General features: G+C 59.3%; 56 protein-coding genes, 1 tRNA gene and 5 pseudogenes (1 of these 62 only partly in view). 29 read left to right on the top strand and 33 right to left on the bottom strand.

The features are described from left to right. Positions 1 to 763: pseudogene (locus tag H8F21_RS08730) on the bottom strand (DEAD/DEAH box helicase); it reaches 933 nt to the left of the window's first position. Positions 764 to 1081: 318 nt separating this feature from the next. Then, positions 1082 to 1837: a spermidine synthase gene (locus H8F21_RS08725; RefSeq protein ID WP_203584234.1), complete on the bottom strand. Its 756-nt coding sequence runs from the start codon at positions 1835 to 1837 to the stop codon at positions 1082 to 1084. A gap of 128 nt (positions 1838 to 1965) precedes the next feature. On the opposite strand from H8F21_RS08725, the gene H8F21_RS08720 reads away from it, so the two are divergent. Further along, positions 1966 to 3312 (top strand): class II 3-deoxy-7-phosphoheptulonate synthase, encoded by a 1347-nt coding sequence (locus H8F21_RS08720; RefSeq protein ID WP_203479185.1) that lies wholly within the window; start codon positions 1966 to 1968, stop codon positions 3310 to 3312. Here the strand turns inward: H8F21_RS08720 and H8F21_RS08715 are convergent. Both H8F21_RS08715 and H8F21_RS08710 read right to left on the bottom strand, forming a co-directional pair. Next, entirely contained in the window at positions 3293 to 4534 is a 1242-nt protein-coding gene (locus H8F21_RS08715) for a winged helix-turn-helix domain-containing protein (RefSeq protein ID WP_203584233.1), read from the bottom strand. The genes H8F21_RS08720 and H8F21_RS08715 overlap by 20 nt on opposite strands. 58 nt (positions 4535 to 4592) lie before the next feature. After that, positions 4593 to 4823: a DUF1127 domain-containing protein gene (locus tag H8F21_RS08710; protein ID WP_236042951.1), complete on the bottom strand. Its 231-nt coding sequence runs from the start codon at positions 4821 to 4823 to the stop codon at positions 4593 to 4595. Between the two features lie 97 nt (positions 4824 to 4920). Between H8F21_RS08710 and H8F21_RS08705 the strand changes: the two genes are divergently transcribed. After that, positions 4921 to 5775: a LysR family transcriptional regulator gene (locus tag H8F21_RS08705; RefSeq protein ID WP_203542945.1), complete on the top strand. Its 855-nt coding sequence runs from the start codon at positions 4921 to 4923 to the stop codon at positions 5773 to 5775. Here the strand turns inward: H8F21_RS08705 and H8F21_RS08700 are convergent. After that, positions 5765 to 6514, bottom strand: coding sequence for a sulfite exporter TauE/SafE family protein (locus H8F21_RS08700; RefSeq protein WP_203479189.1), 750 nt, complete (start codon positions 6512 to 6514; stop codon positions 5765 to 5767). The genes H8F21_RS08705 and H8F21_RS08700 overlap by 11 nt on opposite strands. Positions 6515 to 6639: 125 nt before the next feature. Between H8F21_RS08700 and H8F21_RS08695 the strand changes: the two genes are divergently transcribed. The 3 genes from H8F21_RS08695 (at position 6640) to H8F21_RS08685 (ending at position 8671) form a co-directional block, all read left to right on the top strand. Then, positions 6640 to 7593 (top strand): LysR family transcriptional regulator, encoded by a 954-nt coding sequence (locus H8F21_RS08695; RefSeq protein ID WP_203479190.1) that lies wholly within the window; start codon positions 6640 to 6642, stop codon positions 7591 to 7593. Positions 7594 to 7652: 59 nt separating this feature from the next. Next, a complete protein-coding gene (locus H8F21_RS08690; protein ID WP_203479191.1) occupies positions 7653 to 8114 on the top strand; it encodes a MarR family winged helix-turn-helix transcriptional regulator in 462 nt (153 codons plus the stop codon). 128 nt (positions 8115 to 8242) lie between these two features. Then, positions 8243 to 8671 (top strand): organic hydroperoxide resistance protein, encoded by a 429-nt coding sequence (locus H8F21_RS08685; RefSeq protein WP_203479192.1) that lies wholly within the window; start codon positions 8243 to 8245, stop codon positions 8669 to 8671. Positions 8672 to 8736: 65 nt separating this feature from the next. Here the strand turns inward: H8F21_RS08685 and H8F21_RS08680 are convergent, their stop codons facing one another. Then, on the bottom strand, positions 8737 to 9309 hold the full coding sequence (locus H8F21_RS08680; protein WP_136475136.1) for an elongation factor P: 573 nt from the start codon (positions 9307 to 9309) through the stop codon (positions 8737 to 8739). Positions 9310 to 9358: 49 nt separating this feature from the next. Beyond that, complete coding sequence (gene earP, locus H8F21_RS08675; RefSeq protein ID WP_203584232.1) at positions 9359 to 10492, bottom strand: elongation factor P maturation arginine rhamnosyltransferase EarP; 1134 nt, start codon at positions 10490 to 10492, stop codon at positions 9359 to 9361. A 123-nt stretch (positions 10493 to 10615) separates the two neighbouring features. On the opposite strand from earP, the gene H8F21_RS08670 reads away from it, so the two are divergent. Together H8F21_RS08670 and H8F21_RS08665 are read left to right on the top strand one after the other, a co-directional pair. Further along, positions 10616 to 11002 (top strand): hypothetical protein, encoded by a 387-nt coding sequence (locus H8F21_RS08670; RefSeq protein ID WP_203584231.1) that lies wholly within the window; start codon positions 10616 to 10618, stop codon positions 11000 to 11002. Between the two features lie 4 nt (positions 11003 to 11006). Further along, positions 11007 to 11489 carry a GreA/GreB family elongation factor gene (locus tag H8F21_RS08665; RefSeq protein ID WP_203479195.1) on the top strand — a complete coding sequence of 161 codons (483 nt, stop codon included), beginning with the start codon at positions 11007 to 11009 and terminating at the stop codon, positions 11487 to 11489. Positions 11490 to 11512: 23 nt separating this feature from the next. On the opposite strand, the gene H8F21_RS08660 is transcribed toward H8F21_RS08665, so the two are convergent. Beyond that, a complete protein-coding gene (locus H8F21_RS08660; RefSeq protein ID WP_203584230.1) occupies positions 11513 to 12439 on the bottom strand; it encodes a LysR family transcriptional regulator in 927 nt (308 codons plus the stop codon). A 123-nt stretch (positions 12440 to 12562) separates the two neighbouring features. Between H8F21_RS08660 and H8F21_RS08655 the strand changes: the two genes are divergently transcribed. Continuing rightward, on the top strand, positions 12563 to 13312 hold the full coding sequence (locus H8F21_RS08655; protein WP_203584229.1) for a 3-oxoacyl-ACP reductase family protein: 750 nt from the start codon (positions 12563 to 12565) through the stop codon (positions 13310 to 13312). Positions 13313 to 13317: 5 nt separating this feature from the next. Here the strand turns inward: H8F21_RS08655 and H8F21_RS08650 are convergent, their stop codons facing one another. Beyond that, positions 13318 to 14205: a LysR family transcriptional regulator gene (locus H8F21_RS08650; protein WP_203479198.1), complete on the bottom strand. Its 888-nt coding sequence runs from the start codon at positions 14203 to 14205 to the stop codon at positions 13318 to 13320. Positions 14206 to 14311: 106 nt separating this feature from the next. On the opposite strand from H8F21_RS08650, the gene H8F21_RS08645 reads away from it, so the two are divergent. Together H8F21_RS08645 and H8F21_RS08640 are read left to right on the top strand one after the other, a co-directional pair. After that, complete coding sequence (locus H8F21_RS08645) at positions 14312 to 15505, top strand: MFS transporter (RefSeq protein WP_203584228.1); 1194 nt, start codon at positions 14312 to 14314, stop codon at positions 15503 to 15505. 156 nt (positions 15506 to 15661) lie between these two features. Then, the gene (locus H8F21_RS08640) at positions 15662 to 17791 is read left to right on the top strand and encodes a TonB-dependent siderophore receptor (protein WP_203584227.1); all 2130 of its coding nucleotides are present in this window, start codon (positions 15662 to 15664) and stop codon (positions 17789 to 17791) included. A gap of 143 nt (positions 17792 to 17934) precedes the next feature. On the opposite strand, the gene H8F21_RS08635 is transcribed toward H8F21_RS08640, so the two are convergent. After that, a tRNA-Ser gene (locus H8F21_RS08635) sits at positions 17935 to 18024 on the bottom strand. Between the two features lie 301 nt (positions 18025 to 18325). On the opposite strand from H8F21_RS08635, the gene H8F21_RS08630 reads away from it, so the two are divergent. The 3 genes from H8F21_RS08630 (at position 18326) to H8F21_RS08620 (ending at position 20895) form a co-directional block, all read left to right on the top strand. Beyond that, positions 18326 to 19015 (top strand): crotonase/enoyl-CoA hydratase family protein, encoded by a 690-nt coding sequence (locus H8F21_RS08630; protein ID WP_203584226.1) that lies wholly within the window; start codon positions 18326 to 18328, stop codon positions 19013 to 19015. A gap of 120 nt (positions 19016 to 19135) precedes the next feature. Further along, positions 19136 to 19858 (top strand): lysophospholipid acyltransferase family protein, encoded by a 723-nt coding sequence (locus H8F21_RS08625; protein ID WP_203479202.1) that lies wholly within the window; start codon positions 19136 to 19138, stop codon positions 19856 to 19858. A gap of 65 nt (positions 19859 to 19923) precedes the next feature. Beyond that, positions 19924 to 20895, top strand: a complete 972-nt coding sequence (locus H8F21_RS08620) for a magnesium and cobalt transport protein CorA (RefSeq protein WP_136475125.1) — start codon at positions 19924 to 19926, stop codon at positions 20893 to 20895. Here H8F21_RS08620 and H8F21_RS08615 read toward each other — a convergent pair. After that, complete coding sequence (locus H8F21_RS08615) at positions 20873 to 21610, bottom strand: amidotransferase (RefSeq protein ID WP_203479203.1); 738 nt, start codon at positions 21608 to 21610, stop codon at positions 20873 to 20875. The genes H8F21_RS08620 and H8F21_RS08615 overlap by 23 nt on opposite strands. A gap of 528 nt (positions 21611 to 22138) precedes the next feature. On the opposite strand from H8F21_RS08615, the gene H8F21_RS08610 reads away from it, so the two are divergent. Continuing rightward, positions 22139 to 22942 (top strand): c-type cytochrome, encoded by an 804-nt coding sequence (locus H8F21_RS08610; RefSeq protein WP_203479204.1) that lies wholly within the window; start codon positions 22139 to 22141, stop codon positions 22940 to 22942. Positions 22943 to 22945: 3 nt separating this feature from the next. Here the strand turns inward: H8F21_RS08610 and H8F21_RS08605 are convergent, their stop codons facing one another. The 6 genes from H8F21_RS08605 to H8F21_RS08580 all read right to left on the bottom strand — a co-directional run bounded on the left by H8F21_RS08605 (position 22946) and on the right by H8F21_RS08580 (position 29252). After that, positions 22946 to 23743: a transglutaminase family protein gene (locus tag H8F21_RS08605; protein ID WP_203479205.1), complete on the bottom strand. Its 798-nt coding sequence runs from the start codon at positions 23741 to 23743 to the stop codon at positions 22946 to 22948. Next, positions 23740 to 24690, bottom strand: coding sequence for an alpha-E domain-containing protein (locus H8F21_RS08600; protein ID WP_136475121.1), 951 nt, complete (start codon positions 24688 to 24690; stop codon positions 23740 to 23742). The genes H8F21_RS08605 and H8F21_RS08600 overlap by 4 nt, the downstream gene beginning before the upstream one ends. Before the next feature lie 3 nt (positions 24691 to 24693). Then, entirely contained in the window at positions 24694 to 26103 is a 1410-nt protein-coding gene (locus H8F21_RS08595; protein ID WP_203479206.1) for a circularly permuted type 2 ATP-grasp protein, read from the bottom strand. A 163-nt stretch (positions 26104 to 26266) separates the two neighbouring features. Then, positions 26267 to 26599 (bottom strand): ribonuclease E inhibitor RraB, encoded by a 333-nt coding sequence (locus H8F21_RS08590; RefSeq protein ID WP_136475119.1) that lies wholly within the window; start codon positions 26597 to 26599, stop codon positions 26267 to 26269. 185 nt (positions 26600 to 26784) lie between these two features. Then, positions 26785 to 27021, bottom strand: coding sequence for a hypothetical protein (locus H8F21_RS08585; protein WP_203479207.1), 237 nt, complete (start codon positions 27019 to 27021; stop codon positions 26785 to 26787). A gap of 146 nt (positions 27022 to 27167) precedes the next feature. Beyond that, positions 27168 to 29252, bottom strand: a complete 2085-nt coding sequence (locus H8F21_RS08580; protein WP_203479208.1) for an LTA synthase family protein — start codon at positions 29250 to 29252, stop codon at positions 27168 to 27170. 213 nt (positions 29253 to 29465) lie between these two features. Between H8F21_RS08580 and H8F21_RS08575 the strand changes: the two genes are divergently transcribed. Further along, positions 29466 to 29939 carry a methylated-DNA--[protein]-cysteine S-methyltransferase gene (locus H8F21_RS08575; RefSeq protein WP_203479209.1) on the top strand — a complete coding sequence of 158 codons (474 nt, stop codon included), beginning with the start codon at positions 29466 to 29468 and terminating at the stop codon, positions 29937 to 29939. A gap of 45 nt (positions 29940 to 29984) precedes the next feature. Here the strand turns inward: H8F21_RS08575 and H8F21_RS08570 are convergent, their stop codons facing one another. Then, on the bottom strand, positions 29985 to 30188 hold the full coding sequence (locus H8F21_RS08570) for a PLDc N-terminal domain-containing protein (protein WP_136475115.1): 204 nt from the start codon (positions 30186 to 30188) through the stop codon (positions 29985 to 29987). Between the two features lie 128 nt (positions 30189 to 30316). Here H8F21_RS08570 and H8F21_RS08565 point away from each other — a divergent pair, with 128 nt between their 5' ends. Further along, a complete protein-coding gene (locus tag H8F21_RS08565) occupies positions 30317 to 31258 on the top strand; it encodes a ZIP family metal transporter (RefSeq protein ID WP_203479210.1) in 942 nt (313 codons plus the stop codon). Here the strand turns inward: H8F21_RS08565 and H8F21_RS08560 are convergent. Together H8F21_RS08560 and H8F21_RS08555 are read right to left on the bottom strand one after the other, a co-directional pair. Continuing rightward, complete coding sequence (locus tag H8F21_RS08560; protein WP_203479211.1) at positions 31255 to 31785, bottom strand: hypothetical protein; 531 nt, start codon at positions 31783 to 31785, stop codon at positions 31255 to 31257. The two genes, H8F21_RS08565 and H8F21_RS08560, sit on opposite strands and share 4 nt — an antisense overlap. Before the next feature lie 60 nt (positions 31786 to 31845). Beyond that, the gene (locus tag H8F21_RS08555; protein WP_203479212.1) at positions 31846 to 32370 is read right to left on the bottom strand and encodes an ankyrin repeat domain-containing protein; all 525 of its coding nucleotides are present in this window, start codon (positions 32368 to 32370) and stop codon (positions 31846 to 31848) included. 272 nt (positions 32371 to 32642) lie between these two features. Between H8F21_RS08555 and H8F21_RS08550 the strand changes: the two genes are divergently transcribed. Then, positions 32643 to 32915: a DUF3509 domain-containing protein gene (locus H8F21_RS08550; RefSeq protein WP_203479213.1), complete on the top strand. Its 273-nt coding sequence runs from the start codon at positions 32643 to 32645 to the stop codon at positions 32913 to 32915. Positions 32916 to 33012: 97 nt separating this feature from the next. On the opposite strand, the gene H8F21_RS08545 is transcribed toward H8F21_RS08550, so the two are convergent. Genes H8F21_RS08545 through aroC form a run of 3 tightly spaced genes read right to left on the bottom strand, consistent with a single transcriptional unit; the run spans position 33013 to position 35819 of the window. Next, a complete protein-coding gene (locus tag H8F21_RS08545; RefSeq protein ID WP_203479214.1) occupies positions 33013 to 33531 on the bottom strand; it encodes a 1,2-dihydroxy-3-keto-5-methylthiopentene dioxygenase in 519 nt (172 codons plus the stop codon). A 12-nt stretch (positions 33532 to 33543) separates the two neighbouring features. Beyond that, positions 33544 to 34689, bottom strand: a complete 1146-nt coding sequence (locus H8F21_RS08540; protein ID WP_203479215.1) for an MFS transporter — start codon at positions 34687 to 34689, stop codon at positions 33544 to 33546. Positions 34690 to 34727: 38 nt separating this feature from the next. Beyond that, positions 34728 to 35819 carry a chorismate synthase gene (gene aroC / locus H8F21_RS08535; RefSeq protein ID WP_136475108.1) on the bottom strand — a complete coding sequence of 364 codons (1092 nt, stop codon included), beginning with the start codon at positions 35817 to 35819 and terminating at the stop codon, positions 34728 to 34730. Between the two features lie 133 nt (positions 35820 to 35952). Here aroC and H8F21_RS08530 point away from each other — a divergent pair, with 133 nt between their 5' ends. Continuing rightward, positions 35953 to 36915: an alpha/beta hydrolase gene (locus tag H8F21_RS08530; protein ID WP_203479216.1), complete on the top strand. Its 963-nt coding sequence runs from the start codon at positions 35953 to 35955 to the stop codon at positions 36913 to 36915. A gap of 106 nt (positions 36916 to 37021) precedes the next feature. After that, positions 37022 to 37810, top strand: coding sequence for a hypothetical protein (locus H8F21_RS08525; RefSeq protein ID WP_236042950.1), 789 nt, complete (start codon positions 37022 to 37024; stop codon positions 37808 to 37810). A 37-nt stretch (positions 37811 to 37847) separates the two neighbouring features. On the opposite strand, the gene prmB is transcribed toward H8F21_RS08525, so the two are convergent. Next, a complete protein-coding gene (gene prmB, locus H8F21_RS08520; protein WP_203479217.1) occupies positions 37848 to 38756 on the bottom strand; it encodes a 50S ribosomal protein L3 N(5)-glutamine methyltransferase in 909 nt (302 codons plus the stop codon). A 190-nt stretch (positions 38757 to 38946) separates the two neighbouring features. On the opposite strand from prmB, the gene H8F21_RS08515 reads away from it, so the two are divergent. The 5 genes from H8F21_RS08515 to H8F21_RS08495 all read left to right on the top strand — a co-directional run bounded on the left by H8F21_RS08515 (position 38947) and on the right by H8F21_RS08495 (position 41590). Further along, positions 38947 to 39537 (top strand): cysteine hydrolase family protein, encoded by a 591-nt coding sequence (locus tag H8F21_RS08515; RefSeq protein ID WP_203479218.1) that lies wholly within the window; start codon positions 38947 to 38949, stop codon positions 39535 to 39537. A 76-nt stretch (positions 39538 to 39613) separates the two neighbouring features. Next, on the top strand, positions 39614 to 39934 hold the full coding sequence (locus H8F21_RS08510) for a hypothetical protein (RefSeq protein ID WP_203479219.1): 321 nt from the start codon (positions 39614 to 39616) through the stop codon (positions 39932 to 39934). 52 nt (positions 39935 to 39986) lie between these two features. Next, positions 39987 to 40544: a Smr/MutS family protein gene (locus H8F21_RS08505; protein WP_203584225.1), complete on the top strand. Its 558-nt coding sequence runs from the start codon at positions 39987 to 39989 to the stop codon at positions 40542 to 40544. Positions 40545 to 40614: 70 nt separating this feature from the next. Continuing rightward, a complete protein-coding gene (gene folE / locus H8F21_RS08500; protein WP_128325933.1) occupies positions 40615 to 41160 on the top strand; it encodes a GTP cyclohydrolase I FolE in 546 nt (181 codons plus the stop codon). A gap of 58 nt (positions 41161 to 41218) precedes the next feature. Continuing rightward, on the top strand, positions 41219 to 41590 hold the full coding sequence (locus tag H8F21_RS08495; RefSeq protein WP_203584224.1) for a glutathione S-transferase N-terminal domain-containing protein: 372 nt from the start codon (positions 41219 to 41221) through the stop codon (positions 41588 to 41590). Between the two features lie 32 nt (positions 41591 to 41622). Here H8F21_RS08495 and H8F21_RS08490 read toward each other — a convergent pair whose 3' ends face one another. Beyond that, positions 41623 to 42225, bottom strand: a complete 603-nt coding sequence (locus tag H8F21_RS08490) for a glutathione S-transferase family protein (protein ID WP_136478892.1) — start codon at positions 42223 to 42225, stop codon at positions 41623 to 41625. 145 nt (positions 42226 to 42370) lie between these two features. On the opposite strand from H8F21_RS08490, the gene H8F21_RS08485 reads away from it, so the two are divergent. Then, positions 42371 to 43564, top strand: a complete 1194-nt coding sequence (locus tag H8F21_RS08485; protein ID WP_203584223.1) for a benzoate/H(+) symporter BenE family transporter — start codon at positions 42371 to 42373, stop codon at positions 43562 to 43564. Positions 43565 to 43581: 17 nt separating this feature from the next. Here the strand turns inward: H8F21_RS08485 and H8F21_RS08480 are convergent, their stop codons facing one another. Beyond that, complete coding sequence (locus H8F21_RS08480; protein WP_203584222.1) at positions 43582 to 44964, bottom strand: aminotransferase-like domain-containing protein; 1383 nt, start codon at positions 44962 to 44964, stop codon at positions 43582 to 43584. A gap of 113 nt (positions 44965 to 45077) precedes the next feature. Here H8F21_RS08480 and H8F21_RS08475 point away from each other — a divergent pair, with 113 nt between their 5' ends. Continuing rightward, the gene (locus tag H8F21_RS08475; RefSeq protein ID WP_203584221.1) at positions 45078 to 46241 is read left to right on the top strand and encodes an MFS transporter; all 1164 of its coding nucleotides are present in this window, start codon (positions 45078 to 45080) and stop codon (positions 46239 to 46241) included. 47 nt (positions 46242 to 46288) lie between these two features. Here the strand turns inward: H8F21_RS08475 and H8F21_RS08470 are convergent, their stop codons facing one another. Next, positions 46289 to 47050, bottom strand: a complete 762-nt coding sequence (locus H8F21_RS08470; RefSeq protein WP_203584220.1) for an SDR family oxidoreductase — start codon at positions 47048 to 47050, stop codon at positions 46289 to 46291. A gap of 228 nt (positions 47051 to 47278) precedes the next feature. On the opposite strand from H8F21_RS08470, the gene H8F21_RS08465 reads away from it, so the two are divergent. Then, on the top strand, positions 47279 to 48283 hold the full coding sequence (locus H8F21_RS08465; RefSeq protein ID WP_203584219.1) for an NADP-dependent oxidoreductase: 1005 nt from the start codon (positions 47279 to 47281) through the stop codon (positions 48281 to 48283). Here H8F21_RS08465 and pyrF read toward each other — a convergent pair. After that, a complete protein-coding gene (pyrF, locus tag H8F21_RS08460) occupies positions 48273 to 48974 on the bottom strand; it encodes an orotidine-5'-phosphate decarboxylase (protein ID WP_203584218.1) in 702 nt (233 codons plus the stop codon). The genes H8F21_RS08465 and pyrF overlap by 11 nt on opposite strands. Positions 48975 to 49153: 179 nt before the next feature. Between pyrF and H8F21_RS08455 the strand changes: the two genes are divergently transcribed. Then, positions 49154 to 49321: a DUF2897 family protein gene (locus H8F21_RS08455; protein WP_136475091.1), complete on the top strand. Its 168-nt coding sequence runs from the start codon at positions 49154 to 49156 to the stop codon at positions 49319 to 49321. A gap of 235 nt (positions 49322 to 49556) precedes the next feature. On the opposite strand, the gene H8F21_RS08450 is transcribed toward H8F21_RS08455, so the two are convergent. The 5 genes and pseudogenes from H8F21_RS08450 to H8F21_RS29535 all read right to left on the bottom strand — a co-directional run. Further along, complete coding sequence (locus H8F21_RS08450) at positions 49557 to 49886, bottom strand: ComEA family DNA-binding protein (RefSeq protein ID WP_203584217.1); 330 nt, start codon at positions 49884 to 49886, stop codon at positions 49557 to 49559. 181 nt (positions 49887 to 50067) lie between these two features. Continuing rightward, a pseudogene (locus H8F21_RS08445) lies at positions 50068 to 51106 on the bottom strand (IS256 family transposase); the annotation flags it as partial. A 49-nt stretch (positions 51107 to 51155) separates the two neighbouring features. After that, positions 51156 to 52667, bottom strand: a pseudogene (gene tnpC / locus H8F21_RS08440) (IS66 family transposase). 18 nt (positions 52668 to 52685) lie between these two features. After that, positions 52686 to 53045 (bottom strand): IS66 family insertion sequence element accessory protein TnpB, encoded by a 360-nt coding sequence (gene tnpB, locus H8F21_RS08435; RefSeq protein ID WP_236042949.1) that lies wholly within the window; start codon positions 53043 to 53045, stop codon positions 52686 to 52688. Between the two features lie 111 nt (positions 53046 to 53156). After that, positions 53157 to 53252, bottom strand: a pseudogene (locus tag H8F21_RS29535) (ComEA family DNA-binding protein); the annotation flags it as partial. A gap of 290 nt (positions 53253 to 53542) precedes the next feature. Between H8F21_RS29535 and H8F21_RS08430 the strand changes: the two are divergent. Continuing rightward, positions 53543 to 53782 (top strand): annotated as a pseudogene (locus H8F21_RS08430) (transposase); the annotation flags it as partial. Between the last annotated feature and the right edge of the window lie 122 nt (positions 53783 to 53904).

Genomic DNA, 53904 nt, shown 5'->3' with positions numbered 1-53904 from the left:
TTCCACTTCCAGCAGGCGCAGGACAGCGGAAACCTTCTGGTCAGCGTGAACCATCAGGTGAGCCTGCTCGATGGCAGTCACAGTCTGGGTTTTGGTCTGGATCTTGACGTGCTTCGGATCACGCAGGTGACGTTCGGCAATTGCACGGATGGAGGCCGGCAGGGTTGCGGAGAACAGTACGGTCTGACGGGTTTCCGGCATGGCCTTGAAGATGACTTCGAGGTCATCCATGAAGCCCAGCTTGAGCATTTCGTCGGCTTCGTCGAGCACCAGGTGATTGACGGTTGCCAGAACCTTCTCGTCGCGACGCAGGTGGTCGCACAGACGGCCAGGGGTAGCAACGACGATTTGCGCGCCATTGCGGATTGCTTTGAGTTGTGGGCCCATTGGGGCACCACCGTATACGGCCACCACGGTAACGCCAGGCATTTGCTTGGCGTAAGTTTCAAAAGCGGTGGCTACTTGCAGCGCCAACTCACGGGTTGGCGCCAGGATCAGGGCTTGCGGCTCGCGCTTGCTTGGGTCGATGCGGTGCAGGATTGGCAGAGCGAAGGCGGCAGTTTTGCCGGTACCTGTCTGCGCCTGACCGATCATGTCATGACCGGCAAGAATAATCGGGATCGATTGCTGCTGAATGGCCGATGGCTCTTCGTAGCCAGTAGCCAGAACGGCGGCAACAATACTTGGATGAAGATCGAGAGCGGCGAAGCCGCCGGTTTCCTGGGTCATGGGTCTGCCTCTAAGTGCATCCGCAAAGACCCATGCTCCAAAGCTGCGCATGCCTTGTAAGACTCGAAAGTCACCCTGGCAGCTTTGTCGGCGGGGATTTGCGAAAACGATTGAAGAAAAAAAGGAACGTCAGGGAGAGTCCGCAGGGCGGACGCGCAGCCGAAGCTGGCTTCGGAAATGCACTACCTAAACGAGGTCTGGTAAAAGACCGGCGCGTACTATACCTGAATTCCAAAATCGCGGGAGATTTTTTTATTCCAACACGCCTACCCCAAGCCACGGTACGACGGGCCTGGGGCGATGGGTTTGAAGACAGCTGAAACGTTTTTCTAGCGCCTGCTGCAAACACGTCTCAAGTAGCCGGGCGGATCGCTGCGATCAAGGCGTCCAGCGAGTAGCCAAGACGCGGTGCTAGCGCCGCGGCACGGGCCTGGAGCCCGGCCATGTCCAGTTCCTGATCGAGGTCGGCCGGAACGATAATAATCACATTGCCCTCCTTGACCGGCAGCTCCCAGTAGTGACGGTGATACAGCCCACGCAGCAAGGCGGCGCCCAACGGCTTGCCATCATCGCCGGCCCACTGATTGATCACCAGCCAGCCATCGGGATGCAACCGCTTCTGGCAGTCTTCGAGGAACCGCCACGCCAGATGGGCCACACCCGGCCCATGATCGGTATACAAGTCGACAAAGATCAGGTCGGCAGGCTCGGCTGAACGCAGCAACTCCATGGCATCGCCAATACGGATATACAGGCGCGGATCATCATCCAGGCCCAGATACTCGATGGCCAGGCGCGGTACATCGGGACGCAGTTCAATTGCCTCGACATCTTCCAGCGGCAGGAACTTGAGGCAGGCCTGGGTCAAGGTTCCGGCGCCCAGACCAAGAAACAGCGCGCTCTCGGGCGCGGCGTGGCACAGCGCGGCGATGAACATGGCGCGGGTATAGTCATATTCCAGCCAGCTCGGATCGGCGGTAAACACACAGCTCTGCTCGATGGCTTCACCGAATTCGAGAAACCGATAGTCCTCGACCTCCAGGACGCTGATGGTGCCGTATTGGTCCTGCACCTGGGCCAGCACCCGCTCCACCCGTTCCACTGTCATGCTGTCTCCCGGCTTGCGCCGCTGCTTCGAGCAAAACAGCCATTGTCCGTCAATGGCGCCAGTGCAACAAGGCGTGCCGCAACTGTTAACATGGCAGGCAGCCCCTTTCCGACCTGACCGAGCCCGTGATGAACCAACCCTGGAGCCCTGACAGCTGGCGCGCCCTGCCGATCCAGCAGCAACCTTCCTACCCCGACGCCGAGCACCTGCTCAAGGTCGAACAGACCTTGGCCAGTTACCCGCCGCTGGTATTCGCCGGTGAAGCCAGGGAGCTACGCCGACAGTTTGCCGAAGTCACCCAGGGCCGCGCATTTCTTCTGCAGGGCGGCGATTGCGCAGAAAGCTTCGCCGAGTTCTCGGCGGCAAAAATCCGCGACACCTTCAAGGTGCTGTTGCAAATGGCGATTGTCATGACGTTTGCCGCCGGCTGCCCGGTGGTCAAGGTCGGTCGCATGGCTGGGCAGTTTGCCAAACCGCGCTCGGCAAATGATGAAACCATCGCCGGGGTAACCCTGCCGGCCTACCGGGGCGATATCGTCAATGGCATCGGCTTCGACGAAAAAAGCCGGGTACCCGATCCGGAACGCCTGCTCCAGGCCTATCACCAGTCCACCGCCAGCTTGAACCTGCTGCGCGCCTTTGCCCAAGGTGGCTTTGCCGATCTGCACCAGGTGCACAAGTGGAACCTGGACTTCATTGCCAACTCGGCACTGGCAGAAAAGTACAGCCAATTGGCTGACCGTATCGACGAAACCCTGGCGTTCATGCGTGCCTGTGGCATGGACAGTTCGCCGCAGTTGCGTGAAACCAGCTTTTTCACCGCCCATGAAGCGCTGCTGTTGAATTACGAAGAAGCCTTCGTACGCCGTGACAGCCTGACCAACGACTACTATGACTGCTCGGCGCATATGCTTTGGATCGGCGACCGCACGCGCCAACTCGACGGTGCGCATGTGGAGTTTCTGCGCGGGGTGAATAATCCTATCGGGGTCAAGGTCGGCCCGAGCATGAACACCGAGGAATTGATTCGCCTGATCGATGTGCTCAACCCGGACAATGACCCCGGCCGCCTCAACCTGATCGTGCGCATGGGTGCCAGCAAGGTCGGCGAGCACTTGCCAGCACTGATTCGCAGCGTCGAGCGCGAAGGACGCAAGGTGCTGTGGAGCTCCGACCCGATGCACGGCAATACCATCAAGGCCAGCAGCGGCTATAAAACCCGCGATTTCGCGCAGATCCTCAGCGAGGTCAAGCAGTTCTTCCAGGTGCACCAGGCCGAGGGTAGCCATGCCGGTGGCATCCACATCGAAATGACCGGGCAGAATGTCACCGAGTGCATCGGTGGCGCCCGCCCCATTACCGAAGACGCCCTGTCAGATCGCTACCATACCCATTGCGATCCGCGCATGAACGCCGACCAGTCCCTGGAGCTGGCCTTCCTGATCGCCGAGACCCTCAAGCAAGTCCGACGCTGAAGGTGCTGTGGGCCAGTGCCGGGCGCAACCGCGCGGCGCTGGCCCGAGGGCAACCAAGCTGCAAGCGGCTCAAGCCCAGCCACCTCGCCATGTTCCACAGGCTGTCAGCCAGCGCTTGCACCCCAGCGTCATCCAGGCCCTGGACTTCCTCGTGCACCGCATGGATCGCCAGGCAGTCGCCGGCCCTATCTGCGCGCAAATCCACACGCGCGGTGATCCGTTCATGATGTAGAAACGGCAGAACGTAATAGCCATAGACCCGTTTGTGCGCCGGCGTATAAATCTCCAAGCGATAACGGAAATCGAACAGGCGCTCGGTACGTCCTCGCTCCCAGACCAACGAATCGAAGGGTGACAGCAATGCGCTGCAGGCGACTTTACGCGGCAGCCGCACAGCGCCCAGGCAATAGGCTGCCTGGGGCCAACCTTGCACGGAACAGACTTGCAGTTGCCCCTCCTCCACCAATTCGGCCACGCGAACACGGCTATCTGCCGGGCTGAGTCGATAGTAGTCGCGCAGGTCTTTTTCGGTCGCCACGCCCAAAGCAGTGGCCGCTTGCAGGAGCAACCCACGCTGTGCCTGCGCTTCGTCGAGTAACGGTTGCTGCAGCAGCGCCGCTGGCAACACCCGCTCAGGCAGATCATACAAACGCTCAAAACCACGTCGCCCGGCAACGGTGACCAGGCCCGCGGCAAACAACCATTCCAGCGCATGCTTTTCCGCGCTCCAGTCCCACCAGGGTCCGGCACGCACTTCGCGGGTGGACAGGCTACCGGCAGCTAAAGCGCCCCGAGCGGTAACGGCAGCCAGAACACGGGCAATGGTTGGCTGCTGCTCACGCCCGAACCGTGCCAGTTGCGGGTAGATACCCTGTCCTTGGCGAGCACGGTCCATGCGCCAACGGAGCATGGGATACAACGCCAGCGGCAGCAACGAAGCTTCATGGCCCCAGTATTCAAACAGTTTGCGCTGGCGCCGCTGACCCCAGGCAATCTGGTCAAGCAGCGCCTGTGGATAACTGCCCAGCCGCGAAAATATCGGTAGGTAATGCGAACGCACCAAGGCGTTCACCGAGTCGATCTGCACCACACCCAGGCGCTCCAACACCCGTTGCAGATGCGCGGCACTCACTTGTGAGCGCGGGGTGGGCCCGGCAAAGCCCTGGGCCGACAACGCCAGGCGACGCGCCTGCGCCAGCGAAAAGGATTGTGTGGTGGGCATGCCCGACTCCTTCAGAACAAGCCCACTTAAGGTAGTAGTGACGCCTGCCGGGCGCGACTCATTTTTTTAACGGGTCATCCCAGAATGGCCGCTCCACCTCTTGCAGCACGTCAACCCGGCTCATGCCGATATCGTGCAGTGCGGCATCACTCAGGCGCGCCAGTTCCATCCGTTGCCGGTGCAACTGGCGCCAGCGGGCCAACTGTTGAACGACTGCCTCAAGGGCATGGCTGAAGCCGCCAAGAGCAAAGCGCGGATGCATCAGGACAAGTGCTTTCTGACCTTTCATCGTCTTACCCTCCGTGTGGGATGACGTCAGTGTCAGCGCAGGCCTAAGATCAATCCAACGAATGTTTCTTATGCAATACATCTAGGAGATTGATGCCTTGTCCCAGTATCAGAGTATCGACTCCGACGTGCTGCGCACCTTCGTTGCCATCGCCGAACACGGTGGTTTCACCCGCGCTGGCGAAGTGGTGAACCGCACCCAGTCGGCCGTCAGCATGCAAATGAAACGGCTGGAAGAAGACATCATTCAGCGCCAGCTGTTCGAACGTGACGGCCGTCAGGTGCGCCTGACCGCCGAGGGCCAGGTACTGCTTGGCTACGCCCGGCGCATTCTCAAACTCCACGGTGAAGTGTTCAATACCCTGCGCATGCCGCACATGGTCGGCATGGTGCGCATTGGCACACCGGATGACTACGCCATGCGTTTTTTGCCCGGCATTCTTTCCAGTTTTGCCCAGGCCTATCCGCTGATCCAGGTCGAGGTTCATTGCGAAAGCTCGCGCCAACTGATGCAACGCCAAGACCTGGACATGACCATCATCACTTGCGAGCCCGGCCATGAAGTGGGTCAGTTACTGCGTCGCGAGCCTGCCGTGTGGGTTCAGGCCCAGGGTTTCTGCCCGCATGAGCACAATCCGCTGCCGCTGGCGGTTTTCAATACCGACTGCTGCTGCCGAACCTGGGCCTGCAACGCGCTGGATACGATCGAGAAGGAATACCGGATCGCCTATACCAGCGCCAGCACCCCGGCAATCATGGCGGTGGTCAGCGCCGGCCTTGCGGTCACGGCACAATTGCAGAGCCTGATTACCAGCGATCTGCGCGTGATAGGCGAGGCAGAAGGCCTGCCAGTATTGCCGACTGCCAGCATCATGCTGCTGCGCAACAACAGCAGCCAGTCACAGATGACCGACTGCATGGCCGACTACATCGTTGAAGGCTTCAGATCTTGAACGCCAACATCACCGCGCAAACCACCAGAAAGCCACAGAACAGTGAGCGCAGGACTTTTTCGGGCAGCGCGTGAGCCAGCTTGACCCCCCAACTGATGCTCAACAGCCCACCGACTGCCAGCGGGATCCCCATGCTCCACTGCACATGCTGGTGAATACCGTAGGTCAGCAGGGTTACGGCAGTACTGGGCGCCGCCAGCGCCAGTGAGAGCCCTTGGGCAACCACCTGTGTGGTACCAAATACACTGGTCAACACCGGGGTGGCCACTACCGCCCCACCGACACCAAACAATCCGCCAAGCACTCCAGCGCCTGCGCCCAGCACACCGAGCCAGGGCCATGGATAGCGCAGCTCAGTGGAAGGCTGGGTCTGGCGCATGAACATGCGAGCAAGGTTCCAGACAGCCAAGGCCACCAGGAACATGACAAAGGCAAATCGCATGGACTGGGCGTCAACGTCCACGGCCCAAATCGAACCGAGCCAGGCAAACACAAAGCTGGCAATTGCCAGCGGCAACGCGTGGCGCATCTCGATCCGGTTGCGCTGGTGATAGCGCCACAGCGCCAGCAGCACGTTGGGCACCACCATCACCAAGGCCGTACCTTGCGCCAGTTGCTGGTCGAGCCCGAACAACACACCCAGCGCCGGAATCGCAATAAGCCCGCCACCAATGCCAAACAGTCCTCCGACCGTGCCCAGTGCAGCGCCCAGCGCTATGTACATCACCCACTCAATCATTACGCCTCACCACAATTACAGTTTCACCAACCCAGTGGCCGCATGCTACCGACCTGATGCTAGCGGGGAAACGCATAGCAACGCACAATGGCTGTGCACATTACGCAAAAGCAGATCACAACGATATGAATCCAGATGCACTCACCGAGCAACTAGGCCTGTTCCTCGATGTACTGGAAAGCGGAAGTTTTTCGGCCACTGCCCGTCGCCATCCGCTGACCCCCTCCGCCGTGGCGCGACGCATCGACAATCTGGAAAGCGCAGTGGGCAGCCGCCTGTTCATACGCAGCACCCACGCTGTCCGCCCTACTCCAGCAGGTAATGCGTTTGCCGAGCGAGCCCGACGCATCGTCGAAGAGCTGCGCCTGGCGCGTGCCGAAGCGGTGTCGCTGAGCAACGCCCCGGAAGGCTTGATTCGGGTCGATGCCCCCGCGGCATTCGGGCGCCGCCATTTGGCGCCCGCTATCGCTGATTTTCTCGTGGCCTACCCAGGCCTCGATGTTCAGCTGCGCCTGATCGACAGTTTTGTCGACCTGCATGGCTCGCATCTGGGTGAGGTCGACTTGGTGTTGCGTGCCGGTCCCTTGGCAGATACCCGCCTGGTTGCGACACCGCTGGCGTACATGGTGCGCATCGCCTGCGCGAGCCCGGCCTATCTGGCTGCCCGCGGGGTTCCTGCCAGCCCCGCAGAACTGCCCGGGCACGACGGCCTGGACTGGGACGGCCTGGCCCCACCCTTCGCCTGGCGCTTTGTCGTCGATGGACAACTGCGCCTGTCCCGACCTACGCGCATGCGCATGAGCGCCAATAACGCTGAGACGCTGCTATTCGGGGCATTGGCAGGCCTTGGCATTGCCCATTTACCCACCTGGCTGATCAGCGAATACCTGCTGCGTGGCGAATTGCTGCCGCTGTTTTGCGAAAGCGGCCTGCCTGCCGCCGAGTCCAGCGGCATTTATGCCCTGCGCCTGGAACACGAAACGAACTCTCGTAGCCGTTTGTTGCTCGAATTTCTCAAGAGCCGCTTCAGCCCCGTCCCTCCTTGGGACCTGGCGCTGCAAAGCGAGCTGCACGGGTAGTCAGCGTACTCACTACCCGCGTGATAAATTCCAAGGATCTAATGAGTTAAAGGATACGCATGAACACCGACCCGAAAGCACCTGAACCCTGCCAGGAACTGCTGCTCGATAACCAGGTGTGCTTTGCCCTGCATTCGACTTCACTACTGATGACCAAGGTCTACAAGCCACTGCTGCAGAAGCTCGGGCTGACTTACCCACAGTACTTGGTGATGCTGGTGCTGTGGGAAGAAGAGGGTCTGACCGTCGGGGAAATCAGCCAGCGTCTGCTTACCGATCCTGGATCACTAACGCCGCTGCTCAAACGCCTGGAAGCTGAAGGCCTGCTCAAGCGGACCCGCAGCCGCGAAGATGAACGCGTGGTGCTGGTGCACTTGCTTGACCAGGGGCGCGCCCTGCAAACCGAGGCCAAAGCGGTTCCTCACTGCATTCTGGCCGCCAGCGGTGAAAGCATCGAGCGCTTGCAACAACTGCAGGCCGACTTGCTGGAATTGCGTGCAAACCTGCAAAAGAGCCTCTAAGCGCTAAGCTGGGAAGTGACCGCTGGTAAGTCGGTCAAAAAATTATCTTGCGCACTAAATAACTGTGCGCTAATTTAATTTTCGTCCCCACTCAGCGCTCCGGCGCAACTTTGAAAACGAGGCTCAAGATGCAAAAGGTCACTCCGCTGTACATTGCGCAAGCCAAGTCCACTGGCGGTCGCGACGGCAGCTCGCGCTCCAGCGACGGCAAACTCGAAGTCAAGCTGAGCACTCCCAAGGAGTTGGGCGGTGCGGGTGGTGAAGGCACCAATCCAGAGCAACTGTTCGCTGCCGGCTACTCGGCCTGCTTTATCGGTGCCCTTAAGTTCGTCGCCAGCCAGCAAAAAAAGGCGCTGCCAAACGATAGCTCGATTACCGCCAAAGTCGGCATTGGCCAGATCCCAGGTGGTTTTGGCCTGGACATCGACCTGCATATCGCCCTGCCAGGCTTGCAACAAGCAGATGCGCAAGCGCTGGTAGATGCCGCCCACCAGGTGTGCCCGTACTCTAACGCCACCCGCGGCAACGTTGATGTACGCCTGCACGTCACGGTCTGAAGATAAAACCCAGACGTAAAAAAACCCGGCCGAGGCCGGGTTCTTTATTCGCGCAGACGCCAGGTTTAAACCTTGGCGCGGCCCTTGTAGGAGCCACCTTCGCGGGTATCGATCTCGATCATGTCGCCGATTTCGATGAAGTCGGCAACGCTCAGTTCGGTACCGTTCTTCAGTTTGGCAGGCTTCATGACCTTGCCCGAAGTGTCGCCGCGAGCGGAACCTTCGGTGTAGTCAACCTGACGGACGATGGTGGTCGGCAGGTCAACCGAAACCAGACGCTCTTCGAAGAACACCGCTTCGCAGACGTCGGTCATGCCTTCTTCGATGAACGGCAGAACACCTTCGATGTCTTCAGCGTTCAGCTCGTACATGGTGTAGTCGGTGGTGTCCATGAACGTGTAGGTGTCGCCGTTGATGAAGGACAGGGTCGCTTCTTTACGGTCGAGGATCACGTCGTCCAGCTTGTCGTCGGCGCTGTAGACAGTTTCAGTCTTGTAGCCGGTCAGCAGGTTCTTCAGCTTGGTTTTCATGATCGCGCTGTTACGGCCCGATTTGGTGAATTCAGCTTTCTGAACCAGCCAAGGGTCGTTGTCGATACGGATCACGGTACCGGGTTTCAGCTCTTTACCAGTTTTCATTTGCTAGTTATCCGAATTTGGATGGATTTACAAAAATCGAGGCCGCATATCATAGCGAATTTCGGTAAAACTGTACCAGCGTCGTGGCGAGGTCCGGCTGAGCGGCCTGAGTGGCGCTCCAGCGCCGGGCATGCTGGTCGAGCTCACTCCAGTGTTCAAGCACCTGTTTCCACGGCTGGGCCATATCGCTGTCCATGTTCCAGGCTCGCCATAAATCCACAATTGCGCTTTTCGCTGGCGAGGAAAGCCCCTCGACGTAGTGATCCAGAAACGCCTCGAGCTTTTCCCAGTGGGCGTATTCTTCCTGAACATAGATGTGCCATAGCAGCGGACGCCCCGCCCATTGCGCTCGTACAAACGAGTCTTCACCACGCACGGCATTGAAATCGCAGCACCACAGCAGTTGATCGTATTCGTCCTGACTGACAAACGGCAGGATCTGCACGGTCAAGGCATCACGGGTGGCCACGCTGCCTACCTCCAGCTCATCCACCCCCAGCCAGGCCTTCACGTCGCCCAGCACCCGCCCTTCAGGTACCAGCAGGTGGTTGGGCCGGCTATCGGCAGCCAATGCCTCAAGCCAACTGGCCAGGCTCGAATTTTCGTAGGCAAATAGTGAAATCAGGCGGGCGCCGTCGACTGCAGTTACATTCAGACGCTGGAGAAACGCCTGGCGCGCGGAGGGATCCTGTTCGAATGCCTGGCGCCGCGCCAACAATGTGGCCTCACGCAACAGACCGCCAGTTTTTGCGCTAAAGCCGGGAAAGAAAAACACCTTGCGCAAGCCATTGGGCTGAGGGGAAGGCAAACCATGGCAGCCTTCCACCCAGCTTTCGGCACTCAGGTATTCCAGGTTCAGCCACAACGGTGGACGAGGACAGGCGAGCATTGCCTGCACATAGGCAGCCGGCAACTGACAAGCAAAGGCGCCAATAACTACATCAGCTACTGCCGTGCCCTGCCACTCAGGCAGCCAATGACAAACCTCGACCCCGCTATGCCATTGACGGGAGGCCTGGGCATCTGCCCCTGGACAGATTCGCGCGAAGGCATTCAAGTCGTCGACCCACAAGCGCACCGACAGCCCCTGTTCGGCCACCAATTGCCGGGCCAGACGCCAGGTCACGCCGATGTCGCCGAAGTTATCGACGACACAACAGAAAATGTCCCAGTCAGCTTTCATCGCTGGCCCCTTTGAAAAAAGCGCCGATTGTCCGGGTAAATCATCGCAGACAAAAGCGCACCACGGAAAAAACCCGTCGCGGCATGCCACAATGAGCACTTAAGCCATGGCCAGGAGGCCAGCATGCCCCGCCCGCGCGAATTTAAAATCACCTTGAAGCCTGTGCAACTGATCGTGTGCATTGCCTTGGGCCTATGGCTCGGAGCGGTCGCCATCACGTTGAGTATTTACCTGGCCTGGCGCCTGATCCCGGATACCGTCCAGCCCTTGATCCAGCATGCAGTTCCCCCAGCAAGTAGGCTCAACCCTGATACTGCGCCGCAACAGCAGAACCAGATGTTTGAACAGTACCAGCAGATTCTGCGCAACCAGCAGGTGCAACAGGCCCAAGACCAGGCTGAAGGCAGCCTGCGTAACCTGTCCAATCCCAAGTGTCAGTTCTGGCTCCAACAAAACCGCACGGCACCGACCGAAAAGAGCCGCGCGCTCGTCCTGGAATTCTGCAACTGACACCATGAACAAAGCCGAACTACTGCAACGCATCATCGACACCTTGACCTTCGACCTGGACGTCGCCCAGCGCGCGGCCCAGACCGCCTATGAAACGGCCACTGCCGAAGAGAACATTGCCGAAAACAAGTACGACACCCTGGGCTTGGAAGCCTCCTACCTGGCAACCGGGCAGGCCCGACGCATGGAAGAGATTCGCCAGGCACGAGCGGCGTACCAGCAATTGATGTTGCGCGATTACGACCCGGCACGTGGCATTCAAATCAGCAACCTGGTGACCCTGGAGGCCGAAAATGGCAGTTGCCAGCACTTGTTCATAGGGCCCGAAGGCGCCGGCTTGAAAATTGGCCAGGGCGAGCAGTTGGTGACCGTGATAACGCCCCGCTCGCCCTTGGGACAAAACCTGATGGGTAAGCATGAAGACGACGAAGTCAGCCTCACCCTGGCGGGTAAACAGCAGTGTTTTGTGGTGGTGAATGTCAGCTGATTACAGCCAGCAGGCTGAAGGCATTAAAGCAGTGCGCTGAACCGCTGCGCCAACCCCTGCGCAGCAAATTGCTCGATGATGAAATCGACAAACGCCCGCGTCTTGCCCGGCAGCAATTTGTGCTCGGCGTAATACAAACAAATGCTGCCGTCGTCCACATACCATTCCGGCAACACCCGAACCAGGCTACCGGCCTGAAGGTACGGCAGCGCGAACGGCATGCTCACCAGGGCCACGCCCAAGCCCTGCTGCGCCACCGCGCAGGCTGCTTCTGAGTCGCTCATAGTCATGCGCTGGCGAATGCCCAGTGGCACCTGTTCCTGCTGGCGATTGGTCAACGGCCAGGAACGCACCCGTCCGGTTTGCGGCGAGCGTATGAGGATACCGTCCAGAGCTTGCAGATCGGTCGGCTGGCGTATCGTTGGATGTTGCGCAAGGAAAGCCGGGGCCGCGACCAGAATCCGGTGAGCGGGTGTCAGTTTGCGCGCTACAACCCCCTGCGGCAGATCAAAACCGCCGCCAATTGCAGCATCGAAGCCCTGGCCGATAAGGTCAATCTGGCGGTTGTCAAAATGCCAGTCGGGACTGATTGCCGGATAACGCTGAATAAACTCGGCCAGCAACGGCACGATATACAAGCGCCCAAACACAGTGCCCATGCTGACTTTCAAGGTGCCGGCCGGTTGCCCTTCACCACTGGCAAGGTTGGCCACGGCATACTGGATTGTCTGGAAACTGCTGGCCACCTCCCGTAAAAAGCGCTGCCCGGCCTCGGTAAGAGTCAAGCGCCGGGTACTGCGCTGGAACAGCCTCACGCCCAGGCGCGCCTCCAGCCGGGCAACGTTCTTGCCCACCGCAGCGGGCGTCAGGCTCAGCCGCCGGGCCGCCTCGGCAAAGCTGCCAACCTCAGCGCTACGCACAAAGCACTCGATACTGCTGAAAGACTCCACGGCTTCTATTCCATACTTTTGGTTTACATAGACTATAGCGATTACCGGCTACTCAGAGGGTAATCTGTCGTCGATACTGAGGCCCATCCAAGGCATCCAGCCTTGTTCTTTCGGGAGCACCTCATGTCGACTCAAACTCGCCTCAACGGCAAAGTAGCCCTGATCCAGGGTGGCTCACGTGGTATTGGCGCGGCCATTGTCAAACGCCTGGCCGCCGAAGGTGCCAGTGTCGCCTTCACCTACGCCAATGCCACGGCACAGGCACAAGCGCTGCAACACAGCATCATTGCCGACGGCGGCAAGGCCTTGGCGATTCAAGCCGACAGCGCCGATGCCAACGCCGTGCAGCTCGCAGTGGCCAAAACCGTCGAGACGTTTGGCCGGCTGGACATTCTGGTCAACAACGCAGGCGTGCTGGCGGTCGCACCGCTGCTTGAGTTTGACTTGGAAGATTTCGACCGCACCTTGGCCGTCAACGTGCGCAGCGTTTTTGTCGCCAGTCAGGCGGCCGCCCGGCATATGGGCCAGGGTGGGCGCATCATCAATATCGGCAGTACCAATGCCGAGCGCATGCCATTTGCCGGTGGCGGCCCCTACGCCATGAGCAAGTCTGCCCTGGTTGGCCTAACCCGCGGCCTGGCGCGAGACCTTGGCCCCTTGGGTATTACCATCAACAACGTGCAGCCCGGGCCCGTCGATACCGAAATGAACCCGGCCAATGGCGAATTCGCCGAGAGCCTGATGGGCTACATGGCCGTGGGTCGGTACGGCACAGTGGAGGAAATCGCCAGCTTCGTTGCCTATCTTGCCAGCCCGGAAGCCGCCTACATTACCGGTGCCAGCCTGACCGTCGATGGCGGCTTCGCGGCCTGATCCCTTCAGTCGCCCTCCCGGTTCGCCAGGCTTTGCTCGATCATATCAACGAACGCCCGGGCAGCCGGCGTGGGGTTGGACGACCAGATTGCATAAAGATGGCGCTTTGGCGCATCACGTACCGCTACCGTCGCTACATCGCTGAAGCCACTGGCAATGCGCTCCGGCACCAAGCCTATGGCCAATTCGCGCTGGACGAACTTTTCCACCAGGCGAATGTTAGTCACTTCAAACTGCACGCGATGAGTCAGGCGCGCCGCGGCGAAGGCTTCATCGGTTTGTCTGCGAGCGCTGCTGCCGGCGGGAAAATCCACCAGCGGCAGATCGTGCAGATCAGACAGCGACAAGCGCGCCTGCGCAGCCAATGGATGGGCAAGCGGCAGCACCGCGACCAGTTCCTCTTCTGCGAGCAGGCGGTACTCGACACCTTGCGGAGGCTCCCCCGGCCAGATGCCGATAAAACCCACATCCAATCGCCGTTCGCGGACATCGGTAAGTAGCTGCTCGCTCTTGGCCATCAGCCAACGAATATCCACTTTCGGGTATTGCCGATGAAAGCCTGCGAGCAGATCAACCAGATCCAGTTCTGTCAGCGAAGTGATCTCGCCGATCGACAATTGTCCGCGTACCTCGCCGCAGGCTGCCGCCACATCCTCGGCTATTCGCCGGGTCGCTTCCAGTGCAGGGCGGGCGCTGCGCACAAAGGCTTCACCGGCAGGCGTCAGGCGCACCCGTCGCGAGCTACGCTCAAACAGGCTTACACCGAGGCTTTCCTCAAGCCGGGCAATCTGATGACTCAAGGCCGACTGCACCACATGGCACTGCTGCGCGGCGCGGGTGAAACTACCGGTATCGACCACCGCCAGCGCATACTCGATCTGCTTCAAGTTCATAGAACGATCTATTTTCAAGATGGATAGAATGAAAACGATACATTGGCGTCATGCTAGCGCATTTCCGATAATCTCATTTCCTAACTGCCACTGATCGAGACGGTCCATGACCACCTCCACTTCCACCTTGAGCCGCGGGCTCATCCTGCTGATGGCCACCGCCACCGGTCTGGCCGTAGCCAGCAACTACTATGCGCAGCCGTTGCTGCACAGCATCGCCGAGAATTTCGGCCTGACCACCGTTGGCGCCGGCGCCATCGTTATCGCTGCGCAACTGAGCTATGGCGCAGGCCTCCTGCTGCTCGCCCCCCTGGGCGACCTGTTCGAGCAGCGACGGTTGATCGTCAGCATGATCGCCATCAGCACCCTGGGCCTGTTGATAAGTGCTTTTTCACCGAATCTGGTCTGGCTGTTGCTGGGCACGACATTGACCGGCCTGTTTTCAGTGGTGGCCCAGATTCTGGTGCCCATGGCCGCAGGCTTGAGTGAACCGAACCAGCGCGGCCGGGCGGTTGGCACGCTGATGAGCGGCTTGCTGCTGGGCATTTTGCTTGCGCGCACAGCGGCTGGATTCATGGCTGAGCTGGGCGGCTGGCGCAGCATTTACTTGCTGGCGGCCGCCTTGATGGCTGTCTGTGCCATTGCCCTGGCGCGCGCCCTGCCTGAACGTCACCAGCATGCCGGGTTGCGTTATCCGGCGCTGATCGGTTCGGTGTTTCGCCTGTTCGTCGATGAGCCGGTTTTACGCCTGCGCTCGTTGCTCGGGCTGCTCAGCTTCAGCCTGTTTGCGTTGTTCTGGACGCCACTGGCGTTCCTGCTGGCAGCCGAACCCTACCAGTACAGCGACGCCGTGATTGGTTTGTTCGGCCTGGCCGGTGCGGCGGGTGCGCTGGCCGCCAACTGGGCAGGACGTCTGGCTGACCGCGGTAAAGGCGCGCTGGGCACCACGGTCGGATTACTCGCCCTGCTGCTGTCGTGGGTGCCCCTGGGGTTTGCCCATTCATCTCTGCTGGCGCTGTTGATCGGCGTCCTTTTGCTGGATCTGGCGGTACAACTGGTACACGTCAGCAATCAAAATGCTGTGATTGCCCTGCGTCCGGAAGCGCGTAATCGCCTGAATGCCGGCTACATCACCTGCTATTTCATGGGTGGTGCGCTGGGCTCGTTGCTCGGCACCCAGCTGTTCCAGACCTATGGCTGGAACGGTATCGTCCTCTGCGGGCTGGCGATCGGCAGCCTGGCCTTGCTGGTCTGGGCCCTGGCAGAACGTCAACGTAGCCTGCGGGCACGGACGGCTTGAGCCGCTACCCAGCGCATCAAGCCTGCTAAGATGCGCCCCCGCCTGCCGGCGCAATGCCGGCAGGCCTGACACCCAGCAGTCAACCGAAGTTACGCCGCGCAACAGCGAACAAAAGCTGGCGGCGCGCTTGCTGCCTGCTTTCAAGGAGCTTCTTGCATGACCCTGCTGCGCCCTCGCCTACCCCTGAGCCTGCTCGGTTTGAGTTTGGCCCTGCCCGCGTGTCCAAGCCTGGCCCAGGAGAGCATCACCCTGGCACCGCTGCAGGTGTCCGAGGCCTACAGCGAGGGCTATCAGGTACAGGAGGCCTCGGTTAGCGGTTTTGCCCCGGCGCCCCTGCTCGACACCCCAGCGTCAGTGGCGGTATTCAGCGAGCAATTGTTGGCGGACCGGCAGGTACGAAAGCTCAGCGAAGTGCTGCAGAGTGATGCATCCGTGGGCGAGAGTTACGCGCCGATCGGCTACTACGAAAACTTCAACGTGCGTGGCTTCGAGCTCAATGCTGCCAGCAGCTACAAGATCAATGGCCAGACCATTGCCGGTGAGCAGAACGTAGCCCTGGAGAACAAACAGCAGGTGGAGTTACTCAAGGGGCTGTCCGGCCTGCAAAGCGGCGTTGCCGAGCCCGGCGGGCTGATCAACTACGTGACCAAGCGCCCCGAAAACGTCCGTTCGCTAACCGTATCGAGCAACGATGATGGCGAGCGCTATATCGCCACCGACCTGGGCGGCTGGTTCGGCAGTGAGCGTCAGTTCGGCCTGCGCGCCAACCTGGCACACGAAGACATCCGCTCCTATGTCGACCATGCCGACGGCAAACGCGACTTTGCCGCGCTGGCCTTCGACTGGCAGATCAACCCCGACGCAGTGCTGCAACTCGATGCTGAATACCAGCAGCGCGAACAACGCTCGGTGCCGGGCTATCAACTGCTGGGCGGCACCAGCCTGCCGCACGATATTGACCCTCACGACCGCCTGGCCTACCAGCGCTGGGCCAAGCCGGTGACCATCGACTCCCTGAACCTGGGTGGGCGATTCGAGTATCGCTTCAACGATACCTGGAATGGCACGCTCAGCGCCTCACGCAGCAAAGTGGTGATCGATGATTACAGCGCCTTCGCCTGGGGATCGAGCGAGGGCGCCTACTTCAGCGGCGCCGGCGACTACGACATTTATGACTATCGCAGCCCCGACGACACCCGCCGTACCGACGAAGCGCAGGCAGCGCTCAATGGTCGTTTCGACTCCATGGGGTTAGCCCACGAGTTGACTGTCGGCGCCAGTGCGCAACGCCGCACCCTCGACCAACGCCCCTATTTCAACGAATGGCTCGGCAGCGGCAATATTTATCAGCCAACACCCGTGCTGCCACCGTCCAACAAAACCGTTGGCTCCAGCACGCGCCGCCTGGACAGTCGCCAATACGGCCTGTTTGCCAGCGACCGAATCAGCTTCAACGAACACTGGCAGACCGTGCTCGGCGCACGCCTGGTGCGGCTGGACGAAAAAACCTTCGATGAGAACGGTACCCCTGGCCGCCATACCCGCGACTACCAACTTCTGCCCAATGCTGCCGTGATCTACAAGCCACGCCCGGATATCAGCCTGTACACCAGCTACAGCAAAGGCATTTCATCCGGAGGCACAGCGCCTTGGTTCGCCACCAATATCGCCGAAATTCTTGCCCCCACTCTGTCGCACCAACTGGAAGTCGGCATCAAGCGTGACTGGCAGCGCGTGAGCCTGAGTGCAGCCTTGTTCCAACTGCGCCAGGCCTACCAGTATTCCCGCCCGGACGGCGCGGGCCACTTCACCTACGTGCAACAAGGCCAGCAAAAGAACATCGGCCTGGAACTGGGCGCCAGCGGCTGGGTCACCGAGCGCCTGCAGATCAATGCCAGCGCTGCCGCCATCCGCGCCCGGGTGAAGAACAGTGGCACCGCTGACTATGAAGATCACCAGGTGATCAACGTACCCAACTTCCGCGCAGCATTGCAGGCCGACTACAGCCTGCCGATTTCCGGCCTGGCCTTGTTGGGCGGGGCGCGCTACAGCGCCAGCAAGTACGCCAATCAGGCGGGAACAGTGGAAGTGGGCAGCTATGCCGTGTTCGACCTCGGCAGCCGCTATACGACAAAGTTAGGTGGCTACGACACAACGCTGCGGCTGATGGTCGATAACGTTTTCGACAAGCGCTACTGGCGTGATGCCGGTGAATACCTGGGCGATGCCTACCTGTTTCAAGGCGCACCAAGAACAGCGCGGCTCTCCGCATCGGTGAACTTCTAAACGTCCTACTATTCCCCGCGTATACAAACTGCCGGTAGGCGCGGGTTAGCCAGGTAACCGGCAGCACAGCGGTTGCAGCCTTATGGCTGCCCGCACAATGCAAAAAGCCCCCGACCTTTTCAGGTCGGGGGCTCTTCTAAATGTGGCGGTGAAGAAGGGATTCGAACCCTTGATACAGTTTCCTGTATACACACTTTCCAGGCGTGCTCCTTCAGCCACTCGGACACTTCACCGTTTCTCTTCAAGCTGTTCAGCCTGTCGAGGCGCGCTAATGTAGTCGAAAGAGGATTTGATGGCAAAGGTTTTTTTCAGAATTTTCATATATTTAAGCTGATCCAGCGAAAAAGTGCGGCGCACAGGGCAAAGTCGCCAATCTTTGGTGTGCTTCGGCAGCCCTCAGGTACCTGCACAGCGAATTATCCCCAGCCTGCACGGCAAAGCAGCCAATCGCTGACCGGTCAGTCAGTCACAGCGCTTTACCTCACCGTCCAGCCTGAGTAACGTCTGCCCCACTCTCCCTTTAGGAACTGTGTCATGAGTGAGCTGATTACCTACCACCTCGAAGACGGCATTGCGACCCTGACCCTGAACAACGGCAAGGTCAACGCCATTTCTCCAGACGTGATTGCCGCTTTCAATGCGGCGCTGGACCAAGCGGTGCAGGATCGTGCAGTGGTAATCATCACTGGCCAGCCGGGCATTCTTTCCGGTGGCTACGACCTCAAGGTCATGACCAGCGGCCCGAAAGAAGCCGTCAGCCTGGTCACCGCAGGCTCTACCCTGGCGCGTCGCATGCTCGCGCATCCGTTTCCGATCATTGTTGCCTGCCCAGGCCATGCGGTGGCCAAGGGTGCATTCCTGCTGCTTTCAGCCGATTACCGGATTGGCGTCGAAGGTCCGTTCAGCATTGGCCTTAACGAAGTGCAGATCGGCATGACCATGCACCACGCCGGTATCGAACTGGCCCGTGATCGCCTGCGCCACTCGGCCTTCCATCGTTCGGTGATCAACGCCGAAATGTTCGACCCGGCAAGCGCCGTGGATGCCGGCTTCCTCGACAAAGTGGTGACAATAGAGCAACTGCAGGACGCCGCACTGGCTGCGGCGCGTCAGTTGAAGAAGATCAACATGAACGCGCATAAGCACACCAAGCTCAAAGTGCGCAAAGCGCTGCTCGATGCGCTGGATGACGCGATCATCCGTGACCAGGAACATTTGGCCTGACCCCTACCAAGGCCTGATTGCTTTTGTTTACAAATCAGGCCCCTACGACCGCATTGAGCGTTTGCCCACGCAAGTGCACACCCGTACACTGCGCCGCGTTTGCCAATTGCGAGTCGTAAAATGCTTTTTCTTACACGCATGCTCTTGTTGGGGCTGCATTTTGTTGTGATCGGCGTGGTCGGTGTATTGATAGGCCTGTGCCGGCCATTCAATCCGGACAACAGCCGAATTTTCGCCCGTCTCTACGGCCTGCCAGCCACCTGGCTGATGCGCCTAGATGTAAAGGCGGAGGTCGGCCCGTTGTTCGACCAGCCTCCCGGCTGTGTGATCGTTGCCAATCACCAATCCAACCATGACTTGTTCGTGCTGGGGCATGTGGTGCCGCCACGTACCGTGTGCATCGGCAAAAAGAGCCTGAAGTGGGTTCCGCTGTTCGGCCAACTGTTCTGGCTGGGCGGCAATGTGCTGATCGACCGCGGCAACTCCTACCATGCGCGACGCGCCATGCAGACCACCACGCGCACCTTGCGTGAAGATGACACCTCGATCTGGGTGTTTCCCGAAGGCACCCGCAATGCCGGCGAGCAGTTGATCCCGTTCAAAAAGGGCGCCTTCCATATGGCTGTAGAGGCCGGCGTGCCGATCGTACCGGTGTGCGTCAGCCGCTACGCCTATCGCCTGAACCTGAACAGCTGGCGCCGCAGCAAAGTCATCATCCGCTCCCTGCCCCCGATTCCCACCAGCGGCCTGACCCAACAGGATGTTCCTGCCCTGGCTGAACAATGCCGCATGCAGATGCAACGCTGCATCGACTTGATGGAAGTGGAGCTGCAACAGGCCTGAACGGTTGCTCAATTCTGCGGGTCAGACCAAGCTACTGGCACGGTCATCAGAATAAGCGAGCTACCATGGGACGCGTCGTAGCGGCGGCGGTATACAGCGCCGGCAGAAAAGTCACCAATATCAGTATCGATGAAGGCAGCCTGTGGGCCAGCAAGCCTGGCCACTTCGTCTGGATAGGGCTGGAAGAACCCAACGCCCAGGAACTCGCCAACCTGCAATGCCAGTTCAACCTGCATGAACTGGCCATTGAAGATGCCTTGGAAAAACACAGCCGGCCGAAGCTGGAAACCTTTGGCGACGCACTGTTTATCGTCACTTATTCGCCGGTACGTCACGAAGGCAAACTGGAATTCATCGAAACCCACATCTTTGCTGGTAATGGCTACATCATTACCTGCCGCAACGGTCACTCCAAATCCTATGCCCTGGTCCGCCAGCGCTGCGAGGCACGACCATTGCTGCTAGAGCATGGCGAAGACTTCGTGTTGTATGCCCTGCTCGACTTTGTCACCGAAAACTATCAACCGGTCAGCGAAGCCATTCACGGCGAAATCGAAGAGCTGGAACAGAGCGTGCTCAGCAATTCGCTTCAGGAAGATGACATTCGCCGCCTGCACAGCCTGCGTCGTGACCTGTTGCGCCTGCGCCGCTACGTGGCACCGATGGTGGAGATCAGCGAAGAACTGCAACGCCTGGCCTTCCCGTTCATCGACAAGAACATGCGCCCGTATTTTCGCGATGTGCAGATACACGTCACCCGGCAGATGGAAGACCTGACCGGGATTCGCGATATTGCCAGCCAGACCATCGAGATCGGCATGCTGCTGGAGTCATCACGCCAAAGTATCGTGCAACGCAAGTTCGCCGCCTGGGCGGCGATCCTGGCATTTCCCACCGCAGTGGCGGGAATTTACGGGATGAACTTCCAGAACATGCCGGAGCTGAGCTGGCATTACGGTTACTTTGCCGTACTGGGCGGAATCGTCGTGGGGTGCACGGCGCTATTTGCCAGCTTCAAGCGCTCAGGCTGGCTTTAGCCAGCTGTTGGTGCGCAACGAAGCGCAGCATCCATTCGCCGACCAAGCCACCCTGGTGCTCTTGCGTCAGGCTGGCCACCGCTTTCTGGTAGACCTCCTGGCCCAGGCTCTGCTGGCGCAGGTCCAACAGCGCCCGCGAATAGTCGTGGACGAACTCCGGATGGCCCTGGAAGCACAGCACCTGATCAGCGATATGGTAGGCCGCATACGGACAGAAATCGCTGGAAGCGATAACCGTGGCGTTGGCCGGCAATTCAGTGACCTGGTCCTGATGGCTGATCAGCAAGGTCAGCTCGGAGACGGTCGGGTCCATCCAGGGGGCCTTGCCCGCCAACTGGTAGCGATGCACACCCAGGCCCCAGCCCTGGGATGAGCGTGCAGTCTTACCGCCCAGCACCAATGCCAGCACCTGATGCCCGAAACACACACCCAGCAACTTGTCGCCCCGGTTATAGCGCGCGAGCAAATAAGCCTTCAGGGTTTCAATCCACGGATCGGTACCGAAAGAGTCGGCTTTGCTACCCGTTACAAGGTACGCGTCAAACACTTGGTCATCGGCGGGATAGTCGCCATTCATCACGTTGAACACGTCAAACTCGGCCGCAATCGGCTGACTTGCGAACAACTGCTCGAACATCCGTCCGTAGCCCTGATATTGATCGACCAACTCGGGTCGCAGGACGTCGGTTTCCAGGATGCAGATGCGTAGCGACATAAAAATAGTCCTGAACGACAAAGGCGGGATTGCCCCCTAAAGCCTGCCCCGAATAAGGCTTGTAAGCAAGTATGATGCGCTGACGAACGGTCATTTTTAATGCACTCGGGTGCAGAACCTTTGCAAGCGTCTAGCAAGGGGGATAGTTACTAGATGGCATAAGGCCTCATAGCAAAATACGCAGGGCTGGCTATATATAAATACTAAAGCGTTCTAAAACATGGGTGACGTTGACCCTAAGGTTAGAGGTATACCCAATAGCAGAGGTTCGCGTCTGGACGTCAAACCGCATTAACCATGTTTGCCGGATCGACGACAAGGAAGCCACTGGGCACTCAGGAATAACAACAAGAAGGCGGTCAGCCATGTTCAAACAACATAAAGTACGTCAAGCCGGGCTCATTTTATTCGCCACCACCTTACTGCTGATTGTGCCGAACCTGTCACGCCTGTTCGGTTGAACGGCACTATGGCTCTCTACAGCCCTGCGCGGGTACTCTGCCAGCCCTGACCTGCTGGAGCGTACCCATGCGCCACTACCTGATCCTTTGCCTATTGCTGCTCGGCTTGCCCGTGCAGGCGGCCGAACTCGTGCTGGAGCTGGCGAAAGGCAGCCAGCACTGGCAAACCGCACAGTTGCTGGCCCATCCCAACGCAGAGGATATTCAGGTCGATAACGATGTCTCGTACAAAAAAACCATGCATTATCGCGCCGTACCTCTAGCGGCCTTGCTTGAAGGCATAGCGCCGGAGGATCACCTTCAGGCCGTGGCCGATGACGGCTTTGCCGCGGAGATGCCAGCAGCCCCCTTACTCAAGAACGGCCCAGCCCGGGCCTGGCTTGCGGTTGAAGACCCGGCCAAACCCTGGCCTGCACTGGGCGCCGGAAAACACAGCGCCGGCCCGTTCTACCTGGTATGGACCAACCCGCAAGCAGGCGGCATCAGCCCTGAGCAATGGCCCTTCCAGGTTGCCAGCATTCGGCGCCTGGCACCCGTTGCGCAACGTTTCCCGGCCTTGCTGCCGGATCCTCGACTGGCCAGCGACGACGCTAGCAACCGAGGCTTTGCCCTGTTCCAGAAAAACTGCCTCACCTGCCACCGCCTCAATGGCGCTGGCGACGCACAGTTCGGTCCGGACCTGAACCTGCCGCACAACCCTACCGAATACTTCCAGCCAGCCTTCCTGCGCAGTTACATTCGCGATCCGCAAAGCCTGCGACGCTGGCCACAGGCAAAAATGCCCGGTTTCAGTGCTGACGTGCTCAGCGATCCGCAGCTCGATGACCTGCTTGCCTACCTTACGCACATGGCCTCGCGCAAACAGCCCTGAGGTTTATTGCTGTTGAGCGCTTAGGCCGGGCAGCACCAGAACCTTGGCGTGCATCTGCTCGAAACCGCCACCACGACGCATGCCTCGAACCGGACAGGCATCGAGGTAGTCCAGGCCAACCGCAAGCTTGAGATGGCGCTCGGGCCTGGCCAGTTGATTGGTGACATCGAAGCTATACCAGGCACCGTCCAGCCAGGCTTCAGCCCAGGCATGGCTGGCCATTTCCTGGTTTTGACTGTCAAACAGGTAACCCGACACATATCGCGCCGGCACGCCCAGGCTGCGCACGCAAGCAAGAAAGGCGTGAGTGTGGTCTTGGCAGACACCAGCGCCTGCGGCAAACGCCTGGGCGGCGCTGGTATCGACTGCGGTGCTGCCGGGGCGGTAGGCCATGTGCTGGTTAAGGGCGCCCATCAGTTCGATCAACGCCGAACGATTACGCTGCTTGCGGCAGAGTTGGCTGGCGAAAGCGCGCAAGGCTTCGTCAGGCTCGGTCAGGCGAGTGAAGCGCAGAAAGGGCAACGGTGATTGCGCATCATGTTCGGTTTCACAGGTTTGATCGATTTCCACCAGACCACGCGCACTGATAAACAGATCCGAATGGGGCTCTTCCAGGCTCAACACATGGAGGATATTGCCGAACGGATCTCGCTGCGCCCGCACCGGCCGTGGCAAGTCCAATTGCCAGCTCAATACGTGCTGACGGTCACTGTCACTGGGCGTCAAGCGTAGGTACTGGATGCTGGTGCGCACCTGATCTTCATAGTGGTACGCGGTTTCGTGACTAATGGTCAGTCTCATACGGCCTCCAGGTAAGCGCTTTGGATGGCATTGCCCAACTGACGTACCAGCGGAATGTACTGAGTCAGCCAGGGGTGCAAGCCTTCGGCGAGAATTTCATCGATGCCGGTGTAGCGCAGCCGCGCATCCACCTCGGCGGCCAGGCGCTGAGCCGCACGACCATTACTGCCCGGCAAACTGGCCAGGATCAGATCGATTTCCTCAGTACAGGCCCGCAGCGAGCGCGGCACATCGGCGCGCAACAGCAACAGCTCAGCCACATGGCGGGCTGCCGGTGCGTCGCGATAAATCTCGGTGTAGGCCTCGAATGAAGACAGCGCCCGCAACAAGGCACTCCACTGGTAATAGCCACGGGCCGAGCTGTCACTGACTGCCTCGGCTTCATCGCCGAGCATTTCGTAGCGGGCATCGAGCAGGCGCAAAGTGTTGTCGGCACGCTCGATAAAGGTGCCCAGGCGAATGAATCGGAAGGCATCGTTGCGCATGATGGTGCCGTAGGTTGCACCACGAAACAGGTGCGAGCGTTCCTTTATCCACTCACAAAAGCGGCTCAAGCCGTAGCGGCCCAGGCCTTGCTCAGCAATGCCGCGAATCTCCAGCCAGGTGGCGTTGATGTTTTCCCACATGTCAGCGGTTATCCGCCCGCGTACCGCATGGGCGCTGGCGCGGGCCGCCCCCAGACAGCTGTAGATACTTGCCGGGTTATCTGGGTCCAGGGCAAAAAAGTGCAACAGGCGCTCGGCATGCAACTGCCCGTGACGCTCAAGATAATCATCCAGGGTGCCAGTGATCAGCAGTGGCATGGCCACTTCTTCCAGGCCGTCGCCGCGACCGTCCTGCGGCATCAGCGACAGGGAGTAACTGACATCGAGCATCCGCGCCAGGTTTTCCGCTCGTTCCAGGTAGCGCGACATCCAGTACAAATCTGAGGCAGTTCTACTCAACATGGCTTAATCCTCGACCACCCAGGTGTCCTTGGTACCGCCGCCCTGAGACGAGTTGACCACCAGCGAGCCTTCGCGCAGCGCCACCCGAGTCAGGCCGCCGGGCACCACGCGGGTTTCGCGGCCAGACAATACAAACGGGCGCAAATCGATGTGTCGAGGAGCAATGCCGTTTTCGACAAAGGTCGGACAGGTGGATAGCGACAGGGTTGGCTGGGCGATATAGGCCGCAGGTCGCGCCTTGATCCTGGCGGCAAACGCTTCGATTTCGGCCCGCGTCGCCGCCGGCCCCACCAGCATGCCGTAGCCACCCGAGCCCTGGGTTTCCTTGACCACCAGCTCAGGCAGGTGCGCCAGCACATGGGACAGCTCTGCGGGTTTGCGGCACTGCCAGGTCGGGACGTTCTTGAGGATCGGCTCCTCATCCAGATAGAAACGAATCATGTCGGTGACATAGGGATAAACCGACTTATCGTCGGCCACCCCAGTGCCGATGGCGTTGGCCAACACCACGTTGCCGCAGCGATAGGCCGAAAGCAGCCCTGGCACGCCGAGCAGCGAATCAGGATTGAACGCCAGGGGATCGAGGAAAGCATCATCCAGGCGCCGATAGATCACATCCACCGCCTTGGGGCCATCGGTGGTGCGCATGAACACGCGCTCATCGCGCACGAACAAGTCGGCACCTTCCACCAGTTCGACGCCCATCTCCCGCGCCAGGAAGGCGTGCTCGAAAAAAGCACTATTGAAGCGCCCAGGGGTAAGCACGACCACGCTGGGATCATCCAGGGGGCTGGCGCTGTTCAGGGTATCGAGCAACAAATTGGGGTAGTGATCGATAGGTGCGATGCGCTGGGCGGCAAACAGCTCAGGGAACAAGCGCATCATCATCTTGCGGTCTTCGAGCATGTAGCTGACGCCACTAGGGGTACGCAAATTATCTTCGAGCACGTAATAGCTACCATCGCCATCACGGACCAGATCGATACCAGAGATGTGCGAGTAGATATCCCGATGCAGGTCCAGCCCCTGCATGGCCAATTGATACTGATCGTTGGCCAGCACCTGCTCTGCCGGGACGATTCCAGCGCGGATAATGCGCTGGTCATGGTAAAGGTCGGCCAGAAACAGATTCAGGGCTTTAACCCGCTGAATACAGCCACGCTCGACCATGCGCCATTCGCTGGCCGGAATACTGCGTGGAATGGTGTCGAACGGAATCAGGCGCTCGGTACCCTGCTCGTCGCCATAAAGGGTGAAAGTAATCCCGGCGCGATGGAACAGCAGATCGGCTTCGCGCCGACGCTGCGCCAGCAATTCCGGCGGGGTGTCGGCCAACCAGCGGGCGAATTCCCGGTAATGAGGACGGACCAGGCCGTCAGCGCTATACATCTCATCGTAAAAGGTGCGGATCATGCCGAACTCCTTGTCACCCGTGCACCCAGGCCATCGCAAGCCTCGTGCCAGCGGCATTAATCCTTTAATTTCAATAGGTTGTATTTTGAATAAAGAACGGTTGCACCAGATGCGTGCAACCGTTCGATCACGTTGGTAGGCGACGCTTCATTGCGAAGCGTTGTCAGGCCAGCTGGCGTTCCTGTTTCACGCCCCAGCCTTCGATTTCACCATCCAGGGGGGCGATCAACGCTTCGAAGTCCTGTTCGAATTCGTCAATGCCGCCATAAGTGGCGTACATCACCTTACTTAACTCCAAATGCCAGGCGCCATCGTCACGCTCATGGATCTGAGCGCTGAGCGACTCCCCACGAAACTGTCCTGCTGCCCGTCGTGCTCGTGCCTCATCGGGAAAAACCGCGTAGAACTCAATGGGATGAATCTGGGCGAAGTTAAAGCCACCCTCTTTCATCTGACGCAGCACTGTGCTGCTGATGTCCTCGTATTGGCTGCTCATGAATCGTCCTCCTAACTACCGATGGATAGACTTTCAGTGCAAAACGCACCTGCCCGCCACACAAATCGTGCGGGGGCAATTCGAGCTGATGCATGACGTGGATCGGCAAGTCCGGGCAGCCAAAAAAACGGCCCGACCTTGATTGCAGCGTAGCGCGAAGTTGCCAAGCGCGCCAACTAGAGGCCTCAAGGCGCCTCGTTTATCGAGGTTATCTCCACCCCACTCTGCTCTTTCAGCCATTTGGCAGTGGGCATTGTGGCGCGATCCTGGAAATCATTGAGGTCCAGCTCATCCATGACCGGATACAGATGGGCGCGTATCAGCCGCGCCGCCTCCTCGATACCAGGTTCCTGCTCGGACATGAATGGCAGCGAGGTGCGCTCGCCTTTCTGGTCAACAAAGGTAATGACCCAGGCTTTCATTGGACTCTCCTCTGCTTCGACGTTCCAGGTAAATCTGCCTACTTCACGTTGACCGCGTCGAGTGAAAAAATGTTCAGACAAAGGTTCCAGCGGCCATAAAAAAAGAGGCCCGAAGGCCCCTTTCTGAGTGCAGCGCGGACAATGTGTTACTCAGGTGTACCGTGGACAACGCCTGCGGTGTTATCCAGCAAGCTCTTGGTTGCCGTCTGGATAAACGACTCAAGCTTGTGGGTCAGTTCCTGTTGATCCGGGCTTTCGATCAGTTCGGCCTTGAAGTTGGCCCCCAGCTCATAGCGATACATGCGCGGCGACATGTCCTTGGATTCGATGAGGATACGATCCCCCTTCACCAGGCCAACAATCTGCTCACTGCCCGAAGGCTTGATCATGCCGAAGCCCTGATCGCCAGCCGGCAGGTTGAGCAAGTCACGGCCCCAACATTGGTGACGGGTTTCACCACCCAGGCGCCCCATGATGGTCGGTACGATGTCGATCTGCGTGCCGACGGTGTGGTTGACCGCACCGAATTTTTCCTGGATGCCCGGCGCAATCAGCAGCAGCGGCACGTTGAAGCGGCCCAGATCCAGCTCGGTGACTTGCTGGTGGTTGCCAAAACCGTGGTCACCCACAATCACGAACAGGGTCTCGTTGAAGTACGGCTCTTTACGTGCCTTCTCGAAGAACTGGCCCAAGGCCCAGTCCGAATAACGCATGGCGGTCAGGTGTTGATCCAGGCGCCCCTGGCCGGTGACCGGCTCCACTGGCAACTGCGCAGGCAACGCGTAAGGCGTGTGGTTGGACAGGGTTTGCAGCAAGGCGTAGAACGGCTTCTTGCCGTAGTTTTTGGCCAGCTCTTCGGCGCCACGGTCGAACATGTCCTGGTCGGACACACCCCAGGTAGGGTCGGAGAACACCGGATTGACGAAATCATTGCGACCGATAAACGTGGTCATGCCCTGATTGCCGAAGAACCCCGACTGGTTGTCCCAGGCGAAATCGCCGTTGTAGACATACACGTCGTCGTAATCACGCGCACTGAGCAGCGCTGGCAGGCCAGACAGCTTGTGACCGCCTTCGGGTGTCTGCATCAGGTATTCGAAACCTGGCAGATTCGGGTAACAGGCCATGGTGGCGAACATACCCTGGTGGGTATGGGTGCCGTTGGAGAAGAAGCGGTCGAACAACAGCCCTTCTTTGGCCAGCTTGTCGAAGTACGGGGTGATGTTGTTCGGGCTGCCCAGCGCGCCAACCGAGTGGCCCGCGAAGCTTTCCATGAGGATCACAACAACGTTCTTGATCGGCAGGGTGTTGGCGGTTGGTGGGGTGAAATCACGGCGCACGGCTGCGCTGTCGGCATCGACCAGCTTGTCGTTGTCGGTCAGCAGCATGTCACGCACCGTCTGGGTTGCCAGGGTTTGCTCGATGGTTGATTTCCAGACATTGGCGCGGTCTTCACCGAAACGGCTCTTGGCCGCATCGATCAAGGTCAGGGTGCCATTGAGGCCCAACTGGTTGACGAAGTTCGAATCGGTGGTGAAGGCATCCCCCCAACGCATGGGTGGGCCCTGACGCAGCGTGCCGCGCGCGGCGATTACCGCCACCAGCAGGATCATGAAGAACACCACGCCACGCACATACCATGGCGCAACGGCGCGGGTGTTTGCGGTTTGATTCTGATAGGCGCCACGCGGGCGGGTCAGGCGGTCGATGCCTTTGAACAGCAGGCTCAGCAACCAGGTGCCAAAGGCCCAGGCCAACAGGTAGCGCACCACCGGGAAGCCGTACCAGAGCATGCTCAGTACGGTTTTTGGATCTTCCTTCACATATTGGAACACCAGGCCGTTCAGGCGTTGATGGAACTCGCGATAGAAGTCCAGTTCCATCAGCCCGAGGAACATGACAATGCTCGAGGCCAGGGTCAGCCAGATCCGGAACAGGCCGCGGGCAGCCATGGCCCGTGCACTGAGGGTGGCCAACAGCAGTGGAATACTCAGATAAACGACAACCCGCAGGTCAAACCGCAGGCCATTGAGGAAACCCTCGGCCACGGTCGACATCGGCGTGTCGCCGATCATGTCGCTGTTGTAGATGAGCAGAGCCAGGCGTACCAGGCTGAGCATGACCATGATCACCAGGCCACACAGCAGGGTGTAGGCCAGGTGCGATTTTAGCGTCGGTTGCAGCGGGCGCGACGCAGCCCGCTGATCACTCAAGGCGTCCGTGTTAGCCATGGATTGGAAGATCCCTAGGATTCAGATTCAAAGAAGGCAAAAAAGCGAATCGGCAAATGTGCACTAAACCCAGGTCCAATGCACGGCCATTCGGCGAACGGATAATTGCGCGCGCGAATTCTCCATAATCGAATGTGAAAATTTCGTTGAGTGACACGCCGGGTAACGACTTGCGGTAAGGTAGCGAGTACTTCATCGCCCAGGCGTCATGCCATGTACTACCGCTATCAGCCCAGCCCGCTTGGCCCACTCTTGCTCGCGGGGGACGAACAGGGCCTGCATCTGATTCACATGGATGCTGCCCAGCCATGGGCGCTTTCAAGTGCCTGGCAACCCGCGCATAGCCAGCTCGATGCAGTAAGCCGTCAGTTGGATGAATACTTCGCTGGCAAACGGGAAACGTTCGATGTACAGCTGGCACCGATGGGTACAGCTTTTCAGCGAGAAGTCTGGCAAGCCTTGCAGCGCATTCCCTACGGCACGACCTGCAGCTATTCAGTCCTTGCGCAGCAAATCGGCCGGCCCCGCGCCATCCGCGCCGTCGGTACCGCCAATGGCGCCAACCCCATCTCGATCATCGTGCCCTGCCATCGCGTGATTGGCAGCAATGGCACCCTGACCGGCTATGCCGGTGGCGTGGAGCGCAAGCAGCAATTGCTCGAGCTTGAAGGGGCGTGGCTCATCTGATCCGCGGTGCCCCGCTGCCACTGGCGAGGGGGCATTTCTGCAAATCTATCGTGGGGAAAACCCACTGCTGCCGCCGCGCGGCCCGGCAATGGCCCAGATGATCAGGCCGAGCACCGGCAGCAACAGTATCAACAGGATCCAGAGGATTTTTGCGCCCAAACCCGCGCCACTCTTGAGCACGTTGATGATCGCCCAGATATCCAGTGCCAGGATTATCAGGCCCACCAGGCCATTGAATGTAGATCCCATGCTCTTGCTCCTTTGGTCGAGACTGCCCAAAGGATAGCTGGCTATGACGCCCATAGACGCTAATGGTTGGCTGCCAGGCATCGGCACTGGTTAAACTTGGGGCATTGACCCGTTTCAGTGAGGTATCTATGCCATCAGCCCACAGCTCCAGCAGCCCCGCCCCGGCATCACTCTGGAATGCCTGGCTGCAGCAGGCGCAATCCAGCCCCTGGCTGAGCGCAGGGTTGGGTTTGAGCCTGCTGGTTGTGCTTGGCTTGCTGATAGCCAGTGCCTGGAACGCCGTACACGGCGATCACCAGGAAAACCTGCATATGGCCATGCTCGGCGGCCTGGCAGGCTTTGCCGCCACCGCCCTGGGAGCGATGATGGCGGTGGTACTGCGCGAAGTCAGCACCCGCAACCAGGATGTGATGCTCGGCTTCGCCGCCGGCATGATGCTCGCCGCCAGCTCGTTTTCATTGATTCTGCCGGGCCTGGATGCGGCACGAGAAATTACCGGCAATGGCCCCTACGCGGCGTTGACGGTGGTGGTCGGCATGGGGCTCGGGGTTTTGCTGATGCTTGGCCTGGATCGTTTTACCCCGCACGAACACGAAAGCACGGGGCCTTGCGGCCCGCAGGCCGATCGGATCAACCGTGTATGGCTGTTTGTGCTGGCAATCACCCTGCACAACTTGCCTGAAGGCATGGCCATTGGTGTCAGCTTCGCTACGGGTGATTTGAATGTAGGCCTGCCGCTTACCAGCGCCATCGCCATTCAGGACATCCCCGAAGGCCTGGCGGTGGCGCTGGCCTTGCGCGCCACAGGGCTTTCCACCCTCAAGGCCGCATTGGTGGCAATCGGTTCCGGCCTGATGGAACCGATTGGCGCTGTGATAGGCCTGGGGATTTCCACCGGGTTTGCCATTGCCTACCCCGTGAGCATGGGCCTGGCAGCCGGCGCGATGATCTTTGTGGTGTCCCACGAAGTCATTCCGGAAACCCACCGCAATGGCCACCAGACCTCGGCGACCCTTGGCCTGATGGGCGGCTTCGCGGTAATGATGTTCCTCGATACCGCCCTGGGTTAAACGTGTACAGCCACCCGCAGCGCTTCCAGTGATGGCGCTGCGGCAATACCGACTTCGGCGCACAGTTCGAGCACCCGCGGCAGGTCATTGGCGCCGACCATAACCACCTGCAGTTCGTCATCAAGCAACTGGCTGAAGTTCATCAGCACATAGCCGCCGGCTTCTTTGTTCATCGCGCCCATTTGCACCTGGATCCGGTTGAGCGCGGTCAAGGGTTCGACCTTGGCCAATTGCTTGGGCTTGAGGTTGAAGGCCACGCTCTTGTCGAAAGAATCGACGATTTGCGCGAACAGGTCCTGGTAGCTATCGGCCTGGAACAGCACGGTATCTGGCAAGCTGCCAACCACTATCCACTCCCCGAGTGTGATCGGAAAGCTGTCGTCGTAGTTGATATCTGGATTGTTGGCGAGGAAGGCTTGTGGGTCGGCAAAGGCCTGGGACGCTTCTTCGGCAATGCGCTCGATATCGTCTTCGCGCATGCAGCCGGCGCTGATTTTGCCGATGAGTTCGACCAGTTGGGTTTTCATGAAGGGGCCCTGCGACGCTGAAAAAAGTCGCCAAGGATAGCCGCAAAAGGCCCCCGGGGGTTAGCCGGCCAGCGCTTGCAACTGCGCAGTGGTATCAACGGCGCCCATTGCCAACGCAGCGCCGAGCGCGGTAACGCCCGTGGCATCCTGGCGCTGGGCATCGGCGCCCTTGCTCAACAGGTAATCGACAATCGCGGTGCGGTTGAACATGGCCGCCATCATCAACGCGGTGCGACCATCAGTAGACGCCGAGTCCACCGCAACGCCTTGCTCTACCAGCAGCGTCACCATCGCCAGGTCACCTTTGAATGCTGCACCGGCCATGGGCAGCTGACCATTGTCATTGGCGATTTGCGCATCGGCGCCGTGCTGCAGCAGCACGGCTACCGCGTCCAGATGCCCGTGGTAGCAAGCGAGCATCAGCAAGGTGTCGCCCTTGTGGTTGCGCAGGTTGGCAGGCAGGCCTTTGTCGAGCAGACGCCCAAGCATCTCGGCATCGCCCTGGCGTGCCCGGTCGAACACCTGCTCGGCGAATGCTGCAGCCTCGTCATCATTCATGGGCGTAGGGCTGCGTTGATCAGACATGGGGAACCTCCTGGCTTACGGAAAGCCCAAGTATTTGTCAGTAACGCCGTGAGGTCCACTGTGGATAACTCATGGTGCCGACAGAGCCAATCTATTGGCGAAGGGATCTTGCAAAATGCACTGTGCAAATTGCACGACCTTGCACAATGCATGGGGCGCCCGCCCGCATTTATATTTAAGTCGTTGATTTATATAGACTTTATTTCAATAAAAACCTGGCACAGTCACTGCAACCATCACTCCATGTCTGCCACTAACAGCCAGGAGTCGATATGGACCTCATCCAGGAAAAATTTGCCTCGGTATTCGCCGCCTACACCGTTGTCACTCAAGCGCGGCCCGACGGAGGCATTCTGCTGACCTTGCGCGCAGCAGATGGCAAGCAGGTAAAGCGCTCGATTTCGTATGGACAACTGCACTGCGCTGAACAGCTGACGTGGGCGATCAGTGCGATCCGCCGCGACTTGGCCGAACAAGCCAGTGAGCTGCCGGTAATTTCTCGGCTGCAGAGCCAACAGCGGTTCGCCCTGCCGACTTACCGCTAAGCCTTAACCCCCCCTTCACAAACAAGGCCAACCCCAACAGGACGTCGGGTTGGCCTTTTTGTGAAACCTATCTAGCAGCCGCTGCCCGCTCTACCGATCAATCATCGAGGCGTGGATAACGCTCGGCAATTTTGTCGCCAGTAAGATCTACCGCTTGCCCTTCTGGGGCGTTGAACAGGCGAATGGCAACGAATCGCGGTTCATCACCCATATCGACCCACAGCCTGGTGCCAGCCGGCACGCCGATCAAATCGCCCTTCTCGCACAGCACTGCGTAGATGTAATCGTCAATGCGCAGGCTGAACAGTCCGCGTCCGGCAGCAAAAAAGCGCAGCTGGTCTTCCTTGCACGTATGCTCATTGCGCAAAGCGCCATCCACTTCACGGATTACATCGACATGGGCGTACCCGCGTTCGGCCAGCAATGTGTCGATGCTCGACCGGTAGGCTTCGATGATGTGTTGATCGCCAGCACCGGGCTGGATCGCAGAGTCAGCTTGCCAACGCTCGAAACGCACAGCGTGCTCAGCCAGCGTGGCAGCGATGTCCTCAAGGTGGGTCAGCACCTTGTTGGGGATGTCGGGGGTGGACTGGTGGTAAACGGTCAGGCTGCTCATTAAAGGCGCTTCCTATGTCTGGGCATCTTTCATCTGGGTCGCAATGATAACGGCTGCGGCCAGGGCTGCGATGCTGGCAATACTAAAGGTGGTAGTTGCACCCAACAGGTTCCAGCTGTAGCCGGAATACAGAGCGCCCAAGGCCCCGCCGGTTCCGGCCAAGGCTGCGTACAGGGCCTGGCCCTGCCCTTGCTGACGCGCAGCAAAACTACGCTGCACAAAAGCGATGGCCGCGGCGTGGAAGCTGCCGAAGGTGGCGGCATGCAGCACCTGGGCAAACAACAGCACGGCCAGGTGCTCGGCATAATTGCCCAGGAGCAGCCAACGCAGGGCCGCCAGGATGAAACTGGCCATCAGCACCCGGCGCAGCGATACCCGCGCCAGAATCCAGCTCATGCCCAGGAACATCAGCACTTCGGCCACCACGCCCAACGCCCAGAGCATACCGATTACCCCACGGCTGAAGCCGAGTTGCTCCAGGTGAAGGGTTAGAAAGGTGTAATAGGGGCCGTGGCTGAGCTGCATCAGTGCCACACAGACATAGAAGGCGGCTACGCCGGGGCGGGTCAACTGCTTGAGAAAACCGCCATGGCTTCGCTCATTCTGCCCCGGTGGCTGGGCGTTCGGCACCCAGAAGCTGGCGAGCACGATACCGGCCATGATGACCACCAACGCCTGCGGATACACATCCAGGCTCAAGCTATCGAACAGTCGCCCAAGGCCGACCACGGTCAGAATGAAACCAATCGAACCCCACAGCCGGATCTGGCTGTAGCGCGACGTCTGACCCTGCAAGTGCGCCAGGGTGATGACCTCGAACTGCGGCAACACCGCGTGCCAGAAGAACGCGTGCAAGGCCATGACCAGCGCAAGCCAGGCATAGCTTTTGGCAAAAAAGATCAGTGAGAAGCTCAACAGTGTGAACAGCGCGCCAAGGCGCACGATCAACAGGCGTTGACCGCTGCGATCACCCAACCAGCCCCATAGATTGGGCGCGATACAGCGCATCAGCATGGGGATGGCAACCAATTCGCCGATGCGCGCGCTGGAAAAACCCAGATGATGAAAGTACAGCGCCAGAAACGGCGCTGTAGACCCGAGCAAGGCGAAGTAGAACAGGTAAAAGCTGGACAGCCGCCAGTAGGGAATCGGCGCCACGGCTCAACACGCCGCAGCGCGCATGCCAAAAGCCTGCATTACAGCTGGCCCAGTACCGGCGTGGTCACCCGTACATCGGCGTTCTGGCCGCGATGACGCAGCAGATGATCCATCAGCACAATGGCCATCATCGCTTCAGCGATTGGCGTGGCGCGGATGCCGACGCACGGGTCGTGGCGACCTTTGGTGATCACTTCGACCGGGTTGCCATCGACATCAATCGAGCGACCTGGGGTGGTGATACTTGAAGTGGGCTTCAAGGCCAGGTGGGCAACGATCGGCTGACCGGATGAGATTCCGCCGAGAATGCCACCGGCATTGTTGCTGAGAAAACCTTCAGGGGTCATCTCGTCACGATGCTCGGTACCACGCTGGGCAACGCTGGCAAAACCTGCACCAATCTCCACCCCCTTCACCGCATTGATGCTCATCAAGGCGTGGGCAAGCTCGGCGTCCAGGCGGTCGAAGATCGGCTCGCCCAGACCTGGCATGACACCTTCGGCGACGACCGTGATTTTTGCGCCAACCGAATCCTGGTCACGGCGCAGTTGATCCATGTAGGCCTCCAGCTCCGGTACTTTGTCTGGGTCGGGGCTGAAAAAGGCATTTTGCTCGACCGAGTCCCAGGTTTTGAACGGAATCTCGATCGGTCCCAGTTGGCTCATGTAGCCACGGATGCGAATGCCCTGGCTGGCTAGGTACTTCTTGGCAATGGCACCTGCAGCCACACGCATGGCGGTTTCACGCGCCGAACTGCGACCACCGCCACGGTAATCGCGCTCACCGTATTTATGGTGATAGGTGTAGTCGGCATGGGCAGGGCGGAAAAGATCCTTGATCGCCGAATAGTCCTTGGACTTCTGGTCGGTGTTACGGATCAGCAGGCCGATCGAGCAGCCTGTAGTGCGCCCTTCGAAAACCCCGGAAAGGATTTCGACTTCATCGGCTTCCTGACGCTGGGTAGTATGGCGACTGGTGCCGGGTTTGCGCCGGTCGAGGTCGTGCTGCAGGTCAGCCAGGGAAATTTCCAGGCCCGGCGGACAGCCGTCGACAATGGCGACCAACGCCGGACCATGGCTTTCGCCAGCGGTGGTGACAGTGAACAGCTTGCCGTAGGTATTGCCGGACATGCAGGACGCTCCGCGAATCAGCCTGATTTTAACAAGGCCGCCAGTATACGCAGGCTAACCCGTGAGTTCATCCCTGACAGCGAACCTTCTGCCCGCACTTGGGTCCAAAATCCATCTCCTCGATAGTGGCCTGATGATGCTGCGTGTTTTTGTGGTATTTGCCCTGCTGTTCAGCGGCCTGGTTCACGCTGCTGCCCCCACCGTGCTGCAACGCCCGATCAGCCTCGATACCGGCAGCGGCACGCTTTATGGCAGCCTGCTGTTGCCGCGCACCGAGCAACCGCCACCGGTGGTGCTGATTATTCCGGGGTCCGGGCCTACTGATCGCAATGGCAACAGCCCCGACGGTGCCCACACCGATAACCTCAGGCAACTGGCGCTGGTACTGGCAAAAAACCGCATCGCCAGCGTGCGCTACGACAAACGTGGCGTAGCCGCCAGCCGCCCTGCCACCCCCGATGAACGCAACCTCAGCGTCGAACGCTATGTCGCCGATGCCGTGGCCTGGAGCCGTGCGCTCAAGGCTGATCCACGTTTTGGCCCGTTGATTCTGCTGGGCCACAGTGAAGGCGCACTGATCGCGAGCCTGGCTGCCGAAGCGAGCGATGCCAGCGCCGTGATCAGCGTGGCCGGTAGCGGCCGGCCTATCGACGAGGTATTGCGCGCGCAGCTCGCCGATCAGGTACCAGCTCGCTATCGCCAACGTGTGGGGCAGATACTCGACAACCTCAAGGCCGGACACCCCGCCTCTGACGTACCGCTGCCCTTGCAGGACGTGTTGCGCCCCAGCGTTCAGCCTTACCTGATTTCGTTGTTTCGCCAGGACCCCGCGGCCGCATTCGCCAGCGTGAAAGTGCCTGCCCTGATCATTCAGGGCACCCACGATGTTCAGGTCGATGTGAGCAACGCCGAACGGCTCAAGGCCGCCAAGCCGGATGCCGAACTGGCCTTGATCCAGGGCATGAACCATATGCTGAGGATCGCACCCCAGGCGGCCAGCCAGCAGCGCGACAGCTACTTGAACCCTAAATTGCCGCAAGCCAGCGAGCTGGGCACCCGCGTGGTGGATTTTATCCACCGGCTGCCCGCCGCTTGAACGAACTTCACGGAAATTCAGCCTCCAGTCCCGCACGATTCTGCCGATAAGCCGATGCTGGCATCGTGATTATGTCCAGCTTGCTGTGCATAAGAGGATTGCCGTGATGACTCAAGCCGCCCCCCAGGACGCCCCGGAAACCACCGAGGTCGCGCCCGAACCCGCCCCGCTGCCGTGGGCCGAGGTGACTGCGGAACATTTCCAGCTGCTGCGCCTGGCGCCGCTGCCTACCGACCGCAACAGCGGCGCGCGCCCATTGCGCTTTGTCCAGTACGGCTATGCCGAACGGCACAACAAGGAGACCAGCCTGCTGCGCATGGTCATCCAGTTGCCAGGGCAGAAAGTGCGCAAGGAGCAGAACTGCCTGGATATCTGGGTGGATCATCAAGAGAAGCGCGTCCATATCGGCCCCGACAGCGGCTTGCAACTTGAACCCTTGAACCGCGGCCTGGGCGGCTTCCTGCTGTCCCAGGCAATTGTCTGGGCGCAACGCAAGTGGTCGCATTACCGCGTTGACGGGGCCGCACTGGCAAGCAAGGACGCGCTCAATGAAGACACCCGCCAGCGGCGAGATCGCATGTTGAGCAGGCATGGCCTGGAGGTTGAGTACGCCGACGCCCAGCATCTGAAGGGACGCTACGTCGAGGTGCAGGTCGGCGAACTGAAAGGCGGCTGGAACAACGACAAGGTGCAACGGGTTGAAATACTCGATGCGGCGCACATGCTGCAACAAGCCGAACAGACCTTGCAGGAGAAAGACGCCCAGCTTCGCGAGCGCGACGAGCGTGTCAGCAAGTATCGCCGTGAAGACAGCGGGCTGCGCTTCACCATCACCTGCCTGGTGGCCTTTGCGGTGTTTCAGGCCGGGTTGTTGATCTGGATTGCAACGCACTGAATACATCGCGGGGCACGCCCCGCGATGAAATCCTTGCTTAAACCCTCGAAGCAAACACCTGCTGATGCTGGCGGCACTGCTGCGCCGTCAGCATGAACACGCCGTGCCCGCCACGCTCGAACTCCAGCCAGGCAAAGTCCACTTCCGGGTACAACGCTTCGACGTGAACCTGGCTGTTGCCGACCTCGACGATCAGCAGCCCTTTATCGGTGAGGTGATCCGCAGCCTCGGCGAGCATGCGCCGTACCAGGTCCAGACCGTCGTTGCCACAAGCCAGGCCCAGCTCCGGCTCGTGATGGTATTCCTCCGGCATGTCGGCAAAATCCTCAGCGTCGACATAGGGCGGATTGGACAGGATCAGATCGAAGCGCTGCCCCGGCAAACCGCCGAAACCATCACCTTGTACGGTGTAGACGCGCTCTTCCAGGCCGTGACGCTCGATGTTCTGATTGGCTACTTCCAGCGCTTCGAACGACAGGTCGGCCAGCACCACCTCGGCTTGCGGGAATACCTCGGCGCTGACAATGCCAATGCAACCAGACCCGGTACACAGGTCGAGAATGCGCGCAGGCTCGCTGGCCAGCCACGGCTCGAAGCGCTTCTCGATCAGCTCGCCGATGGGCGAACGCGGGATCAGCACACGTTCATCGACGATAAAGGCCAAACCACAGAACCACGCCTCGCCCAACAGATAAGCGGTAGGCACGCGGTCTTCGATACGGCGTTTGAGCAGGCGCTGCAGATTGACCAGCTCGTCGTCTTCAAGCTGGCAATCGAGGTAGCTGTCGGCAACCTCCCAAGGCAAATGTACCGAGCCCAGCACCAGAAGCCGTGCTTCATCCCAGGCGTTGTCGGCACCATGGCCGAAAAACAGGTCATGCTCATGGAAACGGCTGACAGCCCAACGGATATGATCGCGCAGGGTGCGCAGGCGAGAAGTGATCACAACAGACTCCTTGAAAGACGACCTGCAATTCTAACAGCCCGGTCACAGAAAAGGTCGCTGAAAACGGTGTGTAAGTGATTCGCTGGCATGGCTGCAGGCCACTAACCACGCTGCTTGTACGCGAAGCGATTCACATAAGTGCTCAGGCAGGGGACAATAGGTTGAAAAGCCCTATCCAAAGGAGCCCTTGATGTCTGTTCCAATGACGATGTTCCACCTCAGCGGCCGTGGCTATCCGCCCGCCAAGCTGAGCAATGCCAGCCTGCTCATTATCGACGCGCAAAAAGAGTACCTCAGCGGTCCTCTGGGACTGTCGGGCATGGAAGACGCTGTGAAGAACATCGCTAAAATGCTCGAGGCTGCCCGCAAGGCCGGTCGCCCGATCATCCATGTGCGCCACCTGGGTACTGTCGGTGGCATGTTCGACCCACAAGGGCCGCGCGGTGAGTTCATCCCAGGCCTTGAGCCACAAGGCGATGAAGTGATCATCGAGAAGCGCATGCCCAACGCCTTCAAGAACACCACCCTGCATGAAACCCTGCAGAAGTACGGTCACCTTGACCTGATTGTCTGCGGTTTCATGAGTCACTCCAGCGTCAGCACCACGGTACGCCGTGCCAAGGACTATGGTTATCGTTGCACCCTGATCGAGGATGCCTGCGCCACCCGCGACCTGCCGTTCAAGGATGGTGTGATTCCCGCTGCGCAGATCCAGCAAAGCGAGATGGCGATCATGGCCGACAACTTCGCTTGCGTGGCGCCCACCAGCAGCCTGATCTGATCAGCCGTCTGGCAGACTCGCGGAACCACCTTGCGGCAGTTCGGTCAAAAACCGGATATCCACAGAGGAAATTGGCATGAAGTTGTCCAACGGTTTCGATGCCAAGCGCTTGCGCCAGCGCCAACCCAGCAATTGGGGCGCGCGCATGGCGGCGGCGTTTTCGGCACTGTTGGCCACCCTCGGCGTGCTGCTGGCCATGGCTGGCGCCGCCAGCCTGCTGGGCAATGTCCCGGCACTGGCCGAGCTTAACGCCAGTCGTGCAGGTGCCGCCGTGGTACTTGCCGGTGGCCTGTTGCTGTTGTACCTGGGTGTGTTGTTCTGGCGACGCAGTCGTCTGCGCTTGCGCCGCAGCCGCGAACTGAACCTGTCGCCCCACCTGATGAAGAAACACGATTGACTGCAACCTGAGGAGGAGTCGCGTAAACTGCGCCGCCCAGGCGGAGGCTTACATGCAAGACGACGATTTTTCCCTGTTCAAAAGCGAGATGCGCGGCGTCAAGCCGATCAAGCATGATCGCGCCGAAGTCGGTAAACCCAAGGCTGATCGCAAGCAGTTGGCGGGCCTGCGCCAGGCTGCCACCGTGCGCAGCAACCAAAGTGTGGTTGATGGCTTGTCGGATCAGTTTGTCATCGACGTCGGCCCCGAAGACGACCTGCACTGGAGCCGTGATGGCGTGCAGGAAAGCCAGATGCGCAAGCTCAAGGCCGGCCAGATCGGCTTCGAAGGCAGCCTCGACCTGCATGGCATGAACGTGGAAAAGGCCCGTGAAACCCTCTGGGCGTTTCTTGCCGAGGCGACTCGCTTCGAAGTCCGCTGCGTGCGGGTCACCCACGGCAAGGCAGTACGCCTGGATGGCAAGAAACCGATGATCAAGAGCCACGTCAACACCTGGCTGCGCCAACACCCGCAGGTACTGGGTTTTACCTCGTGCCAGGCCCGCCACGGCTGCACCGGTGCAGTCTATGTAATGCTCAAACGAACCATGCTCGAAGGCCGTGACGAGTAACGCCGTGCTTGCAGCGCCGCCACAGCCGCCGTACCCTTCGCGTTTGCGATAATTCCCCACAGGTAGATCCATGTCCCTGGAACAGAACTACACCGCTATCCTCGGCCAAATCGGCGAGGACGTCTCCCGCGAGGGCCTGCTCGACACGCCCAAGCGGGCAGCGAAGGCCATGCAGTACCTTTGCCGCGGTTATGAACAAACCCTGGAAGAAGTGACCAACGGCGCTTTGTTCAGCTCCGACAACAGTGAAATGGTCCTGGTCAAGGACATCGAGCTGTACTCGCTGTGCGAACACCATATGCTGCCATTCATCGGCAAGGCGCACGTCGCCTACATTCCCGATGGCAAAGTCCTGGGCTTGTCCAAGGTTGCACGGATCGTCGACATGTACGCACGTCGCCTGCAGATCCAGGAAAACCTCAGCCGCCAGGTTGCCGAGGCGATCCAGAAAGTTACCGGCGCCCTGGGCGTAGCAGTGGTCATCGAAGCCAAGCACATGTGCATGATGATGCGCGGTGTGGAGAAACAAAATTCGACGATGATTACTTCGGTGATGCTCGGCGAGTTCCGCGAAAATGCCGCGACTCGCAGCGAGTTTCTCAGCCTGATCAAGTAATCGGGCCTGCTTGCAAGCCGATCCTTGGGGTCGGCTTTTTTCATTCTGAGGAGTTGTCATGATCGTCAAAGCACTGCGTGTCGGCCTCGGCCAATTGATCGTCTTCGGCGATTGGGTCAGCCGCCCGGCCAAGCTCAAGCGCGACCCGGCTGCCCAGGCACTGGTTGAACAGCAAGCCAAGGGCCTTAGCCTGTACCAGTTTCACGCCTGCCCTTTCTGCGTGAAAACCCGTCGCACCCTGCACCGCCTCAACGTGCCGGTTGCCCTGCGCGATGCGAAGAACAACGAACAGGATCGCCAGACCCTGCTCAACGAAGGCGGCAAAATCAAAGTCCCGTGCCTGCGCATCGAGGAAGACGGCAAGACCACCTGGATGTACGAATCCAAGGTGATCATCGATTACCTCAACAAGCGTTTTTCCGCCGCCTGAGGCAATCGAGCAAACCTGTGGGAGCGCTGCGTTTAGCCGAGCATCGTCACGTGCCGTGGATGACTGGCGACGCGCTCCAGCCAGGCCTGAATGCCCGGATACGCGTCCAGGTCAAAGCCACCCTGCTGGGCTACATGGGTGTAGGCGTAGAGCGCGACATCGGCAATCGAATAGCGGTCACCGACCAGATACGGCGTTAGCTGCAGCTGCTTTTCCATTACCCGCAGGGCTTTGTAGCCGCCCTTGTGCAAGGTTTTGTATTCCTCAAGGCGCTCTTGCGGCAGCCCCAGGTAAAACTGGATGAAACGCGCCACGGCAATATACGGCTCATGGCTGTACTGCTCGAAAAACTGCCATTGCAGCACCTGAGTGCGCAAGCGCGGTTCGGTGGGCAGGTATTCGCTGCCATCGGCCAGAAAGTTGAGGATCGCGTTGGACTCCCACAGGTAGGTGCCGTCTTCCAGCACCAACACCGGCACTTTGCCGTTGGGGTTCATTTCGAGAAATTCCGGGGTTTCCGTTTCACCCTTGAGGATATCCACCGCGTGCCACTCGTACGGCAGATCAAGCAGATGCAGCATCAATTTGACCTTGTAGCAATTGCCCGACTGGTAATCACCGTAGACCTTGTACATCACTCCCCCCGTTCGATGGCTCATCCTGCTCGCCGCCCATAGTTGGCGACTGTACGGCTAAATGCAATGCCTGCTGTATGACAAAGCTCAGAGAGCTGCGCGTTAGTCTGCAAAATCTGCTTACACCTAGCACAAGGACTGCACCATGCCCGATGCCTCTTCCGCGCAATTGCGCCCATTGGCTGACACCTCACCCTCTGCCGTGGTCGCAGGCTTCATTGCCATGCTTACCGGTTACACCAGCTCCCTGGTGCTGATGTTTCAGGCTGGACAGGCAGCCGGTTTGACCACTGCGCAAATTTCTTCGTGGATCTGGGCGTTGTCCATCGGCATGGCCGTGTGCAGCATTGGCCTGTCGCTGCGCTACCGCACGCCGGTGACAGTTGCCTGGTCGACGCCGGGCGCCGCACTGCTGATCACCAGCCTGGGTGGCGTGAGCTACGGCGAAGCAATCGGCGCCTATATCACCTGCGCTGTGCTGGTGGTGATCTGCGGGCTTACCGGCAGCTTCGAGCGCCTGGTCAAACGCATTCCCGCGTCTTTGGCGTCTGCCTTGCTGGCCGGCATTTTGTTCAAGATCGGCAGTGAAATCTTCATCGCCGCCCAACACCGCACGACTCTGGTGCTGGGCATGTTTTTCAGTTATCTGTTCATCAAACGCTTGTCGCCGCGCTATGCCGTGCTTGCTGCGTTGCTGGTAGGCACGGCACTATCCGGCGCCATGGGTCTGCTGGACTTCAGCGGCTTCAACCTGGAAGTGGCAACGCCCGTATGGACAACACCCAGCTTCTCCCTGGCGGCCACCATCAGTATCGGTATACCGCTGTTCGTGGTCGCCATGACGTCGCAAAACATGCCAGGGGTGGCAGTGCTGCGCGCCGACGGCTATCAAGTACCAGCCTCGCCGCTGATCTCGGTGACAGGCCTGGCCTCGCTGGTGCTCGCGCCCTTTGGTTCGCACGGTATCAACCTCGCCGCTATCAGTGCTGCGATCTGCACCGGCCCGCATGCACACGAAGACCCGAACAAGCGCTACACCGCTGCGGTTTGGTGCGGGATTTTCTACGGCATTGCCGGCGTCTTTGGCGCCACCCTGGCGGCCCTGTTCGCCGCCCTGCCCAAGGAGTTGGTACTGTCGATTGCCGCCCTCGCTTTGTTCGGCTCGATCATGAACGGCCTGACGGTGGCGATGAACGAAGCCAAGGAGCGTGAAGCTGCGTTGATTACCTTCATGGTGACCGCTTCGGGCTTTACCCTGTTCTCGATTGGCTCGGCGTTCTGGGGGATTGTCGCGGGGGTGTTGACCCTGATGATTCTCAACTGGCGCAAAGGCATCTAGCGATACCAACACCGCTCCTAGCGGGTGCGTTGGAAGAATGCCTGGGCACGCTGGTCCTGGGCGTAGGCGACATTGATCCGCAGCCAGTCACTGGCAACCCCCTGCGGATCAAACGCACTGCCCGGCGCCACTAACACCGAACACGCCAAGGCCAACCGGTTGAGCGCAGCGAAATCCCAACCGGGACGGCGCGCCCATACAAACATGCCACCGTAAGGCTCGGTGAACACTTCCCAGCCACAGGCCTCCAACTGCCCCAGCGCCTTGGCCATATGTTGCGCCAGGCGCGGGCGCAGGCGTGCGACGCTTTTACGGTAGGTGCCGCTGGCCAACATCTGCGCCACTACTTGTTCGGTGAAGCGCGAAGTACCGAGACCGGCGACCATCTTCAGTTCAGCCAGGCGCGCTATCAGCGCCGGCTTGGCCACCAGATAGCCACAGCGCAGAGAACTGCTCAGGGTCTTGGAGAAACTGGCAAGGTAAATGACCCGCTGTTCGGCATCCAAGGTGGCCAGCCGCGTGACCGCGCCATCCTGGAAGTCGGCATAGATATCATCCTCGATGATCTGCACATCATGTTCCCGGGCAAGCTCGAGCAGGCGATAAGCAACCTTCGGCGTCAGGCTACTGCCGGTGGGGTTGTGATACAGGCTGTTGATGTACAGGCATCGAGGGCGATGACGCTTGAGCAAGCCCTCCAGCACCTGCAGGTCCGGGCCGCTGGGCGTACGCGGCACCTCCAGCATTTCCACCTGGTGGTGGCGCAGCAGGTTGTACAGGTTGTAGTAGCCGGGGCTCTCTACCAGCACCTTGTCACCTGGCTTGAGCAGCGTACGCACAAGCAGATCCAAGGCATGACTGGCGCCTTGGGTGGTAAGGATTTGCTGGGGACTGACCTGGATACCGATCTGTCCCAAACCTTTATGCAGCTGGCTACGCAAAGCGGCCAGGCCCAAGGGAGGACAGTAATCGAGCAAGTCCTCGATAGGCCCACGGCTGACGTGGCGTACCGCCTGGGCAATTGCATCGGTGGCCCGCCAACTGTCGGGCACCCAGCCGCAACACAGCTTGAGCAGACCGGGGCGCTCTTCGCTGAACTGCTGCCAACGACTGTCGAACGCTTCATCGCGTACGGGATGGTCAACAACGGGTTCACTGCGCCGAAGCTCGGCGACGAAGAAGCCGGCACCATGCCTGGCCTCCAACAGCCCCGTCGCAACCAGACGGTCGTAAGCTTCAATCACACACGACTGGCTGACTCCTTGCTCTTTCGCCAGTTGACGAATCGAGGGCAAGCGAGTGCCCGGACGCAGACGCTGCTGCTCAATCCACTGCAACAACTGTTCAGCCAACTGCTGTACCAAGGGGGAGGACGATTGGCGATCGAGCGTCAGATTCATGGGCGAAGTGTTCGTTGATTTTGTCCAAACAGTTAACCACAAATCCCCCGCCAGTGTGCCTTGTGAGGCCCTGTTGATCGCCGGATAGTCGCGGCATCAACAAGGAGCCTTACATGCCCACTCAGCGTTCGCCGGCGCTACTCGCCTTCGCCCTGTGCCTGATTACCTTCGCCGTTAATCTGCAAGCACCGCTCTACACCGTTTACGCCGAGCTTTCCGGCAAGGGCGCCGCCGCCACGGCTGTGGCCTTTTCGGCCTATGTCGCAGGTGTGGTGCCAGTGCTGTTGCTACTCGGCGGCCTTGCCGACCGGGTAGGAAGGCGTCCATTGATTATGCTTGCGCTGATGGTATCGATGCTCGCCACGGTGCTGATGCTACTGGCCCCTACCCTGAACAACTTGGCCCTCGCGCGCCTGCTTCTGGGGATAGGCACCGCGCTGGCGTCTGCGACCGCGACGGCCTACATGAGTGAGTTGATGCATGAGGCTGACAGCCAACACCCCGCCACTTGGGTGACGGCAAGCACGTCGCTGGGGTTCGGCCTGGGCGCGGCACTGACCAGCCTGTTCTTGCTGCGTGGCCCCACCCTGGCGCCCGACAGTTTCTATCTGCATCTGATATTGGCCGCCCTGGCACTGCTGGCCGTGTGCAGGCTGCCAGATCAACGTCGAGATACCCGCGGCGCCTGGTTGCGCTTGCCCTGCTATCCCGCCGGCAGCCTGCCCTATGGCCTGGCCATCCTGCTGGCCTGGGCCTGTGTTGGCCTGGTGATCGCCTTGTTACCTTCGATCCTCAAGCAGCATGATTTGGCCAACTGGTCAGGGTTCTCGACCTTCTGCGTCATCAGTTGTGGCTTGCTGTTCCAGCCCCTGGCTCGGCGCATGCCACCGGCCAAGGCCACCCTGCTCGGCCTGATCGTGTTGCCGTGCAGCTATGCGCTACTGGCCTGGGGCGCCGACAGCGGGCATTTGCTGGCCGTACTTCTGGGCACCGTGGCCGCCAGCAGTGCCTGCTACGGCTTTATCTATCTGGGGGGATTATCAGCGGTGAACGTGCTGGCAGGTGTTGAGAAAACCCGCGCCAGCGCCGGTTTCTTTCTACTCGCCTACCTGGGCTTCAGCCTGCCGGTGATTTTCACCGGGCTAGTGGCCGATCACCTTGGGCCTAGAATCGCCCTGCTGGTGTTTGGGGCTGGATTGCTGCTCGGTTGTGCGTTGGTGGGTGTTCGACTGCTGATTCAGGAACAGGGGCAAGAACGGCAAGCCGTTGTCCCGTGACGCGTTCTTTGGGCCAGTTGAACTGGCCCGCTACGCAGGCAAGCCGCTCAAATCGCCGTCGCCCCACCATCCACCGCCAAGGCCTGACCGGTGGTGAACGCAGCCCCATCACTGCACAGGTACAACACCGCGCTGGCGATCTCCTCAGCCTTGCCGATACGCCCCACCGGGTGCATGGCTGCAGCAAACTCTGCCTTGCGCGGGTCGGCCTCATAGGCGCGGCGGAACATATCGGTATCGATGACCGCCGGGCACACGGCATTTACGCGGATTTTCTTCTTGGCATACTCGATGGCCGCCGATTTGGTCAGGCCAATGACGGCATGCTTGGAGGCACTGTAGATACTCATCTTCGGCGCGGCACCCAGGCCGGCGACCGACGCAGTGTTAACGATAGCGCCACCGCCCTGGGCCAGCAGCAGCGGCAACTGGTACTTCATGCACAGCCACACACCTTTGACGTTTACGCCCATGATGGCGTCGAACTCAGCTTCGCTGCCATCCGCCAGACGCCCTTGCTCAATCTCGATACCGGCATTGTTGAAGGCATAGTCGAGACGACCGTAAGCCTCGAGCGTAGTGGCCATCAAATGCTGCACATCGGCTTCGCGGGTAACGTTGCAGGATACGAACAGCGCTTGTGCACCCGTCGCCCGGATCAACTCGACCGTGCCCTCACCCCCGACTGCGTCCAGATCCGCTACCACCACCTTCAAACCCTGGGCGGCAAACGCCAAGGCTGTCGCCCGCCCGATACCTGCCGCACCGCCGGTCACCAAGGCAACCTGGCCGGAAAAAGTCATGCTCATCGTTAGCTCCCGCAACATAGTGAGGTGATGCCCGGAGTCTATGCAGACGAGCTCATGGTTGGGCAGCATCATCAGAACGCCAGTTGAAGGGGTATCGGCTTGGGTGATTATCAGCACACTGACGAATCAGCGTTGTGTATCGTGGTGTATTCGCTGCACGGGTAAACCTTGCCGGAACCTGCGCCAGGGTCTATCAACAACCTTTGCCCATTCTTTGAGAGCCCAGCCATGACCACCCAGACCAACCGCCGCTTTCTGCTCGCCAAACGCCCGATCGGAGCGGTCAGCCGGGACGACTTCACCTTCGAGCAAACGCCGGTCAGTGAACCCGGCGAAGGCCAGGTGCTGGTGAAAAACCTCTACCTGTCCCTCGACCCGGCCATGCGCGGCTGGATGAACGAAGGCAAGTCCTACATTCCACCGGTGGGCCTGGGCCAGGTCATGCGCGCGCTGGGTGTCGGCGAAGTTATCGCGTCCAAGCATCCCGGCTTTGCCGTAGGCGACCACATCAATGGCGCCCTGGGTGTGCAGGACTATTTCGTCGGCGAACCTCAGGGCTTTCACAAAATTGACCCAACACTGGCGCCCCTGCCCCGCTACCTCTCGGCCCTGGGCATGACCGGCATGACCGCCTACTTCGCCCTGCTCGACGTTGGCGCACCGAAAGAAGGCGAAACCGTGGTGCTGTCCGGCGCTGCCGGCGCGGTGGGCAGCATTGCCGGACAAATCGCCAAGATCAAAGGTTGCCGGGTAGTGGGCATTGCCGGTGGTGCAGAGAAATGTCAGTACCTGAAGGACGAACTGGGCTTTGACGGCGTAATCGACTACAAGGCCGAAGACGTGCTTGAAGGCCTTAAACGCGAATGCCCGAAAGGCGTCGACGTTTACTTCGACAACGTCGGCGGCGATATTCTGGACGCTGTACTCAGCCGTTTGAATTTCAAGGCGCGGGTAGTGATCTGCGGTGCTATCAGTCAGTACAACAACAAACAGGCGGTAAAAGGCCCGGCCAATTACCTGTCACTGTTGGTGAACCGTGCGCGCATGGAAGGTTTTGTAGTGATGGACCACGCTGCCAACTATGGCAAGGCGGCGCAGGAGATTGCCGGCTGGTTGGCAACCGGCAAACTGAAGAGCAAGGAGGATGTGGTCGAAGGGCTGGAAACCTTCCCCGAGACGCTGTTGAAGCTGTTCAACGGGGAAAATTTCGGCAAGCTGGTACTTAAGCCCTGATTTCTGCGACCACTGCCGCCAGCGCCTGGGCCGGATCGGCGGCCTGGCTGATCGGGCGACCGATCACCAGGTAGTCGGAACCGGCATCCAGCGCCTGTCGCGGGGTCAGGATACGGCGCTGGTCGTCCTGAGCACTGCCAGCGGGGCGAATACCCGGGGTCACCAATTGCAGTGACGGATGGGCCGCTTTCAGCGCCGGGGCTTCCAGTGCCGAACACACCAAACCGTCCATTCCGGCCTTCTCAGCCAAGGCAGCCAGACGCAGCACCTGCTCTTGCGGTTCGATATCCAGACCGATACCGGCCAGGTCTTCACGCTCCATGCTGGTCAGCACCGTCACACCGATCAGCAGCGGTTGTGGACCAGAGCGCTGGGCCAACACTTCACGACAGGCCGACATCATACGCAGGCCGCCGGAGCAATGAACGTTGACCATCCACACGCCCATTTCCGCAGCGGCTTTAACTGCCATCGCCGTGGTGTTGGGGATATCGTGAAATTTAAGATCGAGGAACACCTCGAAGCCCTTCTCGACCAGGGTTTCGACAATGCCTGATGCGCTGCTGGTGAACAGCTCCTTGCCGACTTTTACCCGACACAGGGAAGGATCGAGTTGCTCCGCCAGTTTCAGGGCGGCGTCACGAGTAGGGAAATCCAGGGCGACGATGATGGGCGTCTGGCAGGCGGACATGGGCTGGTCTCTTGGCAAGTCTTGAACGGCGCGCATTGTAAACGAAGCAGCGGCCTATGGGGGGCCAATGATCGCGAATTGGCCCGCCAGGAAGCAGCCCTCTATAATTGAACCAATAAATGATCCATTGGCTCCAAATTATTGAGCGCAACGAACGTTACTGTTCGAAGGAGGACTACATGCCCTGGTATGCCTGGTTAATACTAGTACTGGCGCTAGGTTCCATCGTCGGCGGCCTGATGCTGCTGCGTGATACTGCGAAAAAGCTGCCTCTGACCGAAGAGCAGCTTAAGCGTGTGCATGAGCGTAATGCTGAGATGGATGCGAAGGATGCGCAGGATCGATAACTCCGGTAGTGACTACTCGGGTTCGCGCATAACCTGTCACGTGCGGTGGCAGCGCTTCACACGCCTTAAAAAAGCCAACCGGTCCGCCACATCGGATGACGACGGTAAGCACACAGGCTAACTCTCGACACCTTCAACCACAGCCCCAGTAGCAGCGAGTTTGCCCTAGGATAAAGTTACAACAGCCGCCCAATACCCAAGGCAAACCCGCCCACTTAAATCAGCTTTACGGGTATCACTGACTAACCGTGAGCCTATCGCGATTACGATCCAGCAACGCCTTGCCGATCCCCTTGATCTCCAGCAGCTCATCCACCGAAGCGAACGCACCATGCTGGTCACGGTAAGCAACGATTGCCTCGGCTTTGGTTTTACCGATACCCATCAGGGTGGACTGTAGCGTTGGTGCGTCGGCAGTGTTCAAGTCCAATTGTGGGGAGGTTTGCTGGGTAGCTACTACGGGGATTGGGGTTTTTATTGGATCAGAGGCCGGGGCTGCGCTGAGCGTGAAGGAAACGCTGGCGAAGAGAGGGAGCAGAAGGTAGGACAGAACGGTGTTGCGCATGAGGTGAAACTCCTAGGTGATTGCAAAGGCAGCTTTTCCTTGGCTGCCTTTGAAACCTAGAACGGGATTGGGGAGAGTCAAATTGTGAGGGGGTGGGATGTGTTACTAAATTGGGCGAAGGTGGCTGTCAGATTCTTTGTGTGCGGGCCGACAACGGCCTGCCGTCACGCAGACCATGATTTCACCAGGTCGGCCTGATGATCCGATCTCCGTACAGATCGCAAATTGATTCATCACACTTTTCCAGTCATGGGCAGCCAAGCCCCAGTTCGCTGCGATGTTTCGCAGCCCCAGTCAGATTGGTTTGGGCGCCGCATCGTCGTTCGGGAAGTAGCCACGAGTTTTTATGATCTTGCGTAACTGAGCATCGACGCTCTCAATGGCGTTGGTTGCGTAAATCACCTTCCGGATGGCAGGCGGGAAAACAAAGAATGTAATCACTCGATCCTAAGCTCATCTCCAAGCCGCTACCACCGATGGATATTGCTTACCCCACGGCCCGCTCTAAAACTCATCCAAAGCCTGTTCAGCCGCTTGCACGTTGATTGCCTGGTAAATAGATTTGAGAACTTTGGCCAATGCCCGCTGCTTGTCCCATGCCGCGCGATCAAGGCAGTTGCGGATCAGATGCACAATGCATATCTGCAATGTCGTCTCCGGAAACACCACACCGAGGGCTACTCGCATGCCTTTAAGTCCGCTGGTCACAGCAATCAGCACGCCCTCGACACCGCAAGTCTTGAGGTCGTTGAACAACTTCATCCAGAACTTGGCACCCCCGGTGTTCTCGATCCAAATTCCCAACATATCGCGCGTGCCTTCGGGTAAAACACCTAACGCCAAGTAAATCGCCTGGTATGGACCAAGCCCTCTTAGTGGATTTTGACCTGCAGGGCATCAAAGAAAATGACGGGGTACATCGGCTCCAGTGGCCGCTGTTGCCATGCTCCTATTTCTTCCATGACCTCGCTGGTTAGAGAACTGATGAAGTCGGGCGAAGCGTCTGTTCCGTAATGTTCGGACAGAAACACACGAATTTCCCTGACCATCATTCCCCGGGCATACATGGCGATGATTTTGTCTTCGAAACCTGTATAGCGGCGCTCATGCTTCGGGATAAGAATAGACGAAAAACTGCCTTCCCGGTCGCGAGGAATAGCCAGCCACAGCGGGCTATCGCCGGTTAGCACTGTTTTGCCACTTTTGCCGTTGCGTTGATTGATTGTAAGCGCTCCACAAACCCCACCGACTTCAAGATGTGTAGTGCGCTCAGCCAAGCGATATGGGTGAGCAGTTCCACGGCAGCAAGGCTTCGTAGTCTTCAACCGAAGCCGCCATTGGCAGGCGTTCGAGTGCGTGGCGTAGCCACGCATAGGGCTCTTGGCCGTTGGCTTTGGCAGTCTCGACCAGGCTGTAAAGTTGAGCACTGGCCGTCGCGCCCTTGGGCGTGTCGCTAAACAGCCAATTCTTTCTTCCGATCACGAAGGGGCGGCTCGTGCGCTCAGCGGCGTTGTTGTCGAGCGGCAGGCAGCCTTCCTCGACGTATCGCTCCAGCTTGCTCCAGTTATTTGCCAAGTAACTGATGGCTTTGCCCAGGGCATTCTGAGCAGTCACCTGTGGCTGCGTCTTTTCGATCCAGCTTTTCAACTGAGCCAGTATCGGCAGGCTTTGTTCGTGACGACCGATCTGACGTTCAGCGTCGTCGCAAGCTTTTAGGTCGCGTTCGATGCCGTAAAGCTTGTTGATCAGATTCAGCACGATATCCGCGCGCCCCGTTTTACCTTTGGGCTGCACTTTCTGTGCTTCAACGAATTTACGACGCGCGTGGGCCCAGCATCCTAAACGCTCAACTCCAGCTTGGGCGCCCAGCGCGTTGTAACCGGCATAATCATCGGTCATGACGTAGCCACGATAGCCCTCGAGCAGGCGCATAGGCACTTCCTGCGCCCGGCTGGTCGAGTAGTCAAAAAGGATGACCGGCTTATCCGGCGGGCCGCCGGTTTGCACCCACATCCATGACTGGCTGCTCGGCTCACGGTCAGGCTCTTTCAACACCTGCACCCGCGTTTCATCGCAATGGATGACGCGGCTGGCCAATAGGCTGTCGCGCATCAAATTCAGCAGCGGCTGAAAGTGCTCGCGGCACTGGATAACCCAGCGCGCCAAGGTTTGGCGCGGGATATCAATGCCGTGGCGACCCAGCACTTTTTCAAAGCGGTGTAGCGGTAAACCGTCCACATATTTGGTGGTCAGCAGCATCGCCAGAACGCTCGGGCTGGCCATGCTTTTTTCAATCAGTTGAGCCGGCTTGTCAGCAGTGACCGGCGCCATCTCGCAGTTGCGGCAACCGTAGACTTTACGAACGTGTTTGATCACCCGGATCTGCATCGGCACGATTTCAAGCTGCTCGCTGATTTCCTCACCAATGGCGTGTTTGCGGCAGCCGCAGATACAGGTCAGTTCATGCTCGGGCAGTTCGTGGATGACTTCGATGCGCGGCAGATCCGCAGGCAGTGGCTTGCGCTTGCTACGGCGCTTGGCGAGTGCGTTGATCTCTTCTTCAGCGGTCTCGCACGCCAACTCGACCTAGTGCTCCGCTTCATAGAACAACGCCATTTGAGGCGTTGCAGGATCGACGGCCTGCTCCGATTTTCGGCCAAACAGTCGCTGCCTCAGCAATGCAACTTGTTCTTCGAGCACGCCCATCCTGGATTGCATCTTCGCAAGCATCTGCTTGAGCAATTCAGGATAATCAGGAAGGTTGTCGGGCACGAAATTCATGCCCTGGATTATACCGAATCAGGCCACGAATCGTGGCGTCAAAACCTGATGAGGACGGTTACGCCAGAGGTCAAAACCGTCGAGCATCCAGTTGAGTTCCTGGACAGTCAGGACAATCGCTTCGTCCGTCGCGTCAGGCGACGTTTTGAAGCGCTCGGACTCCAGACGCTTGAACCAAAGGCAAAAGCCGTTGCGTTCCCAGTACAAGATCTTCACGCGGTTGCGTGGCTTGTTGAGGAAAACAAAAAGCACTGGGTCAAAGACCGCGACTTTAATATCCAGCTCGACCAACGCAGCCAGGCCGTCAATGGATTTTCGGAAGTCCACGGGCTTGGGGTAGAGGTAAACTTTTTCGACTTTGGCGTCGGGTCGCATCATGGCGTGCGGGCTCCAGAAAGAGATCGGGAGCACAGCATCGGAGATCAGCTAAGCGCTTTGAATGTGGGGTTCATGGAGCGCTTACGCCTGTTGCGCCATGACAGCGGTCTATTGCGGATTTTCCATTGTCTCGGGGGCAGCGCTCAGGTATAGCGACACACTAGCGAAGAGAGGAAGCAGCAGATAGGACAGGACAGTATTGCGCATGAGTAAGTCTCCCAGGATGGTTACGAAGGCGGCTTTTCCATAGCTGCCTCTGAAACCTAGAACGACCTGCTTGAGAGTCAAACTAAGGCCCACGGAAGATTTTTTACCAAATCAGACGAAAATCGCATGTTAGACGCAACCCCTTGGGGTATGGGCGTTTCAACCTAACTGGGAGCGTTAAAGATAACCGCAGAACAACGTTAGCAAATGTAATGAGATTCCAGGATTGAATCGCCCCTGGTTTCCTAGACACCTCCTAGCCTCATAATGAGGCCCACATAGGAGGTGCCATGAGTCGTCAGCGTTACCCCGAAGAATTCAAGATCGAAGCGGTCAAGCAAGTGACCGAGAAAGGCAAACCCGTCGCCGATGTCGCCCAGCGCCTGGGCATGTCCGTGCACAGCCTTTATGCCTGGATCAAGGTCTACAGAAAGCCCCAAGAGCAGCGTCAGCAAGACGATCAGCACGCCGAACTGCGCAAACTGCGCGCTGAACTCAAGCGCGTGACGGAAGAGCGAGACATCTTAAAAAACCGCCTCCCCGGCGCTCCGCGGCCCATTGGGATAGAAACACTACGTACTACACTTACATTTCTGGACAGTGGTCGCTGGCTTTTTGGAGGCTAAGTCCCCGTCAAAAAACTTGACCCAGG

Source organism: Pseudomonas arcuscaelestis (assembly GCF_016881005.1).
In the GTDB taxonomy this organism is placed as follows: domain Bacteria; phylum Pseudomonadota; class Gammaproteobacteria; order Pseudomonadales; family Pseudomonadaceae; genus Aquipseudomonas; species Aquipseudomonas arcuscaelestis.
Note: the sequence above shows the minus strand (reverse complement) of the source record. Positions and strands in the feature narration are given on the sequence as shown.

What these genes read in the sequence shown, in the direction of transcription:
- H8F21_RS08725 (WP_203584234.1), bottom strand. Translation starts at nt 1,837, where the DNA reads ATGACAGTGGAACGGGTGGAGCGGGTGCTGGCCCAGGTGCAGGACCAA.
- H8F21_RS08720 (WP_203479185.1), top strand. Translation starts at nt 1,966, where the DNA reads ATGAACCAACCCTGGAGCCCTGACAGCTGGCGCGCCCTGCCGATCCAG.
- H8F21_RS08715 (WP_203584233.1), bottom strand. Translation starts at nt 4,534, where the DNA reads ATGCCCACCACACAATCCTTTTCGCTGGCGCAGGCGCGTCGCCTGGCG.
- H8F21_RS08710 (WP_236042951.1), bottom strand. Translation starts at nt 4,823, where the DNA reads ATGAAAGGTCAGAAAGCACTTGTCCTGATGCATCCGCGCTTTGCTCTT.
- H8F21_RS08700 (WP_203479189.1), bottom strand. Translation starts at nt 6,514, where the DNA reads ATGATTGAGTGGGTGATGTACATAGCGCTGGGCGCTGCACTGGGCACG.
- H8F21_RS08695 (WP_203479190.1), top strand. Translation starts at nt 6,640, where the DNA reads ATGAATCCAGATGCACTCACCGAGCAACTAGGCCTGTTCCTCGATGTA.
- H8F21_RS08690 (WP_203479191.1), top strand. Translation starts at nt 7,653, where the DNA reads ATGAACACCGACCCGAAAGCACCTGAACCCTGCCAGGAACTGCTGCTC.
- H8F21_RS08685 (WP_203479192.1), top strand. Translation starts at nt 8,243, where the DNA reads ATGCAAAAGGTCACTCCGCTGTACATTGCGCAAGCCAAGTCCACTGGC.
- H8F21_RS08680 (WP_136475136.1), bottom strand. Translation starts at nt 9,309, where the DNA reads ATGAAAACTGGTAAAGAGCTGAAACCCGGTACCGTGATCCGTATCGAC.
- earP (WP_203584232.1), bottom strand. Translation starts at nt 10,492, where the DNA reads ATGAAAGCTGACTGGGACATTTTCTGTTGTGTCGTCGATAACTTCGGC.
- H8F21_RS08670 (WP_203584231.1), top strand. Translation starts at nt 10,616, where the DNA reads ATGCCCCGCCCGCGCGAATTTAAAATCACCTTGAAGCCTGTGCAACTG.
- H8F21_RS08665 (WP_203479195.1), top strand. Translation starts at nt 11,007, where the DNA reads ATGAACAAAGCCGAACTACTGCAACGCATCATCGACACCTTGACCTTC.
- H8F21_RS08655 (WP_203584229.1), top strand. Translation starts at nt 12,563, where the DNA reads ATGTCGACTCAAACTCGCCTCAACGGCAAAGTAGCCCTGATCCAGGGT.
- H8F21_RS08650 (WP_203479198.1), bottom strand. Translation starts at nt 14,205, where the DNA reads ATGAACTTGAAGCAGATCGAGTATGCGCTGGCGGTGGTCGATACCGGT.
- H8F21_RS08645 (WP_203584228.1), top strand. Translation starts at nt 14,312, where the DNA reads ATGACCACCTCCACTTCCACCTTGAGCCGCGGGCTCATCCTGCTGATG.
- H8F21_RS08640 (WP_203584227.1), top strand. Translation starts at nt 15,662, where the DNA reads ATGACCCTGCTGCGCCCTCGCCTACCCCTGAGCCTGCTCGGTTTGAGT.
- H8F21_RS08630 (WP_203584226.1), top strand. Translation starts at nt 18,326, where the DNA reads ATGAGTGAGCTGATTACCTACCACCTCGAAGACGGCATTGCGACCCTG.
- H8F21_RS08625 (WP_203479202.1), top strand. Translation starts at nt 19,136, where the DNA reads ATGCTTTTTCTTACACGCATGCTCTTGTTGGGGCTGCATTTTGTTGTG.
- H8F21_RS08620 (WP_136475125.1), top strand. Translation starts at nt 19,924, where the DNA reads ATGGGACGCGTCGTAGCGGCGGCGGTATACAGCGCCGGCAGAAAAGTC.
- H8F21_RS08615 (WP_203479203.1), bottom strand. Translation starts at nt 21,610, where the DNA reads ATGTCGCTACGCATCTGCATCCTGGAAACCGACGTCCTGCGACCCGAG.
- H8F21_RS08610 (WP_203479204.1), top strand. Translation starts at nt 22,139, where the DNA reads ATGCGCCACTACCTGATCCTTTGCCTATTGCTGCTCGGCTTGCCCGTG.
- H8F21_RS08605 (WP_203479205.1), bottom strand. Translation starts at nt 23,743, where the DNA reads ATGAGACTGACCATTAGTCACGAAACCGCGTACCACTATGAAGATCAG.
- H8F21_RS08600 (WP_136475121.1), bottom strand. Translation starts at nt 24,690, where the DNA reads ATGTTGAGTAGAACTGCCTCAGATTTGTACTGGATGTCGCGCTACCTG.
- H8F21_RS08595 (WP_203479206.1), bottom strand. Translation starts at nt 26,103, where the DNA reads ATGATCCGCACCTTTTACGATGAGATGTATAGCGCTGACGGCCTGGTC.
- H8F21_RS08590 (WP_136475119.1), bottom strand. Translation starts at nt 26,599, where the DNA reads ATGAGCAGCCAATACGAGGACATCAGCAGCACAGTGCTGCGTCAGATG.
- H8F21_RS08585 (WP_203479207.1), bottom strand. Translation starts at nt 27,021, where the DNA reads ATGAAAGCCTGGGTCATTACCTTTGTTGACCAGAAAGGCGAGCGCACC.
- H8F21_RS08580 (WP_203479208.1), bottom strand. Translation starts at nt 29,252, where the DNA reads ATGGCTAACACGGACGCCTTGAGTGATCAGCGGGCTGCGTCGCGCCCG.
- H8F21_RS08575 (WP_203479209.1), top strand. Translation starts at nt 29,466, where the DNA reads ATGTACTACCGCTATCAGCCCAGCCCGCTTGGCCCACTCTTGCTCGCG.
- H8F21_RS08570 (WP_136475115.1), bottom strand. Translation starts at nt 30,188, where the DNA reads ATGGGATCTACATTCAATGGCCTGGTGGGCCTGATAATCCTGGCACTG.
- H8F21_RS08565 (WP_203479210.1), top strand. Translation starts at nt 30,317, where the DNA reads ATGCCATCAGCCCACAGCTCCAGCAGCCCCGCCCCGGCATCACTCTGG.
- H8F21_RS08560 (WP_203479211.1), bottom strand. Translation starts at nt 31,785, where the DNA reads ATGAAAACCCAACTGGTCGAACTCATCGGCAAAATCAGCGCCGGCTGC.
- H8F21_RS08555 (WP_203479212.1), bottom strand. Translation starts at nt 32,370, where the DNA reads ATGTCTGATCAACGCAGCCCTACGCCCATGAATGATGACGAGGCTGCA.
- H8F21_RS08550 (WP_203479213.1), top strand. Translation starts at nt 32,643, where the DNA reads ATGGACCTCATCCAGGAAAAATTTGCCTCGGTATTCGCCGCCTACACC.
- H8F21_RS08545 (WP_203479214.1), bottom strand. Translation starts at nt 33,531, where the DNA reads ATGAGCAGCCTGACCGTTTACCACCAGTCCACCCCCGACATCCCCAAC.
- aroC (WP_136475108.1), bottom strand. Translation starts at nt 35,819, where the DNA reads ATGTCCGGCAATACCTACGGCAAGCTGTTCACTGTCACCACCGCTGGC.
- H8F21_RS08530 (WP_203479216.1), top strand. Translation starts at nt 35,953, where the DNA reads ATGATGCTGCGTGTTTTTGTGGTATTTGCCCTGCTGTTCAGCGGCCTG.
- H8F21_RS08525 (WP_236042950.1), top strand. Translation starts at nt 37,022, where the DNA reads ATGACTCAAGCCGCCCCCCAGGACGCCCCGGAAACCACCGAGGTCGCG.
- H8F21_RS08515 (WP_203479218.1), top strand. Translation starts at nt 38,947, where the DNA reads ATGTCTGTTCCAATGACGATGTTCCACCTCAGCGGCCGTGGCTATCCG.
- H8F21_RS08510 (WP_203479219.1), top strand. Translation starts at nt 39,614, where the DNA reads ATGAAGTTGTCCAACGGTTTCGATGCCAAGCGCTTGCGCCAGCGCCAA.
- H8F21_RS08505 (WP_203584225.1), top strand. Translation starts at nt 39,987, where the DNA reads ATGCAAGACGACGATTTTTCCCTGTTCAAAAGCGAGATGCGCGGCGTC.
- folE (WP_128325933.1), top strand. Translation starts at nt 40,615, where the DNA reads ATGTCCCTGGAACAGAACTACACCGCTATCCTCGGCCAAATCGGCGAG.
- H8F21_RS08495 (WP_203584224.1), top strand. Translation starts at nt 41,219, where the DNA reads ATGATCGTCAAAGCACTGCGTGTCGGCCTCGGCCAATTGATCGTCTTC.
- H8F21_RS08490 (WP_136478892.1), bottom strand. Translation starts at nt 42,225, where the DNA reads ATGTACAAGGTCTACGGTGATTACCAGTCGGGCAATTGCTACAAGGTC.
- H8F21_RS08485 (WP_203584223.1), top strand. Translation starts at nt 42,371, where the DNA reads ATGCCCGATGCCTCTTCCGCGCAATTGCGCCCATTGGCTGACACCTCA.
- H8F21_RS08480 (WP_203584222.1), bottom strand. Translation starts at nt 44,964, where the DNA reads ATGAATCTGACGCTCGATCGCCAATCGTCCTCCCCCTTGGTACAGCAG.
- H8F21_RS08475 (WP_203584221.1), top strand. Translation starts at nt 45,078, where the DNA reads ATGCCCACTCAGCGTTCGCCGGCGCTACTCGCCTTCGCCCTGTGCCTG.
- H8F21_RS08470 (WP_203584220.1), bottom strand. Translation starts at nt 47,050, where the DNA reads ATGAGCATGACTTTTTCCGGCCAGGTTGCCTTGGTGACCGGCGGTGCG.
- H8F21_RS08465 (WP_203584219.1), top strand. Translation starts at nt 47,279, where the DNA reads ATGACCACCCAGACCAACCGCCGCTTTCTGCTCGCCAAACGCCCGATC.
- pyrF (WP_203584218.1), bottom strand. Translation starts at nt 48,974, where the DNA reads ATGTCCGCCTGCCAGACGCCCATCATCGTCGCCCTGGATTTCCCTACT.
- H8F21_RS08455 (WP_136475091.1), top strand. Translation starts at nt 49,154, where the DNA reads ATGCCCTGGTATGCCTGGTTAATACTAGTACTGGCGCTAGGTTCCATC.
- H8F21_RS08450 (WP_203584217.1), bottom strand. Translation starts at nt 49,886, where the DNA reads ATGCGCAACACCGTTCTGTCCTACCTTCTGCTCCCTCTCTTCGCCAGC.
- tnpB (WP_236042949.1), bottom strand. Translation starts at nt 53,045, where the DNA reads ATGATGCGACCCGACGCCAAAGTCGAAAAAGTTTACCTCTACCCCAAG.